This is a genomic window from Streptomyces sp. NPDC005794 (assembly GCF_042871445.1).
Classification (GTDB): Bacteria; Actinomycetota; Actinomycetes; order Streptomycetales; family Streptomycetaceae; genus Streptomyces.
This window is the reverse complement of the sequence record NZ_JBIAIN010000004.1, coordinates 54,408-111,518: the sequence shown is the minus strand read 5'-3', so window position 1 is coordinate 111,518 and position 57,111 is coordinate 54,408. Positions and strand designations below refer to the sequence as shown.

Below are 57,111 nucleotides of genomic sequence, written 5' to 3'. Positions count from 1 at the left end.
GGGCGCTCCGCCACTCCGGAGGCGTGCCAGGCACTGGTGGATTCCATCGGCAGTGACCTGCGGGAGCTGGCCAGCGCCGTGTCGCAGCTGGCCGCGGATGTCGAAGGCACCATCGACGAAGCGGTCGTCGGCCGTTACTACACAGGACGGGCCGAGGCCTCCTCCTTCACGGTCGCCGACCGTGCCGTCGAGGGCCGGGCGGCGGAAGCGCTGGAGGCGTTGCGGTGGTCGCTGTCCACGGGTGTCGCCCCCGTCCTGATCACCAGCGCCCTCGCGCAGGGCGTCCGGGCGATCGGCAAGCTCTCCTCGGCCCGGGGCGGACGCCCTGCGGATCTGGCCCGCGAGCTCGGCATGCCGCCCTGGAAGATCGACCGGGTCCGCCAGCAGATGCGCGGATGGACCCCGGACGGGGTGGCGGCGGCGCTGATCGCGGTGGCGGCGGCGGACGCCGGTGTCAAGGGCGGCGGGGACGACCCCGAGTACGCGCTGGAGAAAGCCGTGGTCGCCGTCGCCCGCGCGGCACGCTCCGGCGGCCGCTGAGCCCCTGCGCCACACTGCCCCCGACAGTCCGGGGCCACGCACGAAGGCCCCGGCCGCAGTCCTGGGGAGGACATGGCCGGGGCCTTCGATTCACGCTTGGTGCGCCGCACCCGCGTGGCGAACGCAGGTTCGGTGTGCGGCGCGGGGTGCCGGTCAGGAGCGGGAGAGAGGGCCCGCTGAGTCCGTTCCGGCGATCACATCAGTAGCTCAGCCCTGGAGGGCGGCAACCTTGACAGCCAGCGCCGACTTCTTGTTGGCGGCGGCGTTCTTGTGGATGACACCCTTCGAGACAGCCTTGTCGAGCTGGCGGGAGGCGTCGCGGACGGCCACAGTGGCCTTCTCGACGTCACCGGCAGCGGCAGCCTCACGGGCCTTGCGGATCGAGGTCTTGAGCGAGGACTTGACGGCCTTGTTGCGCAGGCGCGCCTTCTCGTTCGTCTTGTTCCGCTTGATCTGGGACTTGATGTTCGCCACGAAAGAGCCTTTTCAGGTTCGTTGGATCTTCTATGTGCGCCACGCCGCTTCTGAGGGCCACGAGGCACAGCTGCCCACGGTAGCAGTCACCCTCGGACCGGCCCAAACCGGTCCCGGCCCCGCAGGCGTGGGACCATGGAGGCTACGTATCGATCCGTCCGACCCGACATCGACCCGAGACACGGCGTCCGGCGTCTCAAGAATCAGGACCCTGCGTGCCCGCGACTCCTACCAACGTGCCCGAGCCGAGCCGTACCGACCCGGCGCTGATCCGCAACTTCTGCATCATCGCGCACATCGACCACGGCAAGTCGACCCTTGCCGACCGGATGCTCCAGCTGACGGGAGTGGTCGACCAGCGGCAGATGCGCGCCCAGTATCTCGACCGGATGGACATCGAGCGCGAGCGCGGCATCACCATCAAGTCCCAGGCGGTACGTCTGCCGTGGGCGCCCAACGAGGGTGAGGACAAGGGCACGACCCACATCCTCAACATGATCGACACCCCGGGCCACGTGGACTTCACCTACGAGGTCTCCCGCTCCCTGGCCGCCTGCGAGGGCACCGTCCTCCTGGTCGACGCGGCGCAGGGCATCGAGGCGCAGACGCTGGCCAACCTCTACCTGGCGATGGAGAACGACCTCACCATCGTCCCGGTGCTCAACAAGATCGACCTGCCGGCCGCGCAGCCCGAGAAGTTCTCCGAGGAGCTGGCCAACCTCATCGGCTGCCAGCCCGAGGACGTGCTCAAGGTCTCCGCGAAGACCGGCATCGGCGTGGACGCGCTGCTCGACCGGGTCGTCCGGGACGTCCCGGCCCCGATCGGCCAGGCGGACGCCCCGGCCCGCGCGATGATCTTCGACTCGGTCTACGACGCCTACCGAGGTGTCGTCACCTACGTCAGGGTCGTCGACGGCCAGCTGAACAAGCGTGAGCGCATCCGGATGATGTCGACGGGCGCCACCCACGAGCTGCTGGAGATCGGGGTCTCCTCCCCGGAGATGACCCCGGCCGACGGCATCGGTGTGGGCGAGGTCGGCTACATCATCACCGGTGTGAAGGACGTCCGGCAGTCCAAGGTCGGTGACACCATCACCTCCCTGAACAAGGGGGCGACCGAGGCGCTGGGCGGTTACAAGGACCCCAAGCCGATGGTGTTCTCGGGGCTCTACCCCCTGGACGGCTCCGACTACCCGGACCTGCGCGAGGCTCTGGACAAGCTCCAGCTCAACGACGCCGCCCTGGTGTACGAGCCGGAGACCTCGGCCGCGCTCGGCTTCGGCTTCCGCGTGGGCTTCCTCGGCCTGCTGCACCTCGACGTGATCCGTGAGCGCCTCGAGCGTGAGTTCGGTCTCGAACTCATCGCCACCGCCCCCAACGTGGTCTACCGGGTGGAGATGGAGGACGGCTCGGAGCACATCGTCACCAACCCGAGCGAGTTCCCCGAGGGCAAGATCGACAAGGTGCACGAGCCGGTGGTGAGGGCCACGGTCCTGGCGCCCAGCGAGTTCATCGGCGCGATCATGGAGCTCTGCCAGAACCGGCGCGGCACCCTGCTCGGCATGGACTACCTCTCCGAGGACCGGGTGGAGATCCGCTACACCCTGCCGCTCGCCGAGATCGTCTTCGACTTCTTCGACCAGCTGAAGTCCAAGACCCGCGGTTACGCCTCGCTCGACTACGAGCCCACGGGCGAGCAGTCCGCCCAGCTCGTCAAGGTCGACATCCTGCTGCACGGCGACAAGGTGGACGCCTTCTCGGCGGTCACGCACAAGGACAAGGCCTACGCGTACGGCGTCCGGCTCGTCGCCAAGCTGCAGAAGCTCATCCCCCGGCAGAACTTCGAGGTGCCGATCCAGGCCGCCATCGGCTCCCGTGTCATCGCACGCGAGACCGTCCGCGCCATCCGTAAGGACGTCCTCGCCAAGTGCTACGGCGGTGACATCTCCCGCAAGCGGAAGCTGCTGGAGAAGCAGAAGGAAGGCAAGAAGCGGATGAAGATGGTCGGCAACGTCGAGGTGCCGCAGGACGCGTTCATCTCGGTCCTGTCGACCGACGAATCCGCCGGCGAGAGCAAGGCCAAGAAGTAGCACCGGCCTGCCCCGCGCGGGTTCACCCGGGAGTACGTCCTCGGGCGTACCCGGGAGTAGCCCAACGGGCCCCTGTGCCGCGGACGCCCGCGGCGCAGGGGCCCGGTTCGTTATCAAGCGGCGGCCTGTTGCCCCTTACGCGACGGTCCCACGCGCTCTACTCTGATCACCACCCGTTAGTTACTCGCCAGTTAAACAAGCAGGCCGAGCGGGAACGAGAAGCAGGAAACACAAGCAGCAGCACCCACAAGCCGGTCGTAGCAATGCCGCAGGCCCGGAGGACTCCGTGAGCGACACACAGACCTTGATCGATAGCCGACCGCCCTCCGTGGCGACTCTCTTCATCGACCGCGTGGCGGCCACCCCGGACGGGGAGGCGTACCGCTACCCGGTACCGGCTGCCTCGGGGCAGGGTCCGGACGAATGGAAGTCGCTCACCTGGGCGCAGGCAGCCGAACGGGTCCACGCCATCGCGGCCGGGCTGATCGCTCTGGGTGTCAGGCCCGAGGAGCGTGTCGCGCTCGCCTCGTCCACCCGCGTCGAATGGATCCTCGCCGACCTCGGCGTGATGTGCGCGGGCGCGGCGACCACGACGATCTATCCCTCCACGAACCCCGAGGAGTCCGCCTTCATCCTGGCCGACTCCGACAGCCGCGTCCTGATCGCCGAGGACGCCGCCCAGCTGGCGAAGGCCCGGGAGCACCGGGCCGAGCTGCCCGAACTGGCGTATGTCGTCGTCATCGATCCGGCCGGTGCCGAGCCCGTGGAGGGCGACCCCGAGGGGTGGGTCCTCACCCTGGCCGAGCTCGAGGCCCGGGGGGCCGAACACCTGGTGAAGAACGCGGACGCGGTCACCGACCGGGTCGCCGCGATCACCGCCGACCAACTGGCGACCCTGATCTACACCTCGGGCACCACCGGGCGCCCCAAGGGCGTACGGCTGCCGCACGACAACTGGTCGTACATGGCCAAGGCCACCGTGGCGACCGGCCTGATCACCGCGAGTGACGTCCAGTACCTCTGGCTGCCGCTCGCGCACGTCTTCGGCAAGGTGCTCACGTCCGGCCAGATCGAGGTCGGTCACGTCACGGCTGTCGACGGACGCGTCGACAAGATCATCGAGAACCTCCCGGTGGTCCAGCCGACCTACATGGCGGCCGTTCCCCGCATCTTCGAGAAGGTCTACAACGGGGTCGCGGCCAAGGCGCGGGCCGGCGGCGGCGCCAAGTACAAGATCTTCCAGTGGGCGGCAGCCGTCGCCCGCGAGTACGCCACGGTGTCGCAGGACAACTTCCGGCGCACCGGCAAGGCATCCGTGCCGTTCGCTCTCGGCGCCAAGCACAAGGTCGCCGACACCCTTGTCTTCGCGAAGATCCGTGAGGCCTTCGGCGGGCGGCTCCGCGCCTGCGTCTCGGGTTCGGCCGCCCTCGCCCCCGACATCGGCCTCTTCTTCTCCGGCGCCGGCATCCACATCCTGGAGGGCTACGGGCTCACCGAGTCCAGCGCCGCCTCCTTCGTCAACCCGGGCGAGGCCTACCGCACCGGGACCGTCGGCAAGCCGCTCCCCGGCACCGAGGTCCGGATCGCCGACGACGGCGAGATCCTGCTGCGCGGCCCCGGCCTGATGGAGGGCTACCACCGGCTGCCCGAGAAGACCGCCGAGGTGCTGGAGTCCGACGGCTGGTTCCACACCGGGGACATCGGCGAGCTCTCCGAGGACGGTTATCTGCGGATCACCGACCGCAAGAAGGACCTGATCAAGACGTCCGGCGGCAAGTACATCGCCCCGGCGGAGGTCGAGGGGCAGTTCAAGGCGGTCTGCCCGTTCGTCTCCAACATCCTGGTGCACGGCGCGGACCGTAACTTCTGCACCGCCCTCATCGCGCTCGACGAGCCGACCATCCTCGGCTGGGCGCAGGAGAACGGACTGGGCGGCAAGCCGTACGCCGACGTGGTGGCGTCCCCGCAGGCCGTGGAGCTCATCGAGGGCTATGTGCAGAAGCTCAACGAAGGCCTGCAGCGCTGGCAGACCATCAAGAAGTTCCGGCTCCTGCCGCGCGACCTCGACATCGAGCACGGCGAGCTGACCCCCAGCCTCAAGCTGAAGCGGCCGGTCGTCGAGCGCGAGTACAAGGGGCTCATCGACGACATGTACGCGGGCTCCCGCGAGGCGTAACAGCCGAAGAGCACGTCGGAACGGGGCCGGTGGGCGCGGAAGCACCCACCGGCCCCGGCTGTTCTCCCGTCCGGCTCCGGCCACTTCCGTCACTCGGCGCTTATGGGCGCGCCCGGTCTGTCACTCTGTCGGGATACGTCAGCGGCGTTTCGTGAGACTGTCAGGAGCCGCACCGTGGGGCCCATTCCCATACAGCGGGACATCGTTCAGCGTCCCGGCACCGTCGTCGCCGGTCAGAGTGGCGAGCCGCTTCCGGTCGCCCGCACCAGCCTGCCCGGAATCCCGCAGGCCTCGGCAGCGGCCCGCAGATTCGTCCGGGCGGCGCTCGCCGACTGGACCGGGCTCGGACTGCCCACCACCGGTGAGTTCGGCGAACGGCTCACCGACGACGCGCTGACCGTGGCCAGCGAACTGGTCACCAACGCGGTCGTGCACGCCGGTACGACCGTCGAGCTGCTGCTCCGGCTGGAGGACTCGGCCGGGACCGAGCCGGCCGCCCTGGTGCTGGAGATCACCGACCACCATCCCGCACGCTCGGTGCGCGACGACCGTGCCGAGCGGCCCGACCCGGCCGAGTACGGCCGCGGGCTGCAGCTCGTCGCCACCCTGGCCGAATCCTGGGGCATCACCTACCGCACCGGTCTCAAGACCGTCTGGGCCCGCCTCCCCGGCGACGACCGTTACGGACTGCCCGACACCCCGGCCGCCGACGACGGCACCCGTGGGCGAGTTCCGCGCGGCGGCGGGATCCTCGTCCCCGCCGCCGGACACACCGTGCGGGAGGACGCGGGCTGGGCCGGGCGCGGTGGGCTCTCCTTCCTCGCCGAGGCCTCCGGTCTCCTCGCGGGCCAGCTCGACGAGGACCTGGTGGCATCGATAGCGGGCCGGCTCCTGGTGCCCCGCCTCGTCGACTGGTGTGCGATATGGCTGGAGTGCGAGGGCGCAGGACCGGCGGCAGCTCCCCGGCTCGCGGGGGTCTGGCACAGGGACGAGGCGCGCACCGAGCGGCTGCGGCCCGCACTGGAGAAGGAGCCGCTCCGGCTGCCCGGAAGCGTCGGTACAGGCCCCGTACCCATGCCGTGGCCGGTGGGCGCGACGGCGGCGCGCGGGGACGGCGCAGGGGCGGCGCTCGCCCACCGCATCATCTCGGGCGGGCGCACGCTCGGCGCCGTCCTCGTGGGCCGCGAGGGGGCCGACCACATCCCGGACGAGGTCGCCGCCCTCCTCGCGGACTTCGTACGCCGGGTCGGCCTCGCCGTGGGCGCCGCCCGCGCCTACACCCGGCAGGCCACCATCAGCCGCATCCTCCAGCGCGGTCTGCTGCCCAGCAAGGTCGCCGAGATCCCCGGCGTCACCAGCGCCCTGGTGTACGAGCCGGGGGACGACGGCGTGGTCGGCGGCGACTTCTACGACCTCTTCCCGTGCTCCGGTGACCGCTGGTGCTTCGTGCTCGGGGACGTCCAGGGCAGTGGCCCCGAAGCCGCCGTCGTCACCGGCCTCGCCCGGCCCTGGCTCCGCCTGCTGTCCCGGGAGGGATTCCGCGTCGGTGAGGTCCTCGACCGGCTCAACCGGCTCCTCCTGGACGACGCCATGGAGGCCGCCGAGGCCGCCGCCCTCATGGTCGCGGCGGCCGGCGGCCAGCAGCTCCAGGGCGGCGAGCAGATGCAGGACGGCACCCAGTCCCGCTTCCTCTCCCTGCTGTACGGCGACCTCGTGCCGCTCCCGGACGGCGGTGTGCGCTGCACCGTGGCGAGCGCCGGCCACCCACTTCCGCTGCTGCTGCGCCCCGACGGCTCCGTACGCCCGGCCGCCGAGCCCCAGGTGCTGCTCGGGGTCGTCGAGGATGTGGCGTACGAGAGCCAGAGCTTCGACCTGGCGCCCGGCGACAGCCTCCTCTGTGTCACCGACGGGGTGACCGAGCGGCGCTCGGGGCGGCTGATGTTCGACGACGGTGACGGCCTCGCACGGGTCCTGGCCGACTGCGCCGGGCTTCCGGCCGCCGGGATGGCCGACCGGATCAAGCGGGCCGTCCACGCCTTCGCCGAGCGCCCGCCCGACGACGACCTCGCCCTGCTCGTGATCCAGGTCGACTGATACGACCGCCGCTGTGCGGGGCAGCTCCGTCGGCGAGTGACAATGGACGGTATGCCTTCCGTACTGCCTGATGGTGAGCCCGTGCCCGACGACGGGGCACTGCCCCGTCATGCCCTGGAAGGCGCCGCAGGCCGACCGCTCGGCTTCTACCTGCACGTGCCCTACTGCGCCACCCGCTGCGGCTACTGCGACTTCAACACCTACACCGCGACCGAGCTGCGCGGCTCCGGCGGGGCCCTGGCGTCCCGGGACAACTACGCGGCCCACCTGACCGAGGAGGTCCGCCAGGCCCGCAAGGTGCTCGGCGACGACCCCCGACCGGTCCGCACGGTCTTCGTCGGCGGCGGTACGCCGACGCTGCTGCCCGCCGCCGACCTCGTCCGGATGCTCGCGGCGATCCGTGAGGAGTTCGGACTGGCGGAGGACGCCGAGATCACCACGGAGGCCAATCCGGAATCCGTCGATCCGGCGTATCTGGCGGAGCTGCGGGAAGGTGGCTTCAACCGGATCTCCTTCGGCATGCAGAGCGCCCGGCAGCACGTCCTGAAGATCCTGGACCGCACCCACACGCCCGGCAGGCCCGAGGCCTGCGTCGCCGAGGCCCGTGCGGCCGGCTTCGAGCACGTCAACCTCGACCTCATCTACGGGACCCCCGGCGAGTCCGACGACGACTGGCGGGCCTCGCTCGACGCGGCGATCGGCGCCGGGCCCGACCATGTGTCGGCGTACGCGCTGATCGTCGAGGAAGGGACCCAGCTCGCCCGGCGTATCCGCCGCGGTGAGGTCCCGATGACGGACGACGACGTCCACGCCGACCGCTATCTGATCGCGGACGAGGCCATGGCGGCGGCGGGCTTCTCCTGGTACGAGGTGTCGAACTGGTCCCGGACGCCCGAGGGCCGCTGCCTGCACAACGAGCTGTACTGGCGCGGCGCCGACTGGTGGGGCGCAGGACCGGGGGCGCACAGCCACGTCGGCGGAGTGCGCTGGTGGAACGTCAAGCACCCCGGGGCCTACGCGCAGGCCCTGGCCGAGGGCCGCTCGCCCGGCGCCGGCCGTGAGGTGCTCGGCGACGAGGACCGGAGGGTCGAGCGCATCCTGCTGGAGCTGCGGCTCGTCGAGGGCTGCCCGCTGTCCCTGCTCGCACCCGCGGGCCTCGCGGCGGCAGGCCGCGCGGTGACGGACGGGCTGCTGGAGCCCGGACCGTACGGCGAGGGACGTGCGGTCCTCACCCTGCGGGGCCGGCTGCTGGCCGACGCCGTGGTGCGGGACCTGGTGGACTGAGGCCGTACGAGGCACCCGCGTCCCGCCCCGGACGCGTGACGCGCCACAGGACGGTCCGCCGGCCCCCTATGCCACCGGGCAGTCCGCGCGGGTCAGCGGTGTCCGGTCACCCGCGGCCCGCCCGCACACGACGCGGCTCCGCGCGTCCGGCCCCGGGCGGGTGACCTCGACGATGTTCAGGCCGTGCACCTTCTGGTCGGCGTACGGAATCGTCCCCCGGAAGGTGATGGTCCCGGTCGGCATGTCGTGCAGGGCCACCGAGTAGAGCGTCGCCCAGGTCTCCGCCGCGCTCTGCGGGACGTCGCTGCGGGTGGCGGCGGCGTAGAGGGCGGCCGTCGCCTGGTAGGAGATCACGGTCTGCCCGCTGGCGAACAGCTTGTCCTCGTACGGTCGTTCCTTCGGCAGCACGGGCAGTTGCCGCCCTTCGGGGAGCAGCGCCTCCAGGGTCTTGCGGGAGTCCTCGTAGAACGCCCGGCCGCCGCCCTGGCTCAGGGGGGCGAGCGCGCCGTAGTAGAGCGTCACCTTGTCCGCGAGTTTCGTCGAGTCGTCGAAGCGCGCTTTGGTCAGGTCGTCGCCGGTGAAGACGGTGATCTCCTTGTCCGAGCAGCCGGCCGTCTGTCCGAGGCCGGACATCAGCGTGTTGACGTCCTCGACCCGGCCCGCGAAGTACAGGGCGTCGGGCACACGTTCCGCGCCGCAGACCGCGTGCAGGGGCGCGTCGAGATTCGCGGACCCGCCGTCCTCGGACAAGGAGTACTGGGTGTCGGCGGCCACGGTGAAGCCGGATTCCTCCAGCATCTCCAGGCCGACCCTGCGCTGCTCGGTGGTGTAGCGGTCCTTGTCCTCGTTGCCCACCTTCCTGGACAGGACGACGGCCTGCGGGTCGTCCAGCCCGTCCGCCAGCCGGCCCGCGACCAGTCCGAGGGCGTCCGCCTGCTCCTCGTCGGTCGCGGCCATGCCGAAGTAGTTCGGGTACGCGCGGGCCAGGTCGCTGCCGGAGTTCGTGGTGTTCACCACGGGAAGTCCCGCGCGCTGGAGGAGCCCGGTGGCCTGGGCACTCTCCGTGGTGTTGCGGCCGAGACCCACCACACCGACGACGGAGGGGTCCTGCCGGGCCACGTCGATGATCCTCCTGACCGCCGTCGTCTGCCGCAGCATGTCCTGGCCGCCGTTGGCCGTGAGGACCCGGAGCTTGACGGAACGATTGGCCGTGTCGTTGACGAATCGCTGGTGGAGATAGACGCCGGTCAGTTCCTCCAGACCCTTGCGGGTGTCCTCCCGATTCGCGTCGGTGCCGGTGAGCGGGCCCGCGTAGACGACGGTGACATGCGGTTCGTCCGGCCCGATGGTGACGTTCTGCTCCCTCACCGCCTGCTCGATCCGCTCGAAGGTGACCCCCTTGCCCACCCCGTTCAGCTGGAGGGTGTTGCCCTCGGCGAAGCGCACCTCGGGGACCGTCGCCACCCCGACGCACTCCTTGACGCCTCCGGGGCCGGGCAGTCTGACGGCGTCGGTACTGAGGCCGACGAGCGGGCCGTAGCAGTACTTCTCCTTCAGGTGCTCGCTCCACAGGAAGGTTCCCAGCAGCGCGCCGACCAGCGCGAGGGCGACGGTCGTCCGCGACATCAGCCACCAGGCCCAGGTCCGGCGGACCCGACGGGTGACGAGCTGGGCGTGGGCGTGCTCATGGGTCAGCTGACCGGTGGAGAGCGGCAGCCGCAGCACCCAGGCCAGCGTCACGGCCGCTGCCGGGGCCTGGCCGACGCTGAGGTCGTCGACCCAGCTCTCGTACCGCGCACGGGCCCCTGACCTGCCCCCGGCGTGCACGGGCGGCTCCGGCGGCAGTGGCGGGGTGTGCCGCATGATCCGGTCGGCCGGCAGGGAGGCCAGGAGCAGCAGCGGATCCACCTCGCTGCGCCGCGAGCGCACGTTGTTGACGGCGTTGATCAGCAGGATGCCGCCGTTGTCCTGGGTGGCCGTCGGCAGGAAGACCACCGGCGGGACGGTGCGCTTCCCCCGCCGCCAGTCCAGGGCGTGCGGCCGGTAGTTGTGCAGCAGGTCCTCCAGCAGGGCCTGGACCCGAAGCTCCAGATGGAACTGTCGCGCGTGCTCGTCGCCCGCCCCCGCGTCGGCCACCCGCTCCGCGACGGCGGCCGCCCGCGCCCGGATCACCCGCCATGAACCGCTGGGGGAGAACCACGACCAGCCGTCGGACGGATACGCGGTGCTCGACGCGGCCAGTGAGGACGTCGTCGCGAGCCATCTGCTGGCCCGGCGCAGCCACAGCAGCGGGGGCGCCGCCGTGGTCACCAGTTGTACGACCGCCAGGCCGAGCAGGGCCGCGGCGGTGACCAGGGCGGTCAGCACCCAGCCGATCTCACCCAGCAGCACGCTGAGCACCGCGATGAAGACGGCCCCGACGAAGGTCTCCGGACGGATCGAGGCGCGCAGCGAGTCCCACCAGTTGGTGCCCCCCGCCCGGCTCGCCCGCCAGCGCAGGCTGCCCAGCTGTTCCAGGATCCGTTCGTCGCGTTCCCGGGGGGAGACCCGGGCCGGCTGGGTCACGACCGTCGCCGTGGCCTGCTCGATGGCGGCGAGCAGCCGGGAGCGTGGAAACGTGAAGGGCTTGTACTGCGAGGTGCCCCGGGTCTCCCAGGGCCGCTCGGTGAGGGTGCGGACCATGGAGAGCGCCGCCTCGTACGGGGTGGCGCCGACTCCGTCGAGCAGCTTCACCGGGACCCGGCGCAGCTGGTTCGCCCGGTGGACCTGATGGACGATGCGTTCGACCCTGTTGTCGATGTCCGGACCGGCGGCGGCGTCCGCCGCCTGCGCCACGACCAGGGGCATCACCGGCCGGTTGACCCGGTACTGGTCGATCAGCTCCTGCATGAGGTGGAAGACAGCGGAGGCCGCCTCGTTGTCCGCACTGTCCCGCCACACTTCACGCGTCATCCGCCGTGCCTTCCCCTGGGACCGGCCCTGCCGTCATCTCTCAATAACGGATGGTGCGTGTGCGGCGCAGGTGTTCGCGGGGATCGGTACCGGATCTCTTCAGTGCTCCCGGGGCATCAGGCGGGGAGCGTGACGAAGTCGATCAACTCCTCTACGCGACCCAGCAGTTGTGGTTCCAGGTCCTTGTACGACCCGACCTTGGAAAGAATGTGCTGCCAGGCCGCACCGGTGTTCTCCGGCCAGCCCAGCGCACGGCACACACCCGTCTTCCAGTCCTGGCCGCGCGGCACCACCGGCCACCCGGGGATGCCCACGGACGACGGCTTCACGGCCTCCCAGACGTCGATGTACGGATGCCCCACCACCAGCACGTGCGCGTCGGTGACCTGAGCGGCGATCCGGGACTCCTTGGACCCGGGCACCAGATGGTCGACCAGGACGCCGAGCCGGGCGTCAGGGCCGGGTGCGAACTCCCGCACGATCGCCGGCAGGTCGTCGACGCCCTCCAGGTACTCCACCACCACGCCCTCGACGCGCAGGTCGTCGCCCCAGACCCGCTCGACGAGCTCGGCGTCGTGCCGCCCCTCCACATAGATGCGGCCGGCCCGTGCCACCCGTGCCCGCGCCCCGGGGACCGCCACCGAACCGGAGGCGGTACGCGAGGGACGGGCGGGACCACCGGCCGACGGGCGTACGAGGGTGACCACCCTGCCTTCCAGCAGGAAGCCGCGCGGCTCCATCGGGAAGACCCGGTGCTTGCCGAAGCGGTCCTCCAGCGTGACCGTCGGCCCCTGGGCCGTCCTCTCGCACCGGATCACCGCCCCGCAGAAGCCGGTGACGGCCTCCTCGACGACCAGATCGGGCTCGGCGGGGACCTCGGGGGCGGGGGCGGACTTCTTCCACGGCGGAGTCAGATCCGGCTGGTAGCTGCGCATGGCACGACGATAAACGGCGGCAGTTTCACGACACACCGAAGCGGGCGGCCAGGTGGTCGCGCTGTGTCCGTACGAACGCCGCGTCCACCACCGCGCCGTGACCCGGCACGTACAGCGCGTCCTCGCCGCCCAGCTCCAGCAGCCGGTCCAGCGCGGCCGGCCAGCGCGAGGGGACCGCGTCCCGGCCCGCCTGCGGTTCGCCGGACTCCTCGACCAGATCACCGCAGAGCACCACGACGGGGGAGCCCGGTACCAGCACCGCGAGGTCGTGCCCGCTGTGACCGGGGCCCACATTGGCCAGCAGCACCTGGAACCCGCCCCCGAGATCGAGCGTCCACTCGCCGCTGACCTCATGCCGCGGGGCCACCAGGGCGTCCGTGGCCGCCGTGGCGTCCGCCTCACTCATCCCGTGCCGCAGCGCGTCCGCGCGCAGCTCCTCGGCGCCCCGCCCCAGCAGATCCGCCGTGCCGACCGCCCCGTAGACCTCCGCCCCGGAGAAGGCGGCGGTGCCCAGCACATGGTCGAAGTGCGGATGGCTCAGTGCGATATGCGTCACCCTCCGGCCCAGCATTCCCTCCGCCTGGGTCCGCAGCTCGGCGCCTTCCCGGAGCGTCGAACCGGTGTCGTAGAGCAGCACGCCGTCCGTCCCGGCCACCAGTGCGGCGGTCGCGTCCCAGACGGGAAGGCGCCGCCGTCCCGAACCGTTGCTCAACCGCTCCCAGCCGAACTCTTCCCAAGAGACGTCCATACGGCGACGCTATCGGCAACGACCTGCGCAGTCCCGCGAAGGCGTGGCCGGTCGCCCTTGCCCCGGGCCCACCCCGCCCCCGTACACTGACCGGGGGGATTGCTGGCACTCGAACGCACAGAGTGCCAGGCAGACACCGGAGAACCACAGCTGGAGGTGTGCGCGGTGCTCAGTGAACGCAGACTCGAAGTGCTGCGCGCCATCGTCCAGGACTACGTCGGCACCGAGGAGCCCGTCGGCTCCAAGGCGCTCACGGAGCGGCACAGCCTCGGGGTCTCCCCGGCGACTGTCCGCAACGACATGGCGGTGCTGGAGGACGAGGGCTTCATCGCCCAGCCGCACACGAGTGCGGGTCGCATTCCGACGGACAAGGGCTACCGTCTCTTCGTCGACAAGCTCGCGGGCGTGAAACCCTTGTCGTCGCCGGAGCGCCGGGCCATTCAGAATTTCCTCGACGGCGCGGTCGACCTCGACGACGTCGTGGGCCGCACGGTACGGCTGCTCGCGCAGCTGACCAGGCAGGTCGCCGTCGTGCAGTACCCCTCGCTGACCCGGTCGACGGTCCGCCACGTGGAGCTGCTGTCGCTGGCTCCGGCCCGGTTGATGCTCGTACTGATCACGGACACGGGCCGGGTCGAACAGCGTATGATCGACTGCCCTGCACCGTTCGGTGACACGTCACTGGCCGATCTGCGGGCCCGGCTCAACAGCCGGGTCGTCGGACGACGCTTCGCGGACGTCCCCCGGCTGGTGCAGGACCTGCCGGAGTCCTTCGAGAGCGATGACCGGGGAACCGTCTCGACGGTGCTCTCCGTTCTTCTCGAGACACTGGTCGAAGAGACGGAGGAGCGGCTGATCATCGGCGGCACCTCCAATCTCACCCGCTTCGGGCACGATTTCCCTGTGATGATCCGGCCGGTGCTGGAGGCATTGGAGGAGCAGGTCGTGCTGCTGAAGCTGCTCGGTGAGGCAACGGATTCAGGCATGACCGTACGGATCGGGCACGAGAACGCCCACGAGGGCCTCAACTCCACGTCCGTCGTCGCGGTCGGCTACGGTTCGGGCGACGAGGCAGTCGCCAAACTCGGCGTGGTCGGACCGACCCGCATGGACTACCCCGGAACGATGGGAGCGGTACGCGCAGTGGCACGTTACGTCGGACAGATCCTGGCGGAGTCGTAAGTGGCCACGGACTACTACGCCGTACTCGGCGTGCGCCGCGACGCATCTCAGGACGAGATCAAGAAGGCATTCCGTCGGCTCGCCCGCGAGCTGCACCCGGATGTCAACCCGGATCCGAAGACCCAGGAGCGGTTCAAGGAGATCAACGCCGCTTACGAGGTGCTGTCGGACCCGCAGAAGAAGCAGGTCTACGACCTCGGCGGTGACCCGCTGTCCGCCTCGGGCGGCGGCGGTGGTGCGGGAGGGTTCGGAGCCGGCGGCTTCGGCAACTTCAGCGACATCATGGACGCGTTCTTCGGTAACGCCGCGCAGCGCGGGCCCCGTTCGCGGACCCGGCGCGGCCAGGACGCGATGATCCGGCTGGAGATCGACCTCAACGAGGCGGCCTTCGGCACGACCAAGGACATCCAGGTCGACACGGCGGTCGTCTGTACGACCTGCAGTGGCGAGGGCGCCGCACCCGGCACCTCCGCGCAGACCTGTGACATGTGCCGCGGCCGTGGCGAGGTCTCCCAGGTCACCAGGTCCTTCCTCGGCCAGGTCATGACCTCACGGCCCTGCCCGCAGTGCCAGGGCTTCGGCACGGTCGTCCCGACGCCGTGCCCCGAGTGCGCCGGCGACGGCCGCATCCGCTCGCGGCGCACCCTCACCGTGAAGATTCCCGCCGGTGTCGACAACGGCACCCGGATCCAGCTCGCGGGCGAGGGCGAGGTCGGCCCCGGCGGCGGCCCCGCCGGCGACCTGTACGTCGAGATCCACGAGCTCTCCCACGCCGTGTTCCAGCGGCGCGGTGACGATCTGCACTGCACGGTCACCATCCCGATGACGGCCGCGGCGCTCGGTACCCAGGTGCCGCTCGAGACGCTCGACGGTCTGGAGGAGATCGACATCAGGCCGGGCACCCAGTCCGGCCAGTCGGTCCCGCTGCACGGGCGCGGCATCACGCACCTGCGCGGTGGCGGGCGCGGTGACCTGATCGTGCACGTCGAGGTCATGACCCCGACGAAGATGGACCCCGAGCAGGAGCGCCTCCTGAGGGAGCTGTCCAAGCTGCGTGGCGAGGAGCGGCCCACCGGCCAGTTCCAGCCGGGACAGCAGGGACTGTTCTCCCGTCTGAAGGACGCCTTCAACGGCCGCTGAGCCCTGTCACCGCACCGCCCGCCGGTCCCGTACCGGCGGGCGGTGCGGTGTGTGCGGCGACAGGTCCGCCGTGTGAAAGGGCTGATTCGGCACGATCCGCCGGACGTGGCACGATGCCGTCATGTCCTTGGCACTGACCGATCTCTCCCGGTATCCGATCGTGCAGGCCCCGATGGCGGGTGGCGTCTCCCGCCCGGAGCTGGCCGCGGCTGTCGCCGAGGCCGGAGGAATCGGGTTCCTCGCCGCCGGATACAAGACCGCGGACGGGATGTACAACGAGGTCGAGCAGCTGCGGAGGACGACCCGCCGGTCCTTCGGCGTCAACCTCTTCATGCCGCAGCCGCTGGTCGCCGACCCCGGCGCCGTCGAGGTCTACCGTCACCAGCTCGCCGGCGAGGCCGCCTGGTACGAGACCCCGCTCGGCGACCCGGACTCCTGCGGTGACGACGGCTACGAGGCCAAGGTCGCGATCCTGCTGGAGGACCCCGTCCCCGTGGTCTCCTTCACCTTCGGATGCCCCACCCGCGAAGTCCTCGGAGCGTTCGCCGCCGCCGGGACGTTCACCGTCGTCACGGTCACCTCGGCCCAGGAGGCGCGGAACGCCCAGTGGGCGGGCGCCGACGCCCTCTGCGTCCAGGGCACCGAGGCCGGCGGCCACCAGTCCACGCACCGCGACGACCCGCAGGCCGGTCTCAGCGGCACCGGACTGCTCTCCCTGATCACCGAGGTCCGCGCATCCGTGCGGCTGCCGGTGATCGCGGCCGGCGGGCTGATGCGCGGCTCCCAGATCACCGCCGTCCTCGCGGCCGGGGCCGACGCGGCGCAGCTCGGTACGGCGTTCCTGCCCTGCCCTGAGTCGGGGGCGCACCCGCTGCACAAACAGGCGCTGACCAACCCGCTGTTCGTGACCACGGCCCTGACCCGGGCCTTCTCCGGCCGCCCCGCGCGGGGGCTGGTCAACCGGTTCGTCCGGGAGCACGGCCCGTACGCCCCCGCCGCCTACCCGCAGGTGCACCAGCTGACCAGCGGGCTGCGCAGGGCCGCAGCCACGGCCGAGGACGCCCAGGGCATGGCCCTGTGGGCGGGCCAGGGACACCGGATGGCACGCGAGCTGCCGGCCGGGGAGCTCGTGGGCCTGCTCGCCGCCGAAATGGAAGCCGCGCGTGCGGCCGTGAGTGTGAGGAGTGCCCAGTGACGGCACCGGTCTTCGTCGTCGAACAGCTGCCGGGTGGGCCGGAGTTCGTCCTGGACGGCCCCGAAGGGCGGCATGCCGTGTCCGTGAAGCGGCTGAACCCGGGGGAGGACGTCGTCCTGACCGACGGGCGGGGCCGCTGGGTGGGAGGCGTCGTCCGGGCGGCCGAGGGCAAGGACCGGCTCGTCGTCAGCGGTCTGGAGCCGGTGCGCGAGGAGCCCGCGCCCACCCCCTCCCTCACCGTCGTCCAGGCGCTGCCCAAGGGGGACCGCGGTGAGCTCGCCGTGGAGACGATGACCGAGACGGGCGTCGACGCGATCGTGCCCTGGCAGGCCGCGCGCTGCATCACACAGTGGAAGGGCGACCGCGGGCTGAAGTCCCTGGCCAAGTGGCGCAGCACCGCGCGTGAGGCGGGGAAGCAGTCGCGCCGGGTCCGTTTCCCCGAGGTGGCGGAGGCCATGACGACCAAGCAGGTCGCCGCCCTGCTGGCCGGGGCGGACTTCGCGGGCGTCCTGCACGAGGACCGGGACAGCGGCAGCGAGCCGCTCGCCACCGCCGAACTCCCGGCCCACGGCACGATCGTGCTGGTCGTGGGCCCGGAGGGCGGAGTGTCCCCCCAGGAGCTGGCCGCCTTCGCCGAGGCGGGAGCGCCCGCGTACCGGCTCGGCCCCAGTGTGCTGCGCACCTCGACCGCGGGGACGGCCGCGGCGGCCCTGCTGATGGGACGCACCGGCCGCTGGAGCTGAGGGCCGGCCGGAGGTCCAGCGGCCGCGTGTGCGCCCGGTCGGTCCTGCTCGTCCCCTGGACCGAGCGGGGCATTCCCCAGGCGCTGTTCTGGACAGGGATGGTCCCCGTCCTGCTGACGATCTGGTTCGACAGGCCCCGGACGCGCTGACCGTCCGCCCGCCGGGCACGGCCGGATAGCATGCCGGTGTACCGATCACGCTCACCGAACGACCGAGGAGGCCCGGGCCATGGCGGGAGAACCGCAGACCGACTGCCTGTTCTGCAAGATCGTCACGGGCGACATCCCGGCGACGATCGTCCGCGAGAGCGACACGACAGTCGCCTTCCGTGACATAAATCCGCAGGCCCCGACCCACGTCCTGGTCATCCCCAAGGTGCACTACCCGGACGCCGCCTCCCTCGCCGCCGCCGAACCGCAGACCGCCGCCGCGGTGCTGCGCGAGGCCGGCCTGGTCGCCGCCGACGAGAAGATCACCGAGAGCGGCTACCGCATCGTCCTCAACACCGGTGCCGGCGCCGGGCAGACCGTCTTCCACGCGCACGCCCACGTCCTGGGCGGCCGCGGGATGCAGTGGCCCCCCGGCTAGGGCCACCACCCGTGTCCGTACGAGAACTCGTGGTCCTCGGCACCGCCAGCCAGGTGCCGACCCGTCACCGCAACCACAACGGCTATCTGCTGCGCTGGGACGGCGAGGGAATCCTCTTCGACCCCGGCGAGGGAACCCAGCGCCAGATGCTGCGGGCGGGCGTCGCCGCGCACGACATCAACAGGATCTGCGTCACGCACTTCCACGGCGACCACTCGCTCGGCCTGGCCGGAGTGATCCAGCGGATCAACCTCGACCAGGTCCCGCACCCCGTCACCGCCCACTTCCCGGCGAGCGGGCAGCGCTTCTTCGACCGGCTGCGGTACGCGACCGCCTACCGCGAGTCGGTCGAGCTGACCGAGGCCCCGGTCGCCGCCGACGGCGTCCTCGCCACCACCGGCGCGTACACCCTCGACAGCCACCGGCTCTCGCACCCCGTCGAGTCCTACGGATACCGCCTCACCGAGCCCGACCGGCTGCGCATGCTCCCCGCGAAGCTCGCCGAGCACGGCATCGGCGGGCCCGACGTCGGACGGATCCAGCGGGAGGGGGCCCTGCGGGGCGTCCCGCTGGAAGAGGTCTCCGAGACCCGCCGCGGACAGCGCTTCGCCTTCGTCATGGACACCCGGCTGTGCGACGGAGCGTTCGCCCTCGCCGAGGGATGCGACATGCTGGTCATCGAGTCGACGTTCCTCGACGAGGACAGCCGGCTCGCCGCCGACCACGGCCACCTCACCGCCGGACAGGCGGCCCGGGTGGCGAAGGAGTCGGGCGTACGGCACCTCGTGCTGACGCACTTCTCCCAGCGCTACACCGACCCCGACGTCTTCGAGCACCAGGCCAGGGCAGCCGGCTTCGAAGGCGAACTGACCATCGCCCGGGACCTGATCAGGGTCCCGGTACCCACCCGCCACACGTAACGAGAACCCCGTGTACCTCCCCAAAGCCGAACTCCACCTCCACATCGAAGGGACCCTCGAACCCGAGCTGGCCTTCGCACTCGCCGCACGCAACGGCGTGGATCTGCCCTACGCGGACACCGAAGAGCTGCGCACCGCCTACCTCTTCGACGACCTGCAGACCTTCCTCGACCTCTACTACGCCCTCATGGCCGTCCTGCGCACCGAGGAGGACTTCGCCGAACTGGCCGACGCCTATCTCGCCCGCGCCGCCGCCCAGGGCGTCCGGCACGCGGAGATCTTCTTCGACCCGCAGGCCCACACCGACCGCGGCGTCCCGATCGGCACCGTGATCGAAGGGCTCGGCAGGGCGCTGGACCGCAGCGAGGAGACGCACGGCATCTCCACCCAGCTGATCATGTGCTTCCTGCGCGACAAGTCCGCCGAGTCGGCGCTGGAAACCCTGGAGGCCGCCAAGCCGTACCTGCACCGCATCAGCGCCGTGGGCCTCGACTCGGCCGAGGTCGGCCACCCGCCCGCGAAGTTCCGCGAGGTGTACGCGGCGGCCACGGCACTCGGTCTGCGCAAGGTCGCCCACGCCGGTGAGGAGGGCCCGCCGGAGTACATCCGGGAGGCCCTGGACGTCCTCGGCGTCGAACGGATCGACCACGGCCTGCGCTGCATGGAGGATCCGGAGCTGGTGGACCGGCTGGTCTCCGAGCGGATCCCGCTGACGCTCTGCCCGCTCTCCAACGTGCGGCTGCGCGCCGTCGACGTCCTGGAGCAGCACCCGCTGCGGTCCATGATGGACGCGGGTCTGCTCTGCACGGTGAACTCCGACGACCCCGCCTACTTCGGCGGATACGTCGGAGACACCTTCCACGCCGTGCACGAGGCGCTCGGCCTGGACCGCGAGCACCTGCGCACCCTGGCCCGTAACTCCTTCGAGGCGGCCTTCCTGGACCACGACGAGGAGCGCAGGGCGCGCTACCTCTCCGAGGTCGAGGCCTACGCGTTCGACTGACCGGAACCGCCGTCCGGTCCCGCCGTCCGGACGGCGCTCCGCACCAGCCGCCTGCGCCGCAGCGCGGGCATGCTGATCTCCGCGACCTCCTGCTCCGGCGCGCCCAGCCTGGGGACCGCGCCGGACAGGCTGTTGGTCGTGGCGGCGAGCAGCGCGGCAGGGGCGCCGCCCCTGCGCCGGACGGAACCGGGCACCAGCGGCCGGCCGCCGGTGTGCAGTGCCACGGCGGTGACGGGGGCCGCGACCAGGAGCGTGGCGGCCCCCAGGATCAGGCCCATCACCGCGTAGCCCGCCTGTTCGGAGAGCACACTGCCGAGCAGGGGGCCGCAGGCCGTACCGACGGAGGACGCCGAACCCGCGAGGACCGCCCAGCGGCCGCGTACGTCCAGTGAGGCCGCCAGGCCGATCAGATACGACAGGACCACCGGGTAGAAGGTGTTCCACGCGATCTCCCCGGTCGCGAACGACCCCAGGTCCTCGGCCGAGGAGCTGAGCACGATGCTCCCCGCGATGATCATCGTCCCGAGGCCGATCGGCACCGCCCGCCCGAGCCGGGCCCCGAGCATGCCCGCGCCCATGACGCCGAGCAGTCCCGCTCCCAGCGCGGCGGCGAACACGGCGCCGATGGTCACTTCGGAGAGGCCCACCTGGACGGCTCCGATGCGGCTGCTCACACCCCACAGGGCGTTCTGGGCCATGGACCAGACGAGCATCCCGCCCGCCAGCACCAGCCCCGACCGGCGATGCGGCAGCCGTCCCTGCACCGGCGACGTGCCACCGACGGGCGAGGAGCCGCCCAGCCGGGAGGTGGCCGGCCAGACCAGCAGGGCGACCAGTGCGATGGACGCGAACGGCAGCCGGTGACCCCCGCCAAAGTGAGGGATCGTCAGATAGAGGGCTCCCGCCGTCGCCGAGACGCTGAGCAGCCCGAGCGACGAGGTCCGGTGCGGATCGTGCTGCGCGGCGATGCCGGACGCCGCGACGGCGGTGGCCGTACCGGAGCCGAGACCGCCGATCACGACCCCCGCGATCACCAGCGGCATCGAGGTGGTCAGTGCCGCGCAGCCGTAGCCGAGCGCGGCGAGCAGCAGCCCCGCACGCGCCGGTCCGCGCGACCCGTATCGCTCGACGCGCCCCGCGAGAGCGAAGCCGGCCGAGGCCGAGCTGAGTAGCAGGGCGCTGCCGACCAGGCCGGCCTGGGTCGAGCTCAGCCCCAGATGGGCGCTGAGGCGGCCGACGATGGTGGGGAGCAGATAGGCGGCGAGGTAACCGGCGGTGAACACGGCAACCAGGGGCCACGCGGCGCGAGGGCGCGAGGACATGGGCGTTCCTGAAGACATGCCTGAGGAGGCAGAAGAAGGCAGGGGAGGGTAAGGCGGGAAACGCGGATGAGCAGGGGAGGGCGAGGCGCGAGAAACGGGGGAATGCGGGAGAAGCGGCACTCGTCGTCGACTGTCCCGAACGGTGCTCGCGGGGCAATTTGTATCAAGCGTGCCCAGGCGACGGAAAGTCGACTCGATGTGATCTGGGTCACATGCGGGTTTATGTGTCATCGAGCCGGGTAGTCGCGCATGTTTATGCAGGTGAGGGCGAGTATGCGCGAAACGGCGCGGGCTTTCCGGATACGGCGACGGATCCGGCAGACTGGCCGGATCTTGCACTGTCCAGATCTGCCACGGCCGGGAGCGCACGGTGAGCACAGTCAATCCAGGCATCGACCCGCTGTCCGGGCTGCGCGCCCCGCAGGACCCGGCCTGCGACGTCTTCCTGACCGGCACGGTCTTCCTGGACATCATCTTCACCGGCCTGGACAGCGCACCGGTGCGTGGGACGGAGTCCTGGGCCCGCGGGATGGGATCCAGCCCCGGAGGCGTCGCCAACATGGCCACCGCGCTCGCCCGGCTCGGCCTGCGCACCTCCCTGGCCGCCGCCTTCGGCGACGACCACTACGGCGAGTACTGCTGGGACGCCCTCGAACAGGGTGAGGGCATCGACCTGTCCATGTCGCGCACGGTCCCCGGATGGCACTCGCCCGTCACCGTCTCCATGGCGTACGAGGGTGAACGCACGATGGTCTCGCACGGTCACGAGGCCCCGCCCCCCACCGCTTCCCCGGTGCCCGCCCACACGCTCCCGCACTGCCCGCCGCGCGCCCGAGCCGCCGTCGCCTCGCTGACCCCCGGCCGCAGCGAGCCCTGGGTGGCCGGGGCCGCCCGGAACGGCGCGATGGTCTTCGCCGACGTCGGCTGGGACGAGACCGGCCGCTGGGACCTGGACGCCCTGCCCGACCTCGGCCACTGCCTGGCCTTCCTGCCCAACGCCGAGGAGGCCATGCGCTACACCCGCACCGACTGCCCGCGCGCCGCCGCCCACGCCCTGGCCGAGCGGGTACCCCTCGCCGTGGTCACGCTGGGGGCGGAGGGCGCCTACGCGGTGGACCGGGAGACCGGGACGGCCGCCGAGGTGCCCGCCATCGAGGTGGAGGCCCTGGACCCCACCGGAGCGGGCGACGTCTTCGTCGCCGGGTTCGTCACCGGGACGCTGGCCGGCTGGCCGCTCGCCGACCGCCTCGCCTTCGCCGGGCTGACGGCGGCCCTGTCCGTGCAGGAGTTCGGCGGCTCACTGTCCGCCCCCGGATGGGCGGAGATCGCCGGCTGGTGGCAGCAGGTGCGCACCCACGCCGACCAGGACCCGGCAGCCCTGGAGCGCTACGCCTTCCTGGAGGACCTGCTGCCCGCCACGAGCAGGGCGTGGCCCCTGCGCCGCGCCGTCCCGACCATCGGCTTCCGGCAGTGAAGGCCTGATGATCACCAGGTAAAACCTCTCGGTGTTGTCGGTGCGGAGTCGTACGCTGGTACTCCAGAGGCGGTCGAGCAGCGACGGCCCTGCAACGGGAGGTATGCGCAGGCCCGAGGGCCGGCCCATGACTCAGTCACCTACACAGCCGCAGGCGCGCGCCCAGATCAGCATTCCGGCCGCACACCCCATGGTGATGCTCCTCGGATCGGGCGATTCGCTGCTGCGCGTCATCGAAACGGCGTTCCCGGCCGTCGACATCCATGTCCGGGGCAACGAAATAAGCGCGACTGGAAGCGCGGCCGACGTCGCCCTGATCCAGCGCCTTTTCGACGAGATGGTGCTGGTGCTCCGCACCGGTCTGCCGATGACGGAGGACGCTGTGGAACGCTCGATCGCCATGCTCAGGGCGAGCGGGAACGGCACCGGGGACGGCGCCGAGACCCCCGCGGAGGTGCTCACCCAGAACATCCTCTCCAGCCGTGGCCGCACGATCCGCCCCAAGACGCTCAACCAGAAGCGGTACGTCGACGCGATCGACAAGCACACCATCGTCTTCGGCATCGGCCCCGCCGGCACCGGCAAGACCTATCTCGCCATGGCGAAGGCGGTCCAGGCCCTGCAGTCCAAGCAGGTCAGCCGGATCATCCTCACCAGGCCGGCCGTCGAGGCGGGGGAGCGGCTCGGCTTCCTGCCCGGCACGCTCTTCGACAAGATCGACCCGTATCTGCGCCCGCTCTACGACGCCCTGCACGACATGCTCGACCCCGACTCGATCCCCCGGCTGATGGCCGCGGGCACCATCGAGGTCGCGCCGCTGGCGTACATGCGTGGCCGGACGCTGAACGACGCCTTCATCATCCTGGACGAGGCGCAGAACACCAGCGCCGAGCAGATGAAGATGTTCCTCACCCGCCTCGGCTTCGACTCGAAGATCGTCGTCACCGGTGACGTCACCCAGGTGGACCTCCCGACCGGCACCAAGAGCGGTCTCCGCCAGGTCCAGGAGATCCTCCAGGACGTGGATGACGTGCACTTCTCCCGGCTCACCTCCCAGGATGTCGTCCGGCACAAGCTCGTCGGCCGTATCGTCGACGCGTACGAGAAGTACGACAACGTCAAGGCCCCGACGGGCCGCAACGGGAAGTAGCCGCAGCGCACCATGTCGATCGACGTCAACAACGAGTCCGGAACCGAGGTCGACGAGCAGGCGATCCTCGACATCGCCCGCTACGCGCTCGCCCGGATGCGGATCCACCCGCTGTCCGAACTCTCCGTGATCGTGGTGGACACCGCCGCCATGGAGCAGCTCCACATCCAGTGGATGGACCTCCCGGGCCCGACGGATGTCATGTCCTTCCCGATGGACGAGCTCCGCCCCCCGGCCAAGGACGACGAGGAGCCCCCGCAGGGGCTCCTCGGTGACATCGTGCTCTGCCCGGAGGTCGCGAAGAAGCAGGGCGAGGACGCCGGGACGCAGCACTCCATGGACGAGGAGCTCCAGCTCCTCACCGTCCACGGGGTGTTGCACCTCCTCGGCTACGACCACGAGGAGCCGGACGAGAAGGCCGAGATGTTCGGCCTCCAGGCGGCCATCGTCGACGGCTGGCGCGGCGAGCGCGGACTGACCGGTCCGTCCCCCGCCCCCACCGTCTCGTGAGCGTGCCCCTCATCTCCGGCGCGGTCCTGCTGATCGTCGTCGGCTGGCTCGCGGCCTGCGCCGAGGCCGGGATCGCGCGTACGTCGAGCTTCCGCGCGGCTGAGGCCGTGCGGGCGGGACGCCGGGGCGGTGCCAAGCTGGCACAGGTCGCCGCCGACCCCACCCGCTATCTCAACGTGGCCCTGCTCGTCCGGGTCGCCTGCGAGATGTCGGCCGGCGTGCTCGTCACGTACGCCTGCCTCAAGGAGTTCTCCGAGACCTGGGAGGCGCTGACCGTCGCCATGGGCGTGATGGTCCTCGTCAGCTACGTCGCGATCGGGGTCTCGCCGCGAACCATCGGCCGCCAGCACCCGCTGAACACCGCCACGGCCGCCGCGTACGTCCTGCTGCCGCTGGCCAGGATCATGGGGCCCGTCCCACAGCTGCTGATCCTTCTGGGTAACGCGCTGACTCCCGGCAAGGGCTTCCGCAAGGGCCCCTTCGCCAGCGAGGCCGAACTGCGCGCGATGGTCGACCTCGCCGAGCAGGAGTCGCTCATCGAGGACGAGGAGCGCCGCATGGTGCACTCGGTCTTCGAGCTCGGCGACACCCTCGTGCGCGAGGTCATGGTGCCCCGTACCGACCTGGTGTGCATCGAGCGGTACAAGACGGTCCGTCAGGCGCTGACCCTCGCTCTGCGCTCCGGCTTCTCCCGGATCCCGGTCACCGGGGAGAACGAGGACGACATCGTCGGCATCGTCTACCTCAAGGACCTGGTCCGCAAGACGCACATCAACCGGGAAGCGGAGGCGGACCTGGTCTCCACGGCGATGCGCCCCGCCGCGTTCGTCCCCGACACGAAGAACGCCGGTGACCTGCTGCGCGAGATGCAGCAGGACCGCAGCCACGTCGCCGTCGTCATCGACGAGTACGGCGGCACGGCCGGCATCGTCACCATCGAGGACATCCTCGAGGAGATCGTCGGCGAGATCACCGACGAGTACGACCGCGAACTCCCGCCGGTCCAGGAGCTGGAGAACGGCTGCTTCCGGGTGACGGCCCGGCTCGACATCGGAGACCTCGGGGAGCTGTTCGGTCTCGACGCGTACGACGACGAGGACGTGGAGACGGTCGGCGGTCTGCTGGCGAAGGCGCTCGGGCGGGTCCCGATCTCCGGAGCCTCCTCGATCGTCGACCTCCCCGACGGGCGCAAGCTCCGTCTCACCGCGGAGTCCCCGGCGGGCCGGAGGAACAAGATCGTCACGGTGCTGGTGGAACCGGAGGGAGTGGAAACGCCATGACTCCCCAGGAGCTGCGCACGTTCTGCCTGGAGTTCAACGCGAGCACGGAGGAGTTCCCCTTCGGGCCCGAGGTCTCGGTCTTCAAGGTCCTGGGCAAGATCTTCGCCCTCGTGGTGCTCGACGCGCGGCCTCTGAAGGTCAGTCTCAAGTGCGATCCGGACGAGGCGTTGCGGCTCCGCAAGGAGCACCCCGCGATCGTCCCCGGCTGGCACCTGAACAAGCGCCACTGGAACACCGTGACGGTCTCCGAGCTCCCGGACAGGATGGTCCGGGAGCTCGTGGAGGACAGCTACGACCTGGTGGTGGCCGGACTCCCCAAGGCGGAACGGCTGCGCCTGGACCGGCCGTAGGCGCGCACGGGTCGGCCGGCGGCGGCCCCGCCCCCCGGCCGAACCGGCACCCTTCGTATGCTCGGCACATGACCGACAGCACCGACCTCGGGACCGAGGACCGCAAGATCGTCACGCTGGCGCGCAGCGTCCGCGCCCGCAACGGAGTGCCGGAGGGCGCGGCGGTACGGGACGAGACGGGACGTACGTACGCCGCCGGCACCGTGACCCTGGAGTCGCTGAAGCTCAGCGCGCTGCAGACCGCCGTCGCGATGGCTGTGGCCGGCGGCGCCACTTCTCTGGAGGCCGCGGCCGTCGTCTCCGAGGCCGCGACCGCCTCGGACGCCGACCGCGCCGCCGTTCGTGACCTGGGCGGACCTGACACGCCCGTGTTGCTCGCCGCGCCCGACGGGACGCTCCGGTCCACGGTGGCCGCAGGCTGATTCGGTGCGGCGGCGCCCTGCTGTGCAACGCCGCCGCCCGGATCGGGGAGAATGGGCGCCATGAGCGCTCGACCGAACACAGAAGCTGCTGCGCAGCAGGCTGAGAACACCGCCCCCCACCGGGCCGGCTTCGCCTGCTTCGTGGGCCGCCCCAACGCGGGCAAGTCCACCCTCACGAACGCTCTGGTCGGTCAGAAGGTGGCGATCACCTCCAACCGCCCCCAGACCACCAGGCACACGGTGCGGGGCATCGTGCACCGCGACGACGCCCAGCTGATCCTGGTGGACACGCCCGGCCTCCACAAGCCGCGCACGCTGCTCGGGGAGCGGCTGAACGACGTCGTGCGGACCACCTGGGCCGAGGTCGACGTCATCGGCTTCTGCCTGCCCGCCGACCAGAAGCTCGGCCCGGGCGACAAGTTCATCATCAAGGAACTCGCCGGGATCAAGAAGACCCCGAAGATCGCGATCATCACCAAGACCGACCTGGTCGAGTCCAAGGCCCTCGCCGAACAGCTCCTCGCCGTCTCCGCGCTGGCCGACGAGCTCGGCTTCGAGTGGGCGGAGATCATCCCGGTCTCGGCGGTCAAGGACCAGCAGGTGAGCCTGCTCGCCGACCTGATCGCCCCGCTCCTGCCCGAGAGCCCCCCGCTCTACCCGGAGGGTGACCTCACCGACGAGCCCGAGATGGTCATGGTCGCGGAGCTGATCCGTGAGGCCGCCCTGGAGGGCGTACGGGACGAGCTGCCGCACTCCATCGCGGTCGTCGTCGAGGAGATGCTGCCGCGCGAGGACCGTCCGGCGGACAAGCCGCTGCTGGACATCCACGCGAACGTCTACATCGAGCGGCCCAGCCAGAAGGGCATCATCATCGGCCCGAAGGGGAAGCGGCTCAAGGACGTCGGCACGAAGTCGCGCAAGCACATCGAGGCGCTGCTGGGCACGCCGGTCTTCCTGGACCTGCATGTGAAGGTCGCCAAGGACTGGCAGCGCGACCCGAAGCAGCTGCGCAAGCTGGGATTCTGAGGCCGGTCTCCCGGGGCGGCCGTCCGCCCGCGGGCGGGGGGAGGGCCTATGCACCCTCTTTGAGGACCCGGGAGATCAGCGTCCGCTGCGCCTCGGTCAGGCGTGGGTCCGCGCAGTCGACCGTCCGGTCGCCCACGGTGATCCGGTAGCGGAAGCCGTCCGGCACTCCCGCGTGCGCGCCGCCCCGGCCGGCGGCGAGCGCCGCTTCGGCCAGGGCCTCCCATGCTGCGGCGTCGGGCCGCCCCGAGGTCTCGACCTCGCCGTGCCGTGCGATGCCGGCGAACCCGCCGGTCCGGCTCACCTGAATGCGCATGCGTACTGGCTCCTGCCTGAACCCGCCCGGACGGCCCCGCCTTCCTCTACCCGGTCAGCGGGTCGGCACGCCCACCTCCGACCAAGCCTTCAGCACCGCCTCGGTCTCGTCGCCTCCCTCCCCGAACCTGTGCTGCGCCGCCGCGACGGTGAGCTTGGCGAAGTCCGTGAAGGACGCGTCCTGGGCCAGCTCACCGCCGGTCAGCACGTCGAACCAGATCCGGCCGGCCCGCTCCCAGGCGTTACCGCCCAGTGCCGTGGCCAGCAGGTAGAAGGCGCGGTTGGGGATGCCGGAGTTGATGTGGACCCCGCCGTTGTCCTCGTCCGTCTCGACGTAGTCGTCCATCGACCCGGGCTGCGGGTCCTTGCCCAGCACATCGTCGTCGTACGCCGTGCCCGGGGCCTTCATCGAACGCAGCGCGACGCCGCTGACTCGGGGAGCGAGCAGCCCCGCGCCGATCAGCCAGTCGCCCTGGTCGGCGCTCTGGCCCAGTGAGTACTGCTTGACGAGGGAGCCGAAGACGTCCGACACGGACTCGTTGAGCGCGCCCGACTGGCCCTCGTACGCCAGGTTGGCGGTGTACTGGGTGAGGCCGTGCGCCAGTTCGTGGGCGATCACGTCGATGGCGACGGTGAAGTCGAGGAAGATCTCGCCGTCACCGTCCCCGAAGACCATCTGCTCGCCGTCGAAGAACGCGTTGTTGTACTTCTCGTCGTAGTGCACGGAGCCGATGAGCGGCAGCCCCTTGCCGTCGATCGAGCTGCGGCCGTACTCCGTGAGCAGCAGATCGAAGGTGGCGCCCAGCCCCGCGTACGCGCGGTTGACGCTGGCGTCCTGGGTGGCTTCGTCGCCCTCGTCACGGACCTTGACGCCCGGCAGATCCGTGCCGTGCCGGCAGTCGTGCAGGGTGCGGTGGGGCTTGGTGGGGACCGGGGCGGAGGTACGGGCGGTCGTCGGGGTCCGGGCCAGCGCGGTCACCCGCCGATGGTGACGCCGGGCACCGTCGGACTCCAGGGTGCGCCGCGCGGGATCGGCCAGGCGCGGGTCGTCGGCCTGGGACAGCTTGTCGAGGACGTGGGGCGGCACGATCGTGCAGAAGACGGGCTGGAACTCGTGGTTCGGTCGAGGCTGCATGCAAATGACTGTGGCACTCCGTCATCGCACTGTCACGGGTTGCGATCGCGATTGACGAAATAGAGTGATGTATCACTGTTCTGCCTTCACGAAGGCGGGATCCCGCATACTGATACGAGCCGATGCACCAGGCGCCCCTCGGTTAGTGTGGCCGCATCATGCGTTTCGAGCTGCTCCTTCTTAGCTGCCGCGGCGAGGGCCTGTAGTCGTAGGCCGGCTCCCTCCCCGCGGAGTTCGCTGTGCAGCGACAGAGTCGGCCGCCCCTGCTGGACCTCAGAGGAGCCGTACGCCATGACTGCCGTAAATCCCGCCGAGAACGCCGCCGCCCCCGTGGGTGGCCCCACCCCGGTGACCAACGGGACGCACCTGCAGAAGCCTTCCGGTATGCCGGTGCACAAGTACCGCGGCTACGAGGCCGTGGACATCTCCGACCGCACCTGGCCGGACAACCGCGTCACCCGGGCGCCCCGCTGGCTGTCCACCGATCTGCGGGACGGCAATCAGGCCCTGATCGACCCCATGTCGCCGGCCCGTAAGCGCGAGATGTTCGACCTGCTCGTACGCATGGGCTACAAGGAGATCGAGGTCGGCTTCCCGTCCTCGGGCGAGACCGACTTCGCGTTCGTACGCTCCATCATCGAAGAGGGCGCGATCCCCGAGGACGTGACGATCTCCGTCCTGACGCAGGCCCGTGAGGAACTGATCGAGCGGACCGTCGAATCGCTGGTCGGCGCACGGCGCGCCACCGTTCACCTGTACAACGCCACCGCCCCCACCTTCCGCCGCGTGGTCTTCCGCGGCTCGAAGGAGGAGGTCAAGCAGATCGCCGTGGACGGCACCCGTCTGGTCATGGAGTACGCGGACAAGATCCTGGGTGACGAGACGGTCTTCGGCTACCAGTACAGCCCGGAGATCTTCACGGACACCGAGCTGGACTTCGCCCTGGAGGTCTGCGAGGCGGTCTGCGACGTCTGGCAGCCGGAGGAGGGGCGCGAGATCATCCTCAACCTGCCCGCCACCGTGGAGCGCTCGACGCCGTCCACCCACGCGGACCGCTTCGAGTGGATGTCGCGCAACCTGTCCCGCCGCGAGTACGTCTGCCTGTCGGTCCACCCGCACAACGACCGCGGCACGGCCGTCGCCGCCGCCGAGCTGGCGATCATGGCGGGCGCCGACCGCATCGAGGGCTGCCTGTTCGGCCAGGGCGAGCGCACCGGAAACGTCGACCTGGTCACGCTGGGCATGAACCTCTTCTCGCAGGGTGTCGACCCGCAGATCGACTTCTCGCAGATCGACGAGATCCGCCGCACCAGCGAGTACTGCAACCAGATGGAGGTCCACCCGCGCCACCCCTACGCGGGCGACCTGGTCTACACCGCCTTCTCCGGCTCCCACCAGGACGCCATCAAGAAGGGCTTCGACGCCATGGAGGCCGACGCCGCCTCCCAGGGGAAGACCGTCGATGACATCGAGTGGGCGGTGCCGTACCTGCCGATCGACCCGAAGGACGTCGGCCGCTCCTACGAGGCCGTCATCCGGGTCAACTCGCAGTCCGGCAAGGGCGGAATCGCCTACGTCCTGAAGAACGACCACAAGCTGGACCTGCCGCGCCGGATGCAGATCGAGTTCTCCCGGATCATTCAGGCCAAGACCGATGCCGAGGGCGGCGAGGTCACGCCGGGCCAGATCTGGTCGACGTTCCGGGACGAGTACCTGCCGAGCCCGGAGAACACCGCGGGTCGATGGGGTCGCGTACAGATCCGTTCCGGCCAGACGACGACCGGTTCCGACGGCCAGGACACGATCACCGTCGAGGCCACCGTCGACGGCGTGGACACGGTGCTGAACGGCACGGGCAACGGCCCGATCTCCGCGTTCTTCGAAGCGCTGCAGGCCATCGGCATCGACGCCCGCCTGCTGGACTACACCGAGCACACGATGAGCGAGGGCGCGAGCGCGCAGGCCGCCTCCTACATCGAGTGCGCGATCGACGGCAAGGTGCTGTGGGGCATCGGCATCGACGCCAACACCACGCGCGCCTCGCTCAAGGCGGTCGTCTCCGCGGTCAACCGCGCGACCCGGTGACACCATCAGGCGGTATTCCGGGCAAACAACCGATACGCCGCTGAACTGCCCGGCCCGAGAGCCCCGTTCACCCGTCCAGGGTGGGCGGGGTTCGGCCATATCCCGGTGTTGTGACGTCCGGGATACTGACGCCACATCACGCGTGTGGCTAACATCACGTCCACGCGGCAATGTTGCCGTGGAGTTACGGAGGTGTGCGACGTGCGGACAGCCAAAGGACAACGCGCCATAAGACTGCGCATCTACGGCACCCGTACCGTCTGGGACACCGTCGGCGACGGCGAGTTCTTCTGCCGGTGCTGCGGGGGTGACCGCAACTACCGCCGCCTCAACGGCCGCCACCGCCTCACCGTCCTCGGCGTGCCGCTGCTGGCCCGGGGCAGCGCGGGGCCCGTCGTCGAATGCGCCGCCTGCGGGACACACTTCGCGCCCGACGCCCTCGACCACCCCACCACCACCCGCTTCTCCGCCATGCTGCGGGAGGCCGTGCACACCGTCACGCTGGCCGTGCTCGCCGCCGGCGGCACCACCTCCCGCACGGTCCTGGAGACCGCCGCGGCCACCGTCCGCGACGCGGGACTCGACGACTGCTCCCAGGAACAGCTCTTCACCATCGTCGAGGTGCTCGCCGCCGAGACCGGGGCCGGTGACGGGTACGACCCCGCGGCCGAGGCCTGTGGCGCCGCGCTCGCCATCGAACTGCACGAGGTCCTGGAGCCGCTCGCGCCGCACCTGGCCGTGGCCGGCCGCGAGGCGGTCCTGCTGCGGGGTGCCAGGATCGCGCTCGCCGACGGGCCCTACAGCCAGGCGGAGCGCCAGGTGCTGACCACGGTGGGCAGCGCGCTCCAGCTCTGCCCCGCCGACACCGCGAAGCTGCTCGAGGCGGCGCGTACGCCCTCCTAGGCCCCTCCCGAGGCCCTCGCGGGCCTCACGGGCCCTCCGGGCGCGCCGGTGCGCGACAATGGGCGTATGAGCTTGTTCCGGGACGACGGCGTCGTGCTGCGTACGCAGAAGCTGGGCGAGGCCGACCGGATCATCACGATCCTGACCCGCGGCCACGGGCGGGTGCGTGCCGTGGCCCGTGGGGTGCGCCGCACCAAGTCCAAATTCGGGGCGCGGCTGGAACCCTTCTCCCATGTGGACGTGCAGTTCTTCGCGCGCGGCAGCGAACTGATCGGCCGCGGCCTCCCCCTGTGCACCCAGAGCGAGACGATCGCTCCGTACGGCGGCGGCATCGTCTCCGACTACGCCCGCTACACGGCGGGCACCGCGATGCTGGAGACCGCCGAGCGGTTCACCGACCACGAGGGAGAGCCCGCGGTCCAGCAGTACCTGCTGCTCGTCGGCGGGCTGCGCACCCTGGCGCGCGCCGAACACGCGCCGAACCTCATCCTGGACGCGTTCCTGCTGCGTTCCCTCGCCGTCAACGGCTACGCCCCGAGCTTCGTCGACTGCGCCAAGTGCGGAATGCCCGGACCGAACCGGTTCTTCTCCGTCGCGGCGGGCGGGGTCATATGCGGCGACTGCCGGGTGCCCGGCAGCGTCGTACCCTCGGCGGAGGCCGTCGAACTGCTGAGCGCGTTGCTCACCGGTGACTGGGAGACGGCGGACGCGTCCGAGGCGCGTCATGTCAGGGAGGGGAGCGGGCTCGTGTCCGCCTATCTGCACTGGCATCTGGAGCGCGGTCTGCGCTCGCTGCGGTACGTAGAGAAGTGACACAGGGAGACGAGAGAAGCCCATGGCAGTACGCGGGATGCTCGGTGGCCGTAACCGGCGTGAGTACAAGACCCCCGAGCCGCACCCCTCCGGCGCCACCCCGCCGAAGATCCCCGGCGAGCTCGTGCCCAAGCACGTCGCCGTCGTGATGGACGGGAACGGCCGCTGGGCCAAGGAGCGGGGACTTCCACGCACCGAGGGCCACAAGGTCGGTGAGGGCGTCGTCATGGACGTCCTCAAGGGCTGCATCGAGATGGGCGTCAAGAACCTCTCGCTGTACGCGTTCTCCACGGAGAACTGGAAGCGCTCGCCGGACGAGGTGAAGTTCCTCATGGACTTCAACCGCGACGTCATCCGTCGCCGCCGTGACGAGATGGACGAGCTCGGCATCCGTATCCGCTGGGTCGGCCGCATGCCGAAGCTGTGGAAGTCCGTCGTCCAGGAGCTCCAGATCGCCCAGGAGCAGACGAAGGACAACGACCGAATGACGCTGTACTTCTGCGTCAACTACGGCGGCCGGGCCGAGATCGCCGACGCCGCGCAGCGCATCGCGCAGGACGTCGCGGCAGGGAAGCTCGACCCCTCGAAGGTCAACGAGAAGACGTTCGCGAAGTACATCTACTACCCGGACATGCCGGACGTGGACCTCTTCGTGCGCCCCAGCGGGGAGCAGCGCACGTCCAACTACCTGATCTGGCAGAGCGCGTACGCCGAGATGGTCTTCCAGGACGTCCTGTGGCCGGACTTCGACCGCCGCGACCTGTGGAACGCCTGCCTGGAGTTCGCCCGGCGCGACCGGCGCTTCGGCGGCGCCGAGGACATCGTCAAGGGCTGACACCGCGCGGAGGGGGCCCCGCTGCCGGGGCCCCCTCCGGGACGGTCGTCCTGCGCGCGGGGGGTCAGCCCTTGACGCCCGCGCAGTCCGCGCACGTCCCGAAGATCTCCACGGTGTGGGCCACGTTCACATAGCCGTGCTGCGCCGCGATGGTCTCGGCCCACTGCTCCACGGCCGGACCCTCGACCTCGACGGCCTTGCCGCAGAGGCGGCAGACCAGATGGTGATGATGGTCACCCGTCGAGCAGCGCCGGTAGACGGCCTCGCCGTCCGTCGTGCGCAGTACGTCGACCTCGCCGGCGTCGGCGAGTGACTGGAGCGTCCGGTAGACCGTGGTCAGCCCGACCGAATCACCCCGGTGCTTGAGTACATCGTGCAGATCCTGGGCGCTGCGGAACTCGTCGACCTCGTCGAGCGCCGCCGCGACCGCCGCCCGCTGCCGGGTTGACCGGCCGCGCACCGGAGCCGCGTTCGTGCCACTGATCGGCGCCGTCGGCACAGCTGCCTCCTCGTGTCGCCCGTACGTGTGTCGGGCCATTGTGCCAGCCCGTCCCGGGGGCACGGTCACACCCGTACGTCGTCGGAGGCGGGGCGGGCTCCCGGTACCTCAAGGGTGCACCGGTCCGCCTCGCTCTCGTGGTCCTTGGCGCGCCTGCGTGCCAGCGGCGTGGCGAGCGCGGTCAGCACGACGAACGCGGCGATGGCCAGCAGCACGATCGTCGCGCCGGGCGGCACGTCCTGGTAGTACGAGGTCACGGTGCCGGCCAGGGTGACGGCCGTCCCGATGACGACGGCCAGCACGAACGTCACCTTGAAGGATTTCGAGATCTGCTGGGCGGCGGCGACCGGCACCACCATCAGCGCGCTGACGAGCAGCAGGCCCACGACCCGCATCGCCACGGTGACGGTGACCGCGGCCGTCACGGCGACCAGCAGGTTGAGCACGCGCACCGGCAGTCCGGTGACCCGGGCGAACTCCTCGTCCTGACTGACCGCGAACAGTTGCCGCCGCAGCCCCACCGTGACCAGGACGACGAAGGCGGCCAGCACCACGATCGCGGTGACGTCCTCCTCGGAGACCGTCGACAGGGAGCCGAAGAGGTACGAGGTCAGATTGGCGTTGGAGCCGGTGTCCGAGAGGTTGATCAGCATCACCCCGCCCGCCATACCGCCGTAGAACAGCATGGCCAGGGCGATGTCGCCGCGGGTGCGTCCGTACCAGCGGATGAGTTCCATCACGACCGAACCGGCCACGGCGACGAGCGTCGCCATCCAGACCGGGTTGGTGGAGAGCAGGAAGCCGAGGCCGACACCCGTCATCGCGACGTGGCCGATGCCGTCGCCCATCAGGGCCTGGCGGCGCTGGACCAGATAGATGCCGATGGCCGGGGCGGTGATCCCGACGAGGACGGCGGCTATCAGTGCGCGCTGCATGAAGGGGGGGTTCAGGAATTCCAGCATGATCAGCTCAGCAGTCCCGTCCGGACGGGCTCGGAGGCCGCGTGGGGGTGTCCGTGGCAGTTGCCGGGGTTGGGGTCTCCCCTGCTCGAACGGAGTTGAGAGCTTGGGGAAGCGTGCTGGCCCACGGCCTCGGGGGGCGGCCCGTCGTGCAGGACACAGCCGTCGCGCAGGACGATCGCCCGGTCGATCAGCGGCTCCAGGGCGCCGAGCTCGTGAAGGACGAGCAGCACCGACGCCCCGTCGGCGACCTGCTCGCGCAGCGTCGTCGCGAGGATCTCCTGGCTGACCAGGTCGACGCCGGCCATCGGCTCGTCCATGATCAGCACCTCGGGCTCGGCGGCGAGCGCGCGGGCGATCAGGACCCGCTGGTGCTGGCCGCCGGAGAGGGCGTCCACGGAGTCCTTGGCGCGGTCGGTGAGGCCGACCAGCTCGACGGCCCGGTCCACCGCCGCCCGGTCGGCCTTGCCGAGCAGTCCGAACTTCGTACGCGACAGCCGCCCGGAGGCCACGACCTCGCGGATCGTGGCGGGAACGCCGCCGGCCGCCGTGGTGCGCTGCGGTACGTACCCGACGCGGGCCCACTGCCGGAAGCGGCGCAGCGGCGTGCCGAACAGCTCGACGGTCCCGCCGGTGAGCGGCACCTGGCCGATGACGGAGCGCACGGCGGTGGACTTGCCGGAGCCGTTGGCCCCGAGCAGGGCCACGACCTCGCCGCGGTGGACGGTGAGGTCGACACCGCGCAGCACCGGGCGCGCGCCGAGCGTCGCCGTGGCTCCGCGCATGCTGATCACGGGTTCTGGCGTACTGGGCTCAGGCACGATCGCCTCCGGTGCTGCGGCTGGGTCGGGGTACTGCTCGGGTCACTTCGCGCCGAGGGCCTTCTGCAGCGCGGCCAGGTTGGACTCCATGACCTCGATGTAGTCAGCGCCCGCGGACTTGTCGGTAATTCCCTCCAGCGGGTCCAGGACGTCGGTCTTCAGGCTGAGGTCCTTCGCCAAGGTCTTGGCGGTCTTGTCGCTGGCGAGCGTCTCGAAGAATACGGTGGTGGCCTTGTTCTTCTCGGCGACGGTGTGGATCTCGTCGATCCGGGCCGGGCTGGGCTCGGTCTCGGGGTCGAGGCCGGCGATGCCCTCCTGGGTGAGGCCGTAGCGCTCGGCGAGGTACCCGAAGGCGGAGTGCGTGGTGATGAACGTCTTCGTCGCGGTGTTCTTCAGTCCGGCCTCGAAGGACTTGTCCAGCGTGTTCAGCTCGGCGACGAGGGTCGCGGTGTTCTCGCGGTAGTCCGCGGCGTTGTCGGGGTCGGCCTTCTCCAGGGACTTCCCGACGCCCTCGGCGACCTCGGCGTACTTCACCGGGTCCAGCCAGACGTGCGGGTCGAGGGCCGCCTCCTCGGTGTGCTCCTCGCCCTCGTGCTCCTCGGCGTGGTCCTCGCCCGCGTGCTCCTCGCCACCGTGGTCGTGGCCGTCGACCTCGGAGCCGTGGCTCTCGAGCGTGGTGAGGGTGGCCGCGTCCACGGTGTTCTCGACACCGGCCTGCGCGACGGCGTCGTCGACGGCGGGCTGGACGTTCTTGAGGAAGAGGATGTAGTCGGCGTCGCTCAGACCGCCGATCTGCTGGGGGGAGAGCTCCAGGTCGTGCGGTTCCACGCCCGGCTTCGTCAGCGAGGTGACGGAGACATGGGATCCGCCGATCTTCTCGGCCAGGAACTGCATCGGGTAGAACGACGCCACCACGTCCAGCTTGCCGTCATTCCCTCCTTCGGCCGCGTCGGAGGAGGAGCAGGCGGAGAGCGCGGTGAGGCCGAGGGCGACTGCTCCCGCGACGGCGGCGGTGGGTATGAGGCGACGTACGTTCATGACACTCATTTTCAACAAATGTGGAAACGATTGTCAACAAGGCTGATGAGATGCCCGGAACCGAGCCCCATGACCGCGATGCGCCCCACCGATTTGATACGGGGGGTGCGCCCGCCGGTAATCTGGTGCATTCGCCCGCCCGTCTCCTGAGCACCACCCCCCACCGAGGCGCTTCGCGCCGTCCCTTGTCCCATTTCGCCGTCGTAATGAAGAGAGCACCGTGGCCGCCGACAAGATCGACACCATCGTCAGCCTGAGCAAGCGCCGTGGCTTCGTCTACCCCTGTAGTGAGATCTACGGTGGCCAGAGGGCCGCCTGGGACTACGGGCCGCTGGGCGTCGAGCTGAAGGAGAACCTCAAGCGCCAGTGGTGGCGCTACATGGTCACCGCGCGCGAGGACGTGGTCGGTCTCGACTCGTCGGTCATCCTGGCCCCCGAGGTCTGGGTCGCATCCGGTCACGTCGCCACGTTCTCCGACCCGCTCACCGAGTGCACCTCCTGCCACAAGCGCTACCGCGCCGACCACCTGGAGGAGGCGTACGAGGAGAAGCACGGCAAGGCGCCCGTGAACGGCCTGGCCGACCTCAACTGCCCCAACTGCGGTAACAAGGGCACCTTCACCGAGCCCAAGCAGTTCTCGGGTCTCCTCTCCACCCACCTCGGCCCGACGCAGGACTCCGGTTCGGTCGCCTACCTGCGCCCCGAGACCGCCCAGGGCATCTTCACCAACTTCGGCCAGGTGCAGCAGACCTCGCGCAAGAAGCCGCCGTTCGGCATCGCGCAGATGGGCAAGTCTTTCCGGAACGAGATCACTCCGGGCAACTTCATCTTCCGCACCCGCGAGTTCGAGCAGATGGAGATGGAGTTCTTCGTCAAGCCGGGCGAGGACGAGGAGTGGCAGGAGTACTGGATGGAGCAGCGCTGGAACTGGTACACCGGCCTGGGCCTGCGCGAGGAGAACATGCGGTGGTTCGAGCACCCGAAGGAGAAGCTCTCCCACTACTCCAAGCGCACCGCTGACATCGAGTACCGCTTCCGCTTCGGCGGCAGCGAGTGGGGCGAGCTGGAGGGCGTCGCCAACCGCACCGACTACGACCTCACGGCGCACTCCAAGGCGTCCGGTACGGACCTCTCCTACTACGACCAGGAGAAGAGCGAGCGCTACACGCCGTACGTCATCGAGCCCGCGGCCGGTGTCGGCCGCTCGCTGCTGGCGTTCCTCCTCGACGCGTACAGCGAGGACGAGGCGCCCAACGCCAAGGGCGTCATGGAGAAGCGCGCCGTGATGCGCCTCGACCCGCGTCTCGCGCCGGTCAAGGTCGCCGTCCTGCCGCTGTCCCGCAACCCGCAGCTGTCGCCGAAGGCCAAGGGTCTCGCCACCGACCTGCGGCAGAACTGGAACATCGAGTTCGACGACGCCGGTGCCATCGGCCGCCGTTACCGCCGTCAGGACGAGATCGGTACGCCGTTCTGCGTCACCGTCGACTTCGACACCCTCGACGACAACGCGGTGACCGTGCGTGAGCGCGACACGATGAAGCAGGAGCGCGTCTCCCTGGACCAGATCCAGAGCTACCTCGGCTCCCGCCTCCTGGGCTGCTGACCGCACCCTTCCTTCACCACGAAGCCCCCGGTTCCGCCGCACGGAACCGGGGGCTTCGTGCAGACTGGGCGCACTCGTCCACAGGGAGGCCACGATGCCGTCCATGACCACGAGCAAGGTCAGCAGATGGGATCAGCACGGTCGTGAACACGTCGTTCACGTAAGGAAGTCGGGGATGCAGCGGCAGCTGACCTGCGACACCTGCGGTTGGCGCAAGGCGGCGCAGTTCCTTCCCTGGCTGAAGGCCGAGGAGCACCTGACGGAGGTCCACCAGGCCACGGTCGACCCGACTGCCTGAGCCGGTGCCGGGAGTGGCCGGAAAAAAACGGATGAGGCGCCCCGCCGGCCGGGGTACCTTTTCGCCATGTCTTCGTTCTTCCAGATCTACGAGTGAGCGCGCGACGGGCCCGACCGCCCGTCGCCCATCGGATCGATACACGACACGTCATCCTCACTTCCTCACTACGAATGGGAGAACCCCGTGGCCAAGAGCCGCAACAACCTCCTCGGCGTGGGCGGACAGCGCAAGAAGCTGTCCCGCGCCGAACAGCAGGGCGCGGGCCCCGCACGCGACAACGACCGCAAGGCCGCCGAGGACAAGAAGCAGGAGCTGGTGCGCAAGATGCGTGAGCGCGCCGCCGCCGCAGAGGCCGCACCGGCGCAGGACGCACCGGCCGAGAGCTGATCTCCTCGTCCCACCCGTACGGACACGGGCCCGGATCACCTCGGTGATCCGGGCCCGTGTCCGTCCCCCTCACCTCACCGTGCGGGGCAGCCGCAGGCTCAGCAGGGTGGTCAGGACGACGGCCGCCAGCTGCACCAGCAGCGTCACGATCAGCGCGTCACGCATCCCCGAGCCCGGCGCCAGCGCGAGGAACAGGGTTCCGAGCGTGGCGACCCCCAGCGCCAGCGCGGCCTGCTGCGTCGTCGTCATCACGCCGCCGCCCACCCCGGCGCGCTCGGCGGGCACGTCGGACAGCACGATGCGGATCAGTACGGGCAGTTGCAGCCCCTGCCCGAGCCCCGCGATCGCGACCCCCGGCAGCAGCCCCAGCAGCCCGAGGTCCGGCCAGCCGCGCCACACCGTGAGCGCCAGCACCGTGACGCCCACGCCCTGGATCAGCCCGCCGGCCGTCACGACCCGGCTGCCGAAGCGGCGTACCAGCCGGGGGCCGGCCAGGGAGGCCAGGAAGAAGGCGGTGGCCATCGGCGCCAGCGACAGCCCCGCCGCGGCCGGGCCCATCTCCAGGCCCTGCTGGAGGGCCACCGCGATGACGAACATGAAGCCGCCGAAGCCGATGGAGAACGGCACCACCAGCGTCAGGCCGCGCCGCAGCGAATCGAGCCGCAGCAGACTCGGCGGCACCAGCGGTGTCAGGCCCCGCGCGTCGGCCCGCCGCTCCACCCGGTAGAAGGCCAGCGCGACGAAGGGGAACAGGCCCAGGGACACCCAGGTCCACAACGGCCAGCCCGCCGCACGCCCCTCCGTCAACGGGGCCAGCAGCGTGACCAGGGACGCGGCCAGCAGCAGGGTGCCCGGTACGTCGACGGGGGCGGGCCGGTCCGAACGGGTCTCGGGCATCGAGCGGGCGGCGAGGACCAGCCCGGCCACCACCACCGGGACGTTCACCAGGAACACCGACCGCCAGCCCGCGCTCTCGCCGAACACCGAGGAGAGCGGAGCCGCGGAGACCAGGACACCGCCGAGGATCTGCCCGGCGACCATGGAGAGCCCGGCGGTCGCCCCGTACAGGCTCATGGCCCGCGCCCTGCGGTGCCCGGCGGTGGCCGCCTGGATGGTGGCGAGCACCTGCGGCAGCATCAGCGCGGCGGCCGCGCCCTGCGCGACCCGCGCCCCCACGAGGGTCCAGGCGTCCGGGGCCAGTCCGCAGGCGAGGGAGGTCAGACCGAAGGCGGCCATCCCGATGAGGAAGAGCCTGCGCCGTCCGGCCATGTCGCCGAGGCGCCCGCCGAGGACGAGCAGCACCGCGTACGAGAGCCCGTAGCCCGCGACGACCAGTTCCAGCAGGGCGGGGCCCGCGGCCAGGTCGTGGTCGATGGTGGGCAGGGCGACGTTGACGATGAAGAAGTCGATGAGCGGCAGTGCCGCGCCGAGGAGCACGGTGAACAGACCGAGCCCTCCGAGCACGGGCGCCGGATGGTCGTACTCCGCCACCGGGGTGCCGGTGGCGGACGTGTTCGTCAGTACCGAGGATTCACTCACGTCATCGAGACTGGACCGGCAGCCAGCCTGGTACCAGAGTCTCTTTATCCTGGTACACGGAGCACCTGGCAATACGTCCGGGCGTTCGGCACGCTGGGAGGATGACGACCGTGGTGACCGAGGTACCCGAGACGGACGTCCGGCGGCACGAGCTCGCCGGCTTCCTCCGCAGCCGCCGTGAGCGGATCACCCCCGAGCAGGTCGGTCTGCCCCGCGGCCGGCGCAGGCGGACCCCCGGTCTGCGCCGCGAGGAGGTCGCCCAGCTCTCGGCGGTCGGCGTCACCTGGTACACCTGGCTGGAGCAGGCGCGCGACATCCAGGTCTCGCCACAGGTCCTCGACTCGCTGGCCCGTGCTCTGCTGCTCGACCGCAGCGAGCGCACCCACCTGTTCTCCCTCGCCGGGGCCGTCGACCCCGCGCCGGGCTCGGACTGCACCGGGGTCACCCCGGCCTTCCACGAGATGCTCACGCGCCTGGAGCCCTTCCCGGCCTGCATCCAGAACAGCCGGTACGACATCCTCGCCTACAACCGCACCTACGGGCGGCTGCTGGGCGACCTGGACGCCGTCGCCCCCGAGGACCGCAACTGCATGCTGCTCGCCTACATCAACGAGGAATGGCGCGCCTCCGTCGTCGATCTGCCCGGCATGCGCCGGGTGATGGCCGCCAAATTCCGCGCCTCGATGGCGGAACACCTGGCCGAGCCCGCCTGGAAGGCACTGCTGGCGCGGTTGGAGGCGGCCTCACCGGAGTTCGGCGAGATCTGGGCCCGGCACGAGGTCGTCGGACCTTCGAACCGCACCAAGACCTTCGTCAACGCCCGGGTGGGGCTGCTCAGGCTCGACCACACCGATCTGTGGCTGGGCCCCTCGGCCGGCCCGCGCCTGGTGACGTACGTCCCCTCGGACGAGGAATCCCGGCGGGGGCTGGAACGGCTGCTGGAGTCGGCCCTCGCCGAGGTTCGAGCGGGCGGTACGCGCCCCGCACGGGCCGCATCCGTGCCGCCGTCCGGGTGCGGGACAATGGGGCCATGACCACGCTCGCCCCCTCCCTCCCGCTGCTCCGGATCGGCCCGCACACCGTGCAGCCGCCGGTCGTGCTCGCCCCCATGGCCGGCATCACCAACGCGCCCTTCCGCACCCTGTGCCGAGAGTTCTCCGGCGGCAAGGGGCTGTTCGTCAGCGAGATGATCACCACGCGGGCGCTGGTCGAGCGCAACGAGAAGACCATGCAGCTCATCCACTTCGACGCGAGCGAGACACCGCGCTCCATCCAGCTGTACGGGGTGGACCCGGTCACCGTCGGCAAGGCGGTCCGCATGATCGTCGACGAGGACCTCGCCGACCACATCGACCTGAACTTCGGCTGCCCGGTCCCCAAGGTCACCCGTAAGGGCGGCGGCTCCGCGCTCCCGTACAAGCGGCCCCTGCTCCGCGCGATCCTCCGTGAGGCCGTCGCACAGGCGGGCGAGCTCCCGGTCACCATCAAGATGCGCAAGGGCATCGACGACGACCACACCACCTACCTCGACGCCGGGCGCATCGCCGTAGAGGAAGGCGTCACGGCTGTCGCCCTGCACGGCAGGACCACCGCCCAGCACTACGGCGGCACGGCCGACTGGGACGCCATCGCGCGCCTCAAGGAGCACGTCCCCGAGATCCCCGTCCTCGGCAACGGCGACATCTGGAGCGCCGACGACGCCCTGCGGATGATGCGCGAGACGGGCTGTGACGGAGTCGTCGTCGGCCGGGGCTGCCTGGGGCGTCCCTGGCTCTTCGGGGACCTGGTCAGCGCCTTCGAGGGCACGGGGGCGAGGCAGGCGCCGCCCCTGCGCCAGGTCGCGGACGTCATGCTGCGCCACGCGACGCTGCTGGGGGAGTGGATCGGCGACGAGAGCCGCGGCGTGATCGACTTCCGCAAGCACGTGGCCTGGTACCTCAAGGGCTTCGCCGTCGGCTCGGACATGCGCAGGAGGCTCGCGGTCACCTCGTCCCTGGAGGAGCTGGGCGGCCAGCTCCGGGAGCTCGACCTGGACCAGCCCTGGCCGGACGGCGCGGACGGCCCCCGAGGGCGCACCTCCGGCAACAACCGGGTGGCACTGCCGGACGGCTGGCTCAAGGACCCGTACGACTGCGCGGGCGTGAGCGCCGACGCGGAGCTGGACACCTCGGGCGGCTGAGCACCGCTCCTGGGCAGGGGCACCGAGTGCCCCAGGTAAAGGTTGCTCAGATGAGCGGTTATTTCTCGTGGAATCCGGCGCCCGCCCCGTCGATTCCTCGGTGAGGGTGCGCGCCCGGGTGCCTCCCGAGACATCTGATCACGTTCGGTTGGCGGCGTGTAGCTCTCGGGTGATCTCGCGCCGACGTCCAGGCGTCCGGATGATGACATCTGAGCGCGGGTGAGGGCGTGATTCTCGCCACCCTTGAGGGGTGTTTGGCTCAGATGAGCGCTCTTCTGGATGCTGTACTTCTCAAATGATGGCACTGGGTGCCAGGTGCGTGTACTTTGATCGATCAAAGCATCCATGACTCACTGTGTATAGATCGCTCGTTTCCGCGCACTGTTCGTGATACTGACTTCAAGAAGTGAAGGGTCTCCCCCTTCGTGCGGTACCGGCGCGCCACTTTCGATCTGCTGGCGGACGGGTGGTTGAGGCCTCATGACGCGCAGGTGGCCGTACCCAGACACCTTCGATCTGGGTATGTTCCTCGCCGTCAGGGCAGCCACCGCGTCCTCGAGGAGTCGAGACCCGTGTCGGAAAACAAAGATCCCCAGAAGTTCGTCTACGACTTCACCGAGGGCAACAAGGATCTGAAAGATCTTCTGGGCGGCAAGGGTGCCAACCTCGCCGAGATGACCAACCTCGGGCTGCCCGTCCCTCCGGGCTTCACCATCACCACCGAGGCCTGCAAGGTCTACCTCGACAGCGGTGACGAGCCGGCCGAGCTGCGCGACGAGGTCGGTGCGCACCTCGAGGCCCTCGAGAAGCGGATGGGCAAGAACCTCGGCCAGGCCGACGACCCGCTGCTGGTCTCCGTCAGGTCCGGTGCGAAGTTCTCGATGCCCGGCATGATGGACACGGTCCTCAACATCGGCCTCTCCGACGCCTCGGTCGTGGGCCTCGCCGCTCAGGCCGGCGACGAGCGCTTCGCCTGGGACTCGTACCGGCGCCTCATCCAGATGTTCGGCAAGACCGTGCTCGGGGTCGACGGCGACCTCTTCGAGGAGGCGCTGGAGGCCGCGAAGGAGGCCAAGGGCGTCACGGTCGACGTGGACCTCGACGCGGCCGACCTGAAGAAGCTGGTCAAGCAGTTCAAGAAGATCGTCAGCCGGGACGCCGGACGGGACTTCCCGCAGGATCCGCGCGAGCAGATGGACCTGGCCATAAAGGCGGTCTTCGACTCGTGGAACACCGACCGGGCCAAGCTCTACCGCCGCCAGGAGCGCATCCCCGGCGACCTCGGCACGGCCGTCAACATCTGTTCGATGGTCTTCGGTAACCTCGGCCCCGACTCCGGTACGGGCGTCGCCTTCACCCGTGACCCGGCCAGCGGCCACCAGGGCGTCTACGGCGACTACCTCCAGAACGCGCAGGGCGAGGACGTCGTCGCGGGCATCCGCAACACGGTGCCGCTCGCCGAGCTGGAGTCGATCGACAAGGCGTCGTACGACCAGCTGATGAAGATCATGGAGACGCTGGAGACCCACTACAAGGATCTCTGCGACATCGAGTTCACCATCGAGCGCGGTCAGCTCTGGATGCTCCAGACCCGGGTCGGCAAGCGCACCGCCGGTGCCGCCTTCCGGATCGCCACCCAGCTCGTCGACCAGGGCCTCATCGACGAGGCGGAGGCGCTCCAGCGGGTCAACGGCGCCCAGCTCGCCCAGCTGATGTTCCCGCGTTTCGACGACGAGGCCAGCACCGTGCTCCTGGGCAGGGGCATCGCCGCGTCCCCGGGCGCGGCCGTCGGCAAGGCCGTCTTCGACTCGTACACGGCCGTCAAGTGGTCGCGTTCGGGCGAGAAGGTCATCCTCATCCGCCGCGAGACCAACCCCGACGACCTCGACGGCATGATCGCCGCCGAGGGCATCCTGACCTCGCGCGGCGGCAAGACCTCGCACGCCGCCGTCGTCGCCCGCGGCATGGGCAAGACCTGTGTGTGCGGCGCCGAGGAGATCGAGGTCGACACCAAGCGCCGCAGGCTGACGGTCGGTACGACCGTCGTCGAGGAGGGCGACGTGGTCTCCGTCGACGGCTCCACCGGCAAGGTGTACCTCGGTGAGGTGCCCGTCGTACCGTCCCCGGTCGTCGAGTACTTCGAGGGCCGCATGCACGCGGGCGCCGACGACGCTGACGAGCTGGTCGCCGCCGTGCACCGGATCATGGCGTACGCCGACCGGGTGCGTCGTCTCCGGGTACGGGCGAACGCGGACAACGCCGAGGACGCCTCGCGGGCCCGACGCTTCGGCGCCCAGGGCATCGGGCTGTGCCGCACGGAGCACATGTTCCTCGGCGAGCGCCGCGAGATGGTCGAGAAGCTGATCCTCGCGGACACCGACGACGAGCGCGAGGCCGCTCTGGCCGCGCTCCTGCCGCTCCAGAAGGCCGACTTCATCGAGCTGTTCGAGTCGATGGACGGGCTGCCCGTCACCGTCCGGCTGCTCGACCCGCCGCTGCACGAGTTCCTGCCCGACATCACGGAGCTCTCCGTCCGGGTCGCGCTCGCGGAGTCCCGTAAGGACGCCAACGAGAACGATCTGCGCCTGCTCCAGGCCGTGCACAAGCTGCATGAGCAGAACCCGATGCTGGGCCTGCGCGGTGTCCGTCTGGGCCTGGTCATCCCGGGGCTGTTCGCGATGCAGGTCCGTGCGATCGCGGAGGCCGCCGCGCAGCGCAAGAACGCCAAGGGCGACCCGCGCCCCGAGATCATGATCCCGCTCGTCGGCACGGTCCAGGAGCTGGAGATCGTCCGCGAGGAGGCCGACCGGGTCATCGCGGAGGTCGAGGCGGCCACCGGTACCGAGCTGAAGCTGAGCATCGGCACGATGATCGAGCTGCCCCGGGCCGCACTGACCGCCGGTCAGATCGCCGAGGCCGCGCAGTTCTTCTCCTTCGGCACGAACGACCTCACCCAGACGGTGTGGGGGTTCTCCCGCGACGACGTGGAGGCCTCGTTCTTCACCGCGTACCTGGAGAAGGGCATCTTCGGGGTGTCGCCGTTCGAGACGATCGACAAGGACGGCGTCGGCGCACTCGTCCGCAGCGCCGTCGAAGCCGGCCGGGCCACCCGCCCGGATCTCAAGCTCGGCATCTGCGGTGAGCACGGCGGGGACCCCGAGTCGGTGCACTTCTTCCACGAAGTGGGCCTGGACTACGTCTCCTGCTCGCCGTTCCGCATTCCGGTCGCCCGGCTGGAAGCGGGCCGGGCCGCCGCCGAATCGCGGGGCAGCGACAGCCGCTGAGCACCGGCGCTCAGCGCCCGAAACGACTCCGGACGCCGCCGGCGGATCACAAGGACCCTCACCGGTCCGACGGCGGAGCCGGATTACCCGGAAGCGGCGGCGCCCTGTGCGGGGGTGCCGCCGCTTCGTCAATGGAAAGGCGAACCCGTCGAGGTAGTTGGCTTTTCACCGTTCGCTGCGCAAATCGGGGCCTGGGTGCGGCCCGGGGATCCCCACCCCCGGGCCGCACCCGCTTACCCCTGCCGGGCACGGAGCCGCACCGTCGCTCACCGCCGCCGAACGGGTAAAGCCCCCCACGGCCCTCACCCGCTCATTCGGTGTCGCCGGATGCGCACCCGACGTCGTACAGCTTTTCGGGTGGCGGGGATGAGGGCGAGACATTTCAACTGTGGCCGAAACCCCGTGGTGACCTCCTGTGACGGTGTGCATACCCTTCGGCAGGGGGAATTGCGAGTGCAACAGGTGGGGGATCGGTGCTGCGTATCCATGTGTCCGGAGTGGACCTTTCGCGCGTGCGGATGGCCACGAGGCCGGACGCGATGTGGGAGACCATTCTCAGTTTTCACCGGTTGAGAGACCGGCGGGGTTCCACGGTGTTCGGAAAATGGCGCCAGGAATCCCGCGCCCGGTTGAATGGTGAAACACGTCTGCTGTCCGCGGTCGTTCCGCCCCGCGGTTATTTCCCCGACTTTTTGACGCCTTCCGGGGGAGGCGCCGAGCCCCTCGGGCTCGATGCCGGAATGGAGGTGCTGCGGGACACACCCGCGGACCGTATCCGGGAGGAACTCGGGCTGCTGACAGGGAGCGCGCCCTTCGCGCGACGACCGTCCGGCGGGCACCCGCCCGATGCCCTGCCGGAGGAGCTCGCCGAAGGGCGCACGGAGCCGCTCGGCCGTCTCATCTCCTCCCTGCGCGCCTATCACCGCGCCGCGGTCGAGCCGTACTGGCCGCACATCCGGGCGAGCGTCGAGGCCGACCGGGCCGTCCGGGGCCGCGCCCTGCTGGACGGCGGCACGGACGAGCTGCTGGCCACCCTGCCGCCCATGATCCGCTGGCGCGCCCCCGTGCTGGAGGCGGACTATCCCGTCGACAGGGAACTGCGCCTCGACGGGCGGGGTCTGCTCCTGCAGCCGTCGTACTTCTGCCGGGGTACTCCCGTCGTCTGCCGTGACCCGGGTCTCCCACCGGTCCTCGTCTACCCGGTCACCCACCCCGGAGCCCCGGCCGTCGCCGAGCCCGGCCCCTGGCTCGGCCGGCTCGTGGGGCACACCCGCTCCGCGGTCCTGCGGGCCATAGGCAACGGCTGTACGACGAGCGAGCTGGCACGCAGGACCGGGGTCTCGCTGGCCTCCGCGAGTCAGCACGCCTGTGTGCTGCGCGAGGCCGGACTGGTCCGTACCCTGCGCCACGGCAGCTCGGTCCTGCACACCCTCACCCCGCTGGGCGCCGCCCTGATCAGGGGCGGAGCCCCGCTCGCGGTGCCCTGAGGAACTGCTCGCGCCCGGAGCGATGAGTTCCGCGCGCCGCCGTCGTCTACCTCTCGTAAGCGCTCGGACGGAGCGCGTGGGAGCACCCCGGAGTGCTGGACGGAAGAGTGGAACCATCATGACTCAGCCTCAGATGATCTTCGTCAACCTGCCGGTCAAGGACCTCGAGACGTCGAAGAACTTCTTCTCGAAGCTCGGCTTCGGCTTCAACCCGCAGTTCAGCGACGAGACGACGGCGTGTCTGGTCATCAGCGACACGATCTTCTCGATGCTCATCAGCGAGCCGCGCTTCAAGGAGTTCACCAAGAAGGAGATCGCCGACGCGTCGAGGACGACCGAGGTCCTCGTCGCCCTCAGCGCGGACAGCCGCGAGAAGGTCGACGAGATGGCCGACGCGGCGCTGGCCAACGGCGGGTCGCTCGCCAACGACCCGATGGACGAGGGCTTCATGTACGGCCGTTCGTTCCAGGACCCGGACGGCCACATCTGGGAGGTCGTATGGATGTCCCCGGAGGCCGTGGCCAACGGCGGCCAGGCCTGAGAGCGGTCCGGGGCAGCGGCGGCACCGCCGCTGCCCCCGGGAAGCGGGCTCAGCCGCGGAACGGCCCCGTGACCTCGTAGGTGATGCCGCCGGACGAGCTCCCGCTGGTCCCGCGCTGCGAGGAGAAGTAGAGCCGCCTGCCGTCCGGTGAGAAGGCCGGACCGGTGATCTCCGACCCCGACTGGCCGCTGATCCGCAGGAACGGGGCGACGGTGTCGTCCGGGGTGATCAGGCAGATCTCCATGTTCCCGCCGTCCTCCGCGACGTACAGGTCACCGGAGGCGGCGCGGGTGACGTTGTCGACGCCGGTCAGCGGGGCGCCACCCGTGACGAGCGAGTCGTCGTAGACGAGCGAGAGGGACGAGGCGTTCGCGTCGTACGCCCACACCCGGTTGTCGCCCTTGGTGGTGAACCAGCAGGTGCCCGCCGCGTAGAAGCAGCCCTCGCCGCCGTTGAACACCTTGGCGCCGGAGACCTGGTAGCGGGTCTGGGTGGGCGATCCGTCCGGGTCGGGAACCGTCGTCCAGGTCACCGGGCCCGAGGTCCCGGTGCCCGCCACCAGTACCTGGAGCGTGCCGGACGAGAGGGTGCCCCACGTGGTGGGACGGAAGCGGTAGAAGCGGCCGTCCGTCTCGTCCTCGGTCAGGTAGACGTAGCCGTGGTCGGGGTCCGCGGCCGCCGCCTCGTGCTTGAACCGGCCCATCGCGGGACGCTGCACGGCGGCGTCCACCCCCCACGGGTCGGTCTCGTACACGAAGCCGCGGGTGACCTCCTCGCAGGAGAGCCACGTGTTCCACGGGGTGCGGCCGCCGGCGCAGTTGGTGTTCGTGCCGGACAGGATCCGGTAGGCGGAGGTGACGGTGCCCGAGGAGTTGAATCGCACCGCGCTCGCCCCGCCGCCGCTGCTCGCGGACACCTCCGCGTTGGAGACGTAGATCCAGCCGCCGCCGTCGGTGAAGGTGGCGCCGCCGTCCGGTGCGCTGTGCCAGGTGTACGAGGTGCCGGGGACGGTCTGCCCCGAGCGCGCGATGATCCTGCTGGTGAAACCGCTCGGCAACAGGATGCCGTTGCTGTTGGCCGCCTGCAGCGCACCGTAGGGGCCGACGGCAGGCTGGGCCGGGTCGGCGAAGGCGGCACCCCGCCACAGGGTGCCGCCGAATGCCGCCGCCGAGCTGCCGATCACCGCTGTGCGCAAGAAGGTCCGACGTTCCACGATCACTCCACGGGTGACGTGCGGGCCCGCCGGACCGGCCGGTGCGGCGGGACGAACGTCAGGACGATAGAGGCGCGTAGTTGACGGAGCGGCAACGGCCGGTGAACGGAACGGAGTCAGTCCGCGCGGACCGGGAAGACCGGCACGGTGACGTCGTCGTCGTCCAGGCAGGCACCCGTCTCCAGGTCGAAGCGCTGCTTCAGCAGCGGCGACGCGACGAACGGCCGGCCCTCCGCGGAACCGACCAGGCCGCGGGAGAGGACGTACGCACCGGTGAACGGGTCACGGTTGTCGATCGCGTACGCGCGCCCCGACCGGTCCACGAACAGGGCGACCTGGCGGCCGTCCGGGAGGAGCGCCGCCACACCACGGCCGGGGGTCAGCAGCGCACGGTCGCAGACCGTGAGCCAGCCCTCCCCGTCCGCGAGCTGGATCGTCCGGGTGTCCTGCGCCGTTTCCATCGTCCGGGTCGTCATCAGGAGGGGGTCCCTTCAAGAGTACGGATGGCGAGCACCGGGCCCGCGAGGATGTCCAGGTCCGGCTTGACCTGGTCGCGCTCCGGGACGAACTTGACCGAGGGGTCGGGGGCGTCGGGGGCGTTCACGAAGGTGACGAAGCGCCGCAGCCGCTCCGGGTCGTTGATGGTCTCGGCCCACTCGTCGCGGTAGCCGGCGACGTGGTCGGCCATCAGCCGTTCCAGCTCGTCGCAGAGGCCCAGCGAGTCGTGGACGACGACGTCCCGGACGTGGTCCAGGCCGCCCTCGATCCGGTCCAGCCAGGTCGAGGTGCGCTCCAGACGGTCCGCCGTGCGGATGTAGAACATCAGGAACCGGTCGATCAGCCGGACCAGTTCGGCGTCGGAGAGGTCCTGGGCGAGCAGGTCCGCGTGGCGCGGGGTCGCACCGCCGTTGCCTCCCACGTAGAGGTTCCAGCCCTGTGCCGTGGCGATGATCCCGAAGTCCTTGCCACGGGCCTCCGCGCACTCCCGGGCGCAGCCCGAGACCGCCGACTTCAGCTTGTGCGGGGAACGCAGCCCCCGGTAGCGGAGCTCCAGGTCGATGGCCATCTTCACCGAGTCCTGCACGCCGTAGCGGCACCAGGTCTGCCCCACACAGGACTTGACCGTGCGCAGCGACTTCCCGTACGCGTGCCCGGACTCGAAGCCGGCGTCCACCAGCCGGGTCCAGATCAGCGGCAGCTGGTCCACGCGCGCGCCGAACAGGTCGATGCGCTGGCCGCCGGTGATCTTCGTGTAGAGCCCGAAGTCCCGGGCCACCTCGCCGATCACGATCAGCTTCTCCGGGGTGATCTCACCGCCGGGGATGCGCGGCACGATCGAGTACGAGCCGTTGCGCTGGAGGTTGGCCAGGAAGTGGTCGTTGGTGTCCTGCAGGGCCGCCTGCTCGCCGTCCAGGACGTAGCCGCTCGCGCCGACCGTCGGCGCCAGCGAGGCGATGACCGAGCCGACCGTGGGCTTGCAGACCTCGCAGCCGTCACCGCCGCGGGCCGCCTCACGGCCGTGCGAGTCGAGGAGGTCGGCGTACGTCGTGATGCCGAGGGTGCGGACGATCTCGTACAGCTCGCTACGGGTGTACGCGAAGCAGCCGCACAGCCCCTGGTCCTCGGGCTGCGGCAGCAGCTGGCCGATGACCTTGACGCAACTGCCGCAGCCCGTACCGGCCTTGGTGCACTTCTTCACCTCGGGCAGCGTCGTGTGCTCGCAGATCGCGCCCTTGGTCACGTTGTGGCAGGAGCAGATCACGGCTTCGTCGGGCAGTGAGGACGGGCCGAGCGTGACCGGGCCGCCCGCACCGGCCGGCAGCACCAGCTGCTCCGGGGCGACGGGCAGGACCGTGCCGGTCATCGGCCGCAGCGTGCCGTACTGGTCGGCGTCACCGACCAGGACACCGCCGAGCAGCGTGCCGTCCTGGCCGATCACCAGCTTCTTGTAGACACCCGAGCGGGAGTCCGCGTACACGACGTCGAGGCAGCCCTCGGCCGCGCCGTGCGCGTCGCCGAAGGAGGCGACGTCCACACCGAGCAGCTTCAGCTTCGTGGAGAGGTCGGCGCCGGTGAAGGAGGCCGCGTTGCCCGCGATCACCTCGGCGACCGCCACCGCCATCTCGTAACCCGGCGCCACCAGCCCGTAGACCCGGCCGTCCGAGGCCAGCGCGCACTCACCGATCGCGAAGACGTCGCTGTCGGAGGTACGGCACTCCTCGTCGACGATGACGCCGCCGCGCGGGCCGACCGCCAGACCGCAGTCGCGGGCCAGCTGGTCCCGGGGGCGTACACCGGCGGAGAAGACGACGAGGTCCGTCTCGAGCGAGGAACCGTCGGACAGCGCCATGCCGTCGACCCGGCCGTCCTCGCCCGCGGTGACCTCCTGGGTGCCGACGCCCGTGTGGACGGAGAGGCCCATGTTCTCGATGGTGCGCAGCAGCGCCGCACCGCCGCCGTCGTCGACCTGGACCGGCATCAGCCGGGGCGCGAACTCCACGACGTGCGTGTCGAGTCCGAGACCCTTCAGCGCGCCCGCGGCCTCCAGGCCGAGCAGCCCGCCGCCGACGACCGCGCCGGTCTTCGCGTTCTTCGCGTACTCCTCGATCGCGAGGAGGTCCTCGATGGTGCGGTAGACGAAGCAGCCCTCGGCGTCCTTGCCGGGAACGGGCGGGACGAAGGGGTACGAGCCGGTGGCCAGCACCAGCGTGTCGTAGGAGAAGGTCTCCCCGGAGCGCGCGGTGACGGTGCGCGCCTCACGGTCGACGCTCTCCGCCGGGTCACCGACGCGCAGCTCGACGCCGTGCCGCTCCATGAAGCCCGGCTCGACGAGTGAGAGGTCCTCCGGCGTCTTCCCGGAGAAGTACGAGGTCAGCTGCACCCGGTCGTACGCGGGGCGGGGCTCCTCGCAGAGCACGACGACCCTGGCGGTGCCCGCGGCGGCGGTCAGACCGCGGTCGGCGAGCGCTTCCAGGAACCGCTGTCCGACCATGCCGTGCCCGACGACCACGATCGTCGGCACGCCCGCGGTGGGGGAGGTCGGGGGAGTGGACACCGGCATCAGAAGCCTCCGTCGTTGGTGAGCAGGTGGAGCAGGGACATGTCGGCGGGGAGGGGGTCGTCGTCCTGCCAGGTCCGGGCGAGGGTGCCGACCGCGGCGAGATCGCCGAACAGCACCCCGCCGGCCAGCCGGTCGCCCCGGACGACGACCGTGCGATAGGCGCCCCGGGTGGCGTCGGCCAGCCGGATCACGTCGTCGCCGGGCATCGGGCGGGAGTCGCCGAAGGCGGCCAGGTCGAGGTTGCCGGCGGGGACGGTGGCCCCGGCGGCGGAGGGGGAGCGCAGGGTGAGCCGGGTGAGGGCCCTGGTGCCCCCGTAACGGGCGGGGCGTCCGGCCAGCACCTCGGCCAGTACGTCGGCCTGTTCGAGCGCGGCACCCGCCAGGCCGTAGACCGTCCCGTCGTGTTCGGCGCAGTCACCGACGGCGTGGATGTACGGATCCGAGGTGCGCAGCTCGTCGTCCACGACGACGCCCTTGCGGACCTCGAGCCCGGCCGCCTGCGCCAGGCCCGTCCTGGGGCGGACCCCGCAGGCCAGGACCGTGATCTCGGCCTCCAGCTCGTAGCCGTCGGCCAGCTCCACGGCCCGCACCGCCGGTGCGTCACCGTCGGCGCAGCGCAGCCCGCGCACCCGGCACTCGGTGTGCACCTCGACGCCGAGGGCCTCCAGGTGACGGCGCAGCATCCCGGCCGCCTCGGAGTCCAGCTGCCGCTCCATGAGGTGCTCGCCCTGCTGGGCCAGCACCACCTGGGCGCCGCACTCGGCCAGCGCACGCGCGGCCGACACCCCGAGGAGCCCGCCGCCGATGACGACGGCGCGCACGCCGGGGCGTACCGCGGCACGCAGGGCCAGGCAGTCGTCGAGGGTGCGGAACGGATGAACCCCGTCCGGCAGCGTGTGGCCGAGGCCCCGCAGCGGCGGGAGCACCGGGTTGGAGCCGGTGGCCAGCACCAGACGCTCGTACCCGATGACGCTGCCGTCGTCGCAGTGCACCAGCCGGTCCGCCCGGTCGATCCGCACGACCCGCACCCCGCGCCGCACCTCGGTGGGCGGCAGCGCGATCACGTCCGGCTCGTACCGGCCGGCGAGCACCTCGGCCAGCAGCACCCTGTTGTACGGTGCGTGCGCCTCCTCGCCGATGACGGTGACACCGGGGACCCGGGCGGCGAGCCGCGCGCCCGCCATCCCGGCGCCGATCACCACCACCCGTGCCGCGTTCTCCGTCTGTGTCCTCATGTCCAAGAGAGTGCGCGGCGGGTGTTACCCGACCGCATCTCTCCTGTTTCCCGGGGGGAACCTTGCGCTCAGCGCGTCATGACGCGCTGTGTGAGGGCCGGAGGTGACCGTTCGGACGGCGCGGCCACCACCTGTTCAGGGCGAGGCGCAATTAGTTGGACGGTGCACCCACCACGTGCTTAGGGTCATGGTCATGCCCGAGATAACGCTCACCACCCTGGTCCTCCTCTGTCTGGCAGCCCTGGCGGCCGGCTGGATCGACGCCGTGGTGGGCGGCGGCGGGCTCCTCCTCCTGCCCGCCCTGCTGCTGGGCCTCCCGCACGTCCCGGCCGCCTACGTTCTCGGCACCAACAAGGCCGTCGCCATCGCCGGCACCTCGGGCGCCGCCGTCACCTACGTACGCAAGGCGCCCGTCCAGGTGGGGACGGCCGTACGCATCGGGCTCATGGCGCTCGTGGGATCGATGACCGGCGCCTTCTTCGCCGCGGGCATCAGCAGCGACGTGCTGCGCCCGGTGATCATGGTGGTGCTGCTCGCCGTCGCGGCCTTCGTGCTGATGCGGCCGTCCTTCGGTACGGCGGCGGCGGGCGACGGCCCGGACAAGAAGGTCACCCGGGCGCGCGCGGTCACCGCGATCGTGCTGGTCGGCGGCGGTATCGGCTTCTACGACGGACTGTTCGGGCCCGGCACGGGCACGTTCCTGGTGCTGGCGCTGACCGCCGTGCTCCACCTCGACCTGGTCACCGCGTCCGCCACGGCCAAGATCGTGAACGTCTGCACCAACGCCGGCGCGCTGGCGATGTTCGCCTACCAGGGCACCGTCCTGTGGCAGCTGGCCGTGCTGATGGCCGTATTCAATCTGGCGGGCGGCATGTTCGGGGCGCGGATGGCTCTCAGGAAGGGCAGTGGCTTCGTCCGAGGGGTCCTGCTGGTCGTGGTGTTCTCGCTGGTCGCCAAGCTCGGCTTCGACCAGTGGACGTCTTGATCACCGCACCTCGGTGAGGTGGGCGTACGCCACCACGTTGCCCAGGTAGCCCCTCTCACGGGTGAAACCGCCGCCGCAGGTGATCAGCCGCAGCGAGGCCTGAGCGGTGGCGCCGTAGACCCGGTGGTCCGGGAACTCGTCCTTCTCGTACACCTCGACCGCGTCGACCGAGAAGACGGCGGTGCGGCCGTCCCCCCGGTCGATCTCGACCCCGGCCCCCTTCTTCAGGGATCCGAGGGCGTAGAAGACGGAAGGCCCCTCCGCGTTGTCGACATGACCGGCGACTATCGCGGTGCCCTTGGCGCCGGGCGGCGTGCCGCCCTCGAACCAGCCCGCGAGGTTACGGTCCTCGGCGGGCGGTGTGTCGAGGCTGCCGTCCGAGGCCAGCCCGAGCCCCGTCATGGGCGCGTCCACGCCGATGCCCGGGATGCGGATCCTGACCGGTTCGGAGGGACGCAGCGGTGCGGCGACCCGCGTACCCGGCCGTGGCTCGGAGCCCGCCGCGAAGGCCTCGGCGGTGGACGGCTGCGGGGCGACGGTCCGGGTGACCGCGCCGTTGTGGACCAGCCATATGCCGCACAGCGCGGTGATGCCCACCAGCCAGGCCCTTGCCTTCAGTGCCGTCCTGTCCACGTCTCGTCCTCTGCCGGTCGCCCTCAGTGGTGCCGGCCGCCCGCGCGACGGCGGCGCAGGAGCAGGGCACCGGCGACGGCCGCCGCCCCGACGAGGCCGGCGCCCGCGGCGAGCTGGGCGGTGTCAGGGGCGGCGCTGCCGCCGACCCCCGTCCCGACGTGCCCGGAGGGCCGGCTGGGACTGGGCGCGGTCGTGGGCCGGTGCCCCGGGGGCACGGGCGGCTTCGCGGATCCCGGGTCGGTCGCGGACGGGGGTTCCGGATGGGTCCCCGGCTTCGTACCGGGTGCCGTCCCCGTCCCCGTGCCCGTCCCCGGCTGCCGGCTCGTTCCGGCCTCGTCCCCGGTCCCCGCCTCGCCCTCCTCCGTCTCCGGCCAGGAGGGTCCCGAAGCCGCTGCGGGATCCAGGCCGTCAACCGGGTCCGGAGCGGCGGCCGGGTCCAGGCCGTCAACCGGGTCCGGGCCGCCCACCGGATCCGGGCCGCCCACCGGGTCGAGGCCCGGCGCCCGGTCGACCGCCCCCAGGTCCTCCTCCTGCGCTGCCGCCTCGCCGCTGTAGCAGAAGGCCGCAGGGTCGGAGCCTGCCGCGCCCTCGGGCCCGCAGTCCGCAGCCCCGGGTGCGGCCGTCGCCGCAATGACCTCCGGCCTGCCGAGGCCGCCCGAGGACGAGGACGAGGACGCTGACGCGGACGGGGCGACGAGGCCGAGCGCGGCGGCGGTGAGGGCCGCGGCGGCGGTACCGGTCACGAGACGGGCGGGGCTGCGCATGGAAATCCTCCGGGCAGACGGATGTGTCCTGCCTCCGAGGTAACGGGCCTGGCCCCTCGGCCGCATTCTGACGTATAGTCAGCTTTCACCCGGTCGGACCTGCTCGGTGCGCCCGTACGTCGGCCCGGTGCAGGTCGCGGCGGTGAAGGAAGTCGCAGGGCCCGCCCGGCGCCGACCGGGTGACCACCCCTCGCGTCGGTGTGACGCAGGTCACACGAATGGGTTCGCATCGGCCGGGCACACGGTCTGTACCCCCCACGGGACGGCAGCCCCCCCGCCGATCCCCCGGCAACCGCCCTCACCGGCCCACCCCCCCCCGGGCCGCTGAGGGCGGTGTCATGTCTTCCCCGTCTCAGGCCCCGCGAGGACCACTCCCGTCCGTCGCGGACCAGGTGATGTCCGGCGGGCGTACCCGGGCGCACCGCGGCCGGCCCCTGTCGTCGCTGAGGCGCAGTCGCGCGGTGAGGTGGCCCGTCCGTGAGGCGGCCTCCAGGACCTCCGGGGCGATGTCACTCATCATCAGTTTGGCCCGGCGGAACATGGTGAAGGTGCCGGAGTCGTCCACCGTGCCCCAGGACAGGTAGACGAAGCGCCCCCCGAGCCGGTTCTGGACGTACGGCCCCGACACCTCGATGCCCTCCGCGGTGGATACGGCGGTGCAGTCCAGGTCCCAGGAGGCGTGCGCCGCGTCGCCGGGACGCACGCCGAGCAGCTCGCCGGGCCGGTCCTTGCGCTGCACGCCGACGTGGATGTTGTCGAAACCGGCGAAGTCGGTGTCAGGGCCGCAGGTGCGGCCCGGGAGTTCTGAGGCTTCGATATGGATCTGCATGGACCCATGGTCCCGCATGCCGAGGAGGTCAGACGGTCTCGCGAGGAGTGTCCTCGTACACCTGCCCGAGCAGCC

52 protein-coding genes (2 of these 52 running past the window's edge) are annotated in these 57,111 nt (G+C 70.7%); 32 read left to right on the top strand and 20 right to left on the bottom strand.

From position 1 onward, the window contains the following. Positions 1-540 carry the 3' portion of a DNA polymerase III subunit delta gene (holA, locus tag ACFYQ5_RS07620; RefSeq protein ID WP_389194526.1) on the top strand. Its footprint begins 450 nt before the window's first position, so only the last 540 of its 990 coding nucleotides appear in the window; the start codon falls outside the window, past its left edge; it ends in the stop codon at positions 538-540. 207 nt (positions 541-747) lie between these two features. On the opposite strand, the gene rpsT is transcribed toward holA, so the two are convergent. Further along, a complete protein-coding gene (rpsT, locus tag ACFYQ5_RS07615; protein WP_389194523.1) occupies positions 748-1,014 on the bottom strand; it encodes a 30S ribosomal protein S20 in 267 nt (88 codons plus the stop codon). A 215-nt stretch (positions 1,015-1,229) separates the two neighbouring features. Here rpsT and lepA point away from each other — a divergent pair, with 215 nt between their 5' ends. The 4 genes from lepA to hemW all read left to right on the top strand — a co-directional run bounded on the left by lepA (position 1,230) and on the right by hemW (position 8,658). After that, complete coding sequence (lepA, locus tag ACFYQ5_RS07610; RefSeq protein WP_389194520.1) at positions 1,230-3,104, top strand: translation elongation factor 4; 1,875 nt, start codon at positions 1,230-1,232, stop codon at positions 3,102-3,104. A 286-nt stretch (positions 3,105-3,390) separates the two neighbouring features. After that, a complete protein-coding gene (locus ACFYQ5_RS07605) occupies positions 3,391-5,280 on the top strand; it encodes an AMP-dependent synthetase/ligase (RefSeq protein ID WP_389194517.1) in 1,890 nt (629 codons plus the stop codon). A gap of 174 nt (positions 5,281-5,454) precedes the next feature. Further along, the gene (locus ACFYQ5_RS07600; protein WP_389194515.1) at positions 5,455-7,374 is read left to right on the top strand and encodes a SpoIIE family protein phosphatase; all 1,920 of its coding nucleotides are present in this window, start codon (positions 5,455-5,457) and stop codon (positions 7,372-7,374) included. Positions 7,375-7,425: 51 nt separating this feature from the next. Next, positions 7,426-8,658, top strand: coding sequence for a radical SAM family heme chaperone HemW (gene hemW, locus ACFYQ5_RS07595; protein WP_389194512.1), 1,233 nt, complete (start codon positions 7,426-7,428; stop codon positions 8,656-8,658). 66 nt (positions 8,659-8,724) lie between these two features. On the opposite strand, the gene ACFYQ5_RS07590 is transcribed toward hemW, so the two are convergent. The 3 genes from ACFYQ5_RS07590 to ACFYQ5_RS07580 form a co-directional block, all read right to left on the bottom strand. Continuing rightward, entirely contained in the window at positions 8,725-11,610 is a 2,886-nt protein-coding gene (locus tag ACFYQ5_RS07590) for an ABC transporter substrate-binding protein (RefSeq protein WP_389194509.1), read from the bottom strand. Between the two features lie 116 nt (positions 11,611-11,726). Then, positions 11,727-12,545 carry a DUF3097 domain-containing protein gene (locus tag ACFYQ5_RS07585; protein ID WP_389194506.1) on the bottom strand — a complete coding sequence of 273 codons (819 nt, stop codon included), beginning with the start codon at positions 12,543-12,545 and terminating at the stop codon, positions 11,727-11,729. A 25-nt stretch (positions 12,546-12,570) separates the two neighbouring features. After that, positions 12,571-13,293 (bottom strand): MBL fold metallo-hydrolase, encoded by a 723-nt coding sequence (locus ACFYQ5_RS07580; RefSeq protein WP_389194504.1) that lies wholly within the window; start codon positions 13,291-13,293, stop codon positions 12,571-12,573. 165 nt (positions 13,294-13,458) lie between these two features. Here ACFYQ5_RS07580 and hrcA point away from each other — a divergent pair, with 165 nt between their 5' ends. From hrcA to ACFYQ5_RS07545, 7 genes are all read left to right on the top strand, one after another. Further along, entirely contained in the window at positions 13,459-14,475 is a 1,017-nt protein-coding gene (hrcA, locus tag ACFYQ5_RS07575) for a heat-inducible transcriptional repressor HrcA (RefSeq protein ID WP_389194501.1), read from the top strand. Then, positions 14,476-15,615, top strand: coding sequence for a molecular chaperone DnaJ (dnaJ, locus tag ACFYQ5_RS07570; RefSeq protein WP_056785373.1), 1,140 nt, complete (start codon positions 14,476-14,478; stop codon positions 15,613-15,615). Between the two features lie 121 nt (positions 15,616-15,736). After that, positions 15,737-16,810, top strand: coding sequence for a nitronate monooxygenase (locus ACFYQ5_RS07565; RefSeq protein WP_389194498.1), 1,074 nt, complete (start codon positions 15,737-15,739; stop codon positions 16,808-16,810). After that, the gene (locus ACFYQ5_RS07560; RefSeq protein ID WP_389194495.1) at positions 16,807-17,553 is read left to right on the top strand and encodes a 16S rRNA (uracil(1498)-N(3))-methyltransferase; all 747 of its coding nucleotides are present in this window, start codon (positions 16,807-16,809) and stop codon (positions 17,551-17,553) included. The genes ACFYQ5_RS07565 and ACFYQ5_RS07560 overlap by 4 nt, the downstream gene beginning before the upstream one ends. Before the next feature lie 228 nt (positions 17,554-17,781). Next, positions 17,782-18,141 carry a histidine triad nucleotide-binding protein gene (locus ACFYQ5_RS07555; protein ID WP_389194492.1) on the top strand — a complete coding sequence of 120 codons (360 nt, stop codon included), beginning with the start codon at positions 17,782-17,784 and terminating at the stop codon, positions 18,139-18,141. Between the two features lie 11 nt (positions 18,142-18,152). After that, positions 18,153-19,061 carry a ribonuclease Z gene (locus ACFYQ5_RS07550; RefSeq protein WP_389194490.1) on the top strand — a complete coding sequence of 303 codons (909 nt, stop codon included), beginning with the start codon at positions 18,153-18,155 and terminating at the stop codon, positions 19,059-19,061. Positions 19,062-19,071: 10 nt separating this feature from the next. Further along, positions 19,072-20,064: an adenosine deaminase gene (locus tag ACFYQ5_RS07545; RefSeq protein WP_389194487.1), complete on the top strand. Its 993-nt coding sequence runs from the start codon at positions 19,072-19,074 to the stop codon at positions 20,062-20,064. On the opposite strand, the gene ACFYQ5_RS07540 is transcribed toward ACFYQ5_RS07545, so the two are convergent. Continuing rightward, positions 20,049-21,386, bottom strand: a complete 1,338-nt coding sequence (locus ACFYQ5_RS07540; RefSeq protein ID WP_389194484.1) for an MFS transporter — start codon at positions 21,384-21,386, stop codon at positions 20,049-20,051. The genes ACFYQ5_RS07545 and ACFYQ5_RS07540 overlap by 16 nt on opposite strands. Positions 21,387-21,756: 370 nt before the next feature. Between ACFYQ5_RS07540 and ACFYQ5_RS07535 the strand changes: the two genes are divergently transcribed. From ACFYQ5_RS07535 to era, 7 genes are all read left to right on the top strand, one after another. Next, a complete protein-coding gene (locus tag ACFYQ5_RS07535) occupies positions 21,757-22,860 on the top strand; it encodes a carbohydrate kinase family protein (protein ID WP_389194481.1) in 1,104 nt (367 codons plus the stop codon). Positions 22,861-22,987: 127 nt separating this feature from the next. Beyond that, on the top strand, positions 22,988-24,010 hold the full coding sequence (locus tag ACFYQ5_RS07530; protein ID WP_389194478.1) for a PhoH family protein: 1,023 nt from the start codon (positions 22,988-22,990) through the stop codon (positions 24,008-24,010). Positions 24,011-24,022: 12 nt separating this feature from the next. Further along, positions 24,023-24,520 carry an rRNA maturation RNase YbeY gene (gene ybeY / locus ACFYQ5_RS07525; protein WP_329228708.1) on the top strand — a complete coding sequence of 166 codons (498 nt, stop codon included), beginning with the start codon at positions 24,023-24,025 and terminating at the stop codon, positions 24,518-24,520. Beyond that, positions 24,517-25,800: a hemolysin family protein gene (locus ACFYQ5_RS07520; RefSeq protein WP_389194475.1), complete on the top strand. Its 1,284-nt coding sequence runs from the start codon at positions 24,517-24,519 to the stop codon at positions 25,798-25,800. Before ybeY ends, ACFYQ5_RS07520 begins: the two co-directional genes overlap by 4 nt. Further along, positions 25,797-26,150, top strand: coding sequence for an MmcQ/YjbR family DNA-binding protein (locus ACFYQ5_RS07515; protein WP_389194473.1), 354 nt, complete (start codon positions 25,797-25,799; stop codon positions 26,148-26,150). Before ACFYQ5_RS07520 ends, ACFYQ5_RS07515 begins: the two co-directional genes overlap by 4 nt. A gap of 68 nt (positions 26,151-26,218) precedes the next feature. After that, positions 26,219-26,572 carry a cytidine deaminase gene (locus tag ACFYQ5_RS07510; RefSeq protein ID WP_389194470.1) on the top strand — a complete coding sequence of 118 codons (354 nt, stop codon included), beginning with the start codon at positions 26,219-26,221 and terminating at the stop codon, positions 26,570-26,572. Between the two features lie 51 nt (positions 26,573-26,623). Further along, the gene (gene era, locus ACFYQ5_RS07505; RefSeq protein ID WP_389194467.1) at positions 26,624-27,598 is read left to right on the top strand and encodes a GTPase Era; all 975 of its coding nucleotides are present in this window, start codon (positions 26,624-26,626) and stop codon (positions 27,596-27,598) included. A gap of 46 nt (positions 27,599-27,644) precedes the next feature. On the opposite strand, the gene ACFYQ5_RS07500 is transcribed toward era, so the two are convergent. Beyond that, positions 27,645-27,911, bottom strand: coding sequence for a protealysin inhibitor emfourin (locus tag ACFYQ5_RS07500; RefSeq protein WP_389194464.1), 267 nt, complete (start codon positions 27,909-27,911; stop codon positions 27,645-27,647). 54 nt (positions 27,912-27,965) lie between these two features. Then, the gene (locus ACFYQ5_RS07495; protein ID WP_389194461.1) at positions 27,966-29,045 is read right to left on the bottom strand and encodes a M4 family metallopeptidase; all 1,080 of its coding nucleotides are present in this window, start codon (positions 29,043-29,045) and stop codon (positions 27,966-27,968) included. Between the two features lie 291 nt (positions 29,046-29,336). Here ACFYQ5_RS07495 and leuA point away from each other — a divergent pair, with 291 nt between their 5' ends. The 4 genes from leuA to ACFYQ5_RS07475 all read left to right on the top strand — a co-directional run bounded on the left by leuA (position 29,337) and on the right by ACFYQ5_RS07475 (position 33,681). Next, the gene (gene leuA / locus ACFYQ5_RS07490; protein ID WP_389194459.1) at positions 29,337-31,130 is read left to right on the top strand and encodes a 2-isopropylmalate synthase; all 1,794 of its coding nucleotides are present in this window, start codon (positions 29,337-29,339) and stop codon (positions 31,128-31,130) included. 201 nt (positions 31,131-31,331) lie between these two features. Beyond that, complete coding sequence (locus ACFYQ5_RS07485; RefSeq protein ID WP_389194456.1) at positions 31,332-32,033, top strand: TerB family tellurite resistance protein; 702 nt, start codon at positions 31,332-31,334, stop codon at positions 32,031-32,033. Positions 32,034-32,099: 66 nt separating this feature from the next. Continuing rightward, positions 32,100-32,846, top strand: coding sequence for a DNA repair protein RecO (recO, locus tag ACFYQ5_RS07480; protein ID WP_014156371.1), 747 nt, complete (start codon positions 32,100-32,102; stop codon positions 32,844-32,846). Positions 32,847-32,868: 22 nt separating this feature from the next. Next, positions 32,869-33,681: an isoprenyl transferase gene (locus ACFYQ5_RS07475; RefSeq protein WP_389194453.1), complete on the top strand. Its 813-nt coding sequence runs from the start codon at positions 32,869-32,871 to the stop codon at positions 33,679-33,681. 64 nt (positions 33,682-33,745) lie between these two features. Here the strand turns inward: ACFYQ5_RS07475 and ACFYQ5_RS07470 are convergent, their stop codons facing one another. The 4 genes from ACFYQ5_RS07470 to ACFYQ5_RS07455 all read right to left on the bottom strand — a co-directional run bounded on the left by ACFYQ5_RS07470 (position 33,746) and on the right by ACFYQ5_RS07455 (position 36,998). Further along, the gene (locus tag ACFYQ5_RS07470; protein WP_389194450.1) at positions 33,746-34,180 is read right to left on the bottom strand and encodes a Fur family transcriptional regulator; all 435 of its coding nucleotides are present in this window, start codon (positions 34,178-34,180) and stop codon (positions 33,746-33,748) included. A gap of 65 nt (positions 34,181-34,245) precedes the next feature. Further along, a complete protein-coding gene (locus tag ACFYQ5_RS07465; protein WP_359472598.1) occupies positions 34,246-35,145 on the bottom strand; it encodes a metal ABC transporter permease in 900 nt (299 codons plus the stop codon). Further along, entirely contained in the window at positions 35,145-35,924 is a 780-nt protein-coding gene (locus ACFYQ5_RS07460; protein ID WP_389195349.1) for a metal ABC transporter ATP-binding protein, read from the bottom strand. Before ACFYQ5_RS07460 ends, ACFYQ5_RS07465 begins: the two co-directional genes overlap by 1 nt. 78 nt (positions 35,925-36,002) lie before the next feature. Further along, a complete protein-coding gene (locus ACFYQ5_RS07455) occupies positions 36,003-36,998 on the bottom strand; it encodes a metal ABC transporter substrate-binding protein (protein WP_389194447.1) in 996 nt (331 codons plus the stop codon). Between the two features lie 220 nt (positions 36,999-37,218). On the opposite strand from ACFYQ5_RS07455, the gene ACFYQ5_RS07450 reads away from it, so the two are divergent. The 3 genes from ACFYQ5_RS07450 to ACFYQ5_RS07440 all read left to right on the top strand — a co-directional run bounded on the left by ACFYQ5_RS07450 (position 37,219) and on the right by ACFYQ5_RS07440 (position 39,286). Beyond that, a complete protein-coding gene (locus tag ACFYQ5_RS07450) occupies positions 37,219-38,601 on the top strand; it encodes a glycine--tRNA ligase (protein WP_389194444.1) in 1,383 nt (460 codons plus the stop codon). A 94-nt stretch (positions 38,602-38,695) separates the two neighbouring features. Then, positions 38,696-38,899: a hypothetical protein gene (locus ACFYQ5_RS07445; protein ID WP_389194441.1), complete on the top strand. Its 204-nt coding sequence runs from the start codon at positions 38,696-38,698 to the stop codon at positions 38,897-38,899. A 183-nt stretch (positions 38,900-39,082) separates the two neighbouring features. Further along, positions 39,083-39,286 carry a DUF6243 family protein gene (locus ACFYQ5_RS07440; RefSeq protein WP_031091793.1) on the top strand — a complete coding sequence of 68 codons (204 nt, stop codon included), beginning with the start codon at positions 39,083-39,085 and terminating at the stop codon, positions 39,284-39,286. A gap of 69 nt (positions 39,287-39,355) precedes the next feature. Here the strand turns inward: ACFYQ5_RS07440 and ACFYQ5_RS07435 are convergent, their stop codons facing one another. After that, positions 39,356-40,825: an MFS transporter gene (locus tag ACFYQ5_RS07435; RefSeq protein WP_389194438.1), complete on the bottom strand. Its 1,470-nt coding sequence runs from the start codon at positions 40,823-40,825 to the stop codon at positions 39,356-39,358. A gap of 101 nt (positions 40,826-40,926) precedes the next feature. On the opposite strand from ACFYQ5_RS07435, the gene ACFYQ5_RS07430 reads away from it, so the two are divergent. The 5 genes from ACFYQ5_RS07430 (at position 40,927) to ACFYQ5_RS07410 (ending at position 48,316) form a co-directional block, all read left to right on the top strand. Then, positions 40,927-41,859, top strand: coding sequence for a helix-turn-helix transcriptional regulator (locus tag ACFYQ5_RS07430; protein WP_389194435.1), 933 nt, complete (start codon positions 40,927-40,929; stop codon positions 41,857-41,859). Continuing rightward, entirely contained in the window at positions 41,856-43,004 is a 1,149-nt protein-coding gene (gene dusB, locus ACFYQ5_RS07425) for a tRNA dihydrouridine synthase DusB (protein WP_389194433.1), read from the top strand. The genes ACFYQ5_RS07430 and dusB overlap by 4 nt, the downstream gene beginning before the upstream one ends. Before the next feature lie 572 nt (positions 43,005-43,576). Further along, positions 43,577-46,288: a pyruvate, phosphate dikinase gene (gene ppdK / locus ACFYQ5_RS07420; RefSeq protein ID WP_389194430.1), complete on the top strand. Its 2,712-nt coding sequence runs from the start codon at positions 43,577-43,579 to the stop codon at positions 46,286-46,288. 473 nt (positions 46,289-46,761) lie between these two features. Next, positions 46,762-47,775 carry an ArsR/SmtB family transcription factor gene (locus ACFYQ5_RS07415; RefSeq protein ID WP_389194427.1) on the top strand — a complete coding sequence of 338 codons (1,014 nt, stop codon included), beginning with the start codon at positions 46,762-46,764 and terminating at the stop codon, positions 47,773-47,775. Positions 47,776-47,893: 118 nt separating this feature from the next. Next, positions 47,894-48,316 (top strand): VOC family protein, encoded by a 423-nt coding sequence (locus ACFYQ5_RS07410; RefSeq protein WP_389194425.1) that lies wholly within the window; start codon positions 47,894-47,896, stop codon positions 48,314-48,316. A 49-nt stretch (positions 48,317-48,365) separates the two neighbouring features. Here ACFYQ5_RS07410 and ACFYQ5_RS07405 read toward each other — a convergent pair whose 3' ends face one another. From ACFYQ5_RS07405 to ACFYQ5_RS07390, 4 genes are all read right to left on the bottom strand, one after another. Continuing rightward, positions 48,366-49,529: an alkaline phosphatase PhoX gene (locus ACFYQ5_RS07405; RefSeq protein ID WP_389194422.1), complete on the bottom strand. Its 1,164-nt coding sequence runs from the start codon at positions 49,527-49,529 to the stop codon at positions 48,366-48,368. Positions 49,530-49,645: 116 nt separating this feature from the next. After that, positions 49,646-50,005, bottom strand: a complete 360-nt coding sequence (gene nirD / locus ACFYQ5_RS07400) for a nitrite reductase small subunit NirD (RefSeq protein WP_389194419.1) — start codon at positions 50,003-50,005, stop codon at positions 49,646-49,648. Next, complete coding sequence (gene nirB, locus ACFYQ5_RS07395; protein WP_389194416.1) at positions 50,005-52,590, bottom strand: nitrite reductase large subunit NirB; 2,586 nt, start codon at positions 52,588-52,590, stop codon at positions 50,005-50,007. The genes nirD and nirB overlap by 1 nt, the downstream gene beginning before the upstream one ends. Next, positions 52,590-53,825, bottom strand: a complete 1,236-nt coding sequence (locus tag ACFYQ5_RS07390) for an NAD(P)/FAD-dependent oxidoreductase (protein ID WP_389194413.1) — start codon at positions 53,823-53,825, stop codon at positions 52,590-52,592. The genes nirB and ACFYQ5_RS07390 overlap by 1 nt, the downstream gene beginning before the upstream one ends. A 193-nt stretch (positions 53,826-54,018) precedes the next feature. On the opposite strand from ACFYQ5_RS07390, the gene ACFYQ5_RS07385 reads away from it, so the two are divergent. After that, the gene (locus tag ACFYQ5_RS07385) at positions 54,019-54,810 is read left to right on the top strand and encodes a sulfite exporter TauE/SafE family protein (protein ID WP_389194410.1); all 792 of its coding nucleotides are present in this window, start codon (positions 54,019-54,021) and stop codon (positions 54,808-54,810) included. Here ACFYQ5_RS07385 and ACFYQ5_RS07380 read toward each other — a convergent pair whose 3' ends face one another. From ACFYQ5_RS07380 to ACFYQ5_RS07365, 4 genes are all read right to left on the bottom strand, one after another. Beyond that, on the bottom strand, positions 54,811-55,443 hold the full coding sequence (locus tag ACFYQ5_RS07380) for a class F sortase (protein ID WP_389194407.1): 633 nt from the start codon (positions 55,441-55,443) through the stop codon (positions 54,811-54,813). A gap of 23 nt (positions 55,444-55,466) precedes the next feature. Further along, the gene (locus tag ACFYQ5_RS07375; RefSeq protein ID WP_389194404.1) at positions 55,467-56,207 is read right to left on the bottom strand and encodes a hypothetical protein; all 741 of its coding nucleotides are present in this window, start codon (positions 56,205-56,207) and stop codon (positions 55,467-55,469) included. A gap of 352 nt (positions 56,208-56,559) precedes the next feature. After that, positions 56,560-57,036, bottom strand: coding sequence for a DUF5990 family protein (locus ACFYQ5_RS07370; protein ID WP_389194402.1), 477 nt, complete (start codon positions 57,034-57,036; stop codon positions 56,560-56,562). A gap of 28 nt (positions 57,037-57,064) precedes the next feature. Then, a protein-coding gene (locus tag ACFYQ5_RS07365) for an aminotransferase class IV family protein (RefSeq protein WP_389194399.1) crosses the window boundary here: on the bottom strand, positions 57,065-57,111 show its end. 748 nt of this gene lie beyond the right edge of the window; only the last 47 of its 795 coding nucleotides appear in the window; its start codon lies beyond the right edge, outside the window — the gene reads right to left on this strand; the stop codon is at positions 57,065-57,067.

Bases quoted from the DNA above. Each gene is read 5' to 3' on its own strand.
- hemW (WP_389194512.1), top strand. From the start codon at position 7,426: ATGCCTTCCGTACTGCCTGATGGTGAGCCCGTGCCCGACGACGGGGCA.
- ACFYQ5_RS07590 (WP_389194509.1), bottom strand. From the start codon at position 11,610: ATGACGCGTGAAGTGTGGCGGGACAGTGCGGACAACGAGGCGGCCTCC.
- ACFYQ5_RS07585 (WP_389194506.1), bottom strand. From the start codon at position 12,545: ATGCGCAGCTACCAGCCGGATCTGACTCCGCCGTGGAAGAAGTCCGCC.
- ACFYQ5_RS07580 (WP_389194504.1), bottom strand. From the start codon at position 13,293: ATGGACGTCTCTTGGGAAGAGTTCGGCTGGGAGCGGTTGAGCAACGGT.
- ACFYQ5_RS07565 (WP_389194498.1), top strand. From the start codon at position 15,737: ATGTCCTTGGCACTGACCGATCTCTCCCGGTATCCGATCGTGCAGGCC.
- ACFYQ5_RS07555 (WP_389194492.1), top strand. From the start codon at position 17,782: ATGGCGGGAGAACCGCAGACCGACTGCCTGTTCTGCAAGATCGTCACG.
- ACFYQ5_RS07540 (WP_389194484.1), bottom strand. From the start codon at position 21,386: ATGTCCTCGCGCCCTCGCGCCGCGTGGCCCCTGGTTGCCGTGTTCACC.
- ACFYQ5_RS07530 (WP_389194478.1), top strand. From the start codon at position 22,988: ATGACTCAGTCACCTACACAGCCGCAGGCGCGCGCCCAGATCAGCATT.
- ybeY (WP_329228708.1), top strand. From the start codon at position 24,023: ATGTCGATCGACGTCAACAACGAGTCCGGAACCGAGGTCGACGAGCAG.
- ACFYQ5_RS07515 (WP_389194473.1), top strand. From the start codon at position 25,797: ATGACTCCCCAGGAGCTGCGCACGTTCTGCCTGGAGTTCAACGCGAGC.
- ACFYQ5_RS07510 (WP_389194470.1), top strand. From the start codon at position 26,219: ATGACCGACAGCACCGACCTCGGGACCGAGGACCGCAAGATCGTCACG.
- era (WP_389194467.1), top strand. From the start codon at position 26,624: ATGGGCGCCATGAGCGCTCGACCGAACACAGAAGCTGCTGCGCAGCAG.
- ACFYQ5_RS07500 (WP_389194464.1), bottom strand. From the start codon at position 27,911: ATGCGCATTCAGGTGAGCCGGACCGGCGGGTTCGCCGGCATCGCACGG.
- ACFYQ5_RS07495 (WP_389194461.1), bottom strand. From the start codon at position 29,045: ATGCAGCCTCGACCGAACCACGAGTTCCAGCCCGTCTTCTGCACGATC.
- leuA (WP_389194459.1), top strand. From the start codon at position 29,337: ATGACTGCCGTAAATCCCGCCGAGAACGCCGCCGCCCCCGTGGGTGGC.
- recO (WP_014156371.1), top strand. From the start codon at position 32,100: ATGAGCTTGTTCCGGGACGACGGCGTCGTGCTGCGTACGCAGAAGCTG.
- ACFYQ5_RS07475 (WP_389194453.1), top strand. From the start codon at position 32,869: ATGGCAGTACGCGGGATGCTCGGTGGCCGTAACCGGCGTGAGTACAAG.
- ACFYQ5_RS07460 (WP_389195349.1), bottom strand. From the start codon at position 35,924: ATGCGCGGAGCCACGGCGACGCTCGGCGCGCGCCCGGTGCTGCGCGGT.
- ACFYQ5_RS07455 (WP_389194447.1), bottom strand. From the start codon at position 36,998: ATGAACGTACGTCGCCTCATACCCACCGCCGCCGTCGCGGGAGCAGTC.
- ACFYQ5_RS07445 (WP_389194441.1), top strand. From the start codon at position 38,696: ATGCCGTCCATGACCACGAGCAAGGTCAGCAGATGGGATCAGCACGGT.
- ACFYQ5_RS07430 (WP_389194435.1), top strand. From the start codon at position 40,927: ATGACGACCGTGGTGACCGAGGTACCCGAGACGGACGTCCGGCGGCAC.
- dusB (WP_389194433.1), top strand. From the start codon at position 41,856: ATGACCACGCTCGCCCCCTCCCTCCCGCTGCTCCGGATCGGCCCGCAC.
- ACFYQ5_RS07410 (WP_389194425.1), top strand. From the start codon at position 47,894: ATGACTCAGCCTCAGATGATCTTCGTCAACCTGCCGGTCAAGGACCTC.
- nirD (WP_389194419.1), bottom strand. From the start codon at position 50,005: ATGACGACCCGGACGATGGAAACGGCGCAGGACACCCGGACGATCCAG.
- nirB (WP_389194416.1), bottom strand. From the start codon at position 52,590: ATGCCGGTGTCCACTCCCCCGACCTCCCCCACCGCGGGCGTGCCGACG.
- ACFYQ5_RS07390 (WP_389194413.1), bottom strand. From the start codon at position 53,825: ATGAGGACACAGACGGAGAACGCGGCACGGGTGGTGGTGATCGGCGCC.
- ACFYQ5_RS07385 (WP_389194410.1), top strand. From the start codon at position 54,019: ATGCCCGAGATAACGCTCACCACCCTGGTCCTCCTCTGTCTGGCAGCC.
- ACFYQ5_RS07375 (WP_389194404.1), bottom strand. From the start codon at position 56,207: ATGCGCAGCCCCGCCCGTCTCGTGACCGGTACCGCCGCCGCGGCCCTC.
- ACFYQ5_RS07370 (WP_389194402.1), bottom strand. From the start codon at position 57,036: ATGCAGATCCATATCGAAGCCTCAGAACTCCCGGGCCGCACCTGCGGC.